The following is a 56,004-nucleotide window of genomic DNA, read 5'->3' as shown; positions in this document are numbered from 1 at the left end:
GCCAGGCGCGCCAGCACGCCATCGACCAGTACCTGCGGTGCCGAGGCGCCGGCGGTCACGCCGATGTGCTGCTTGCCCGCCACCCACGCCGGGTCGATCTCGTGCGCACCGTCGATCAGGTACGACTCCACGCCTTCGCGGCGGGCCAGTTCGCTCAGACGGTTGGAATTGGAGCTGTTCGGCGAGCCGACCACAAGCACCAGGTCGCAGCGCTTGGCCAGGTCGCGCACAGCGTCCTGGCGGTTCTGCGTGGCATAGCAGATGTCGTCGTTCTTCGGCCCCTGCATCGCCGGGAAACGCTCGCGCAGCGCATCGATGATGCCGCGCGTATCGTCCACCGACAGCGTGGTCTGGGTGGTGTAGGCGAAGTTTTCCGGCTGGTTGATCTGCAGCGTCGCGACCTGCTCGACATCCTCGACCAGGTAGATCTGGCCGGTACCGGCTTCGCGGTTCCACTGGCCCATGGTGCCTTCCACCTCCGGGTGACCGGCATGGCCGATCAGCACCACGTCACGGCCGGCACGGCAGTGGCGGGCGACTTCGAAGTGGACCTTGGTCACCAGCGGGCAGGTGGCATCGAACACCTTCAGGCCACGGCGCTCGGCTTCCTGGCGCACGGCCTGCGAGACGCCATGCGCGCTGAAGATCACCGTGTTGTTGTCCGGAACCTCGTCGAGTTCTTCGACGAAGATCGCGCCGCGCTGCTTCAGGTCGTCGACCACGAAGCGGTTGTGCACCACTTCATGGCGGACGTAGATGGGCGCGCCCAGCGTTTCGATCGCGCGCTTGACGATCTCGATCGCACGATCGACACCGGCACAGAAACCACGCGGGTTGGCGAGCAGCACATCCATCAGTTCAATCTCCCGGCAGCGGCCGGCTTACGGTTTCGGGTTGGCATTATCCGCCTTTTTGGCGGACTTGCCGTCGAACAGGCCAAACAGGGCGATGCCGATGGCACCCACCACGATGGCCGAATCGGCGATGTTGAACGAGGGCCAGGTGTAGCTGCCCACGTACCACTGGATGAAATCGACCACGTGGCCGTGCACCTGGCGGTCGATCACATTGCCGATGGCGCCACCGATGATCAGTGCATACGGCACCGCGGCCTTCCAGTTGCCACGGGCGGTGCCGCGCAGCCACCAGGCCATCAGCCCGCTGATGGCGATCGCCAGTGCAGTGAAGAAGTACTTCTGCCAGCCACCGGCGTCGCTCAGGAAACTGAATGCCGCGCCGGTGTTGTAGGTGCGGTACCAGTTCCAGAAGCCGTCGATGACCACCACCGGCTGGAACTCCGGCAGGCTCGACAGCACCCAGGCCTTGGACCACTGGTCCAGGCCGATGACGGCCGCCGACAGCAGCAGCCAGACCAGGGCATTCGGATGCGGACGGGGCGCGGCCATCAGAACCAGCTCCGCACTTCGCCGGCGCCGGTCACGTTGCTCACGCAGCGGCCGCACAGTTCCGGATGGTCGACGTTGCTGCCGACGTCGGCGCGGTGGTGCCAGCAGCGCACGCACTTGGCCTTGGTGGTCGGCTGGGCGCTGACGAACACCTCGTCGGTGGTCGCCGGGCGCACCTGCACGTCGCCACTGATGAACAGGAAACGCAGTTCATCGGCCAGCGGCTGCCAGCGCGCGGCCTGCTCCTCGCTGGCGGCGATGGTGATCTCCGCTTCCAGCGCGGCACCGATCGCACCGTTGGCACGCATCGGTTCGAGCACCTTGGCCACCTGTTCGCGCACGGCCAGCAGCTGGTCGAAGTCGGCGGCGTTGAGCTGGGCATCAGCCGGCAGCGGCGCCAGGCCGTCGTACCAGGTGGTGAACAGCACATGGCCGGCACGTTCGCCCGGCAGGTAACCCCACAGCTCGTCGGCAGTGAAGGTCAGGATCGGCGCGACCCAGCGGGTGAACGCCTCGGCAATGTGGTACATCGCGCTCTGCGCCGAACGGCGACCGTGTGAATCGGTCGGCATGGTGTACAGGCGGTCCTTGGTCACGTCCAGGTACAGCGAGCCCAGGTCCACGCTGCAGAAGTTCAGCAGCAGCTGCACGATCTCGGCCATGTTGTAGCCGTCGTAAGCCGCCTTGATCTTCTCCTGCAGCTCCCAGGCGCGATGCACGATCCAGCGGTCCAGCGCGACCATCTGCTCGAGCGGTTGCAGGTGCAGCGCCGGGTCGAAACCGTCCAGGTTGCCGAGCAGGAAGCGCGCGGTGTTGCGCAGGCGGCGGTAGGCGTCGGCGTTGCGCTTGAGGATCTCCTGCGACAGCGACATCTCGTTGCTGTAGTCGGCCGAGGCGATCCACAGGCGCAGGATGTCCGCGCCCAGCTTGTTCATGATGTCCTGCGGCTCGATGCCGTTGCCCAGCGACTTGGACATCTTGCGGCCATGCTCGTCCACGGTGAAACCATGGGTGAGGCACTGCTTGTACGGGGCGCGCTTGTCGATCGCCACGCCGGTCAGCAGCGAGGACTGGAACCAGCCACGATGCTGGTCGGAGCCTTCCAGGTACAGGTCGGCCGGCTTGCCGAAGCCACGCGCGGCGAGCACGCCTTCATGGGTCACCCCCGAGTCGAACCAGACGTCGAGGATGTCGGTGACCTTCTCGTAGTCGGCCGCTTCGGCGCCGAGCAGCTCGGCGGCGTCCAGCGAGTACCACACATCGATGCCCTCGGCTTCGACGCGGTCGGCAACCTGCTGCATCAGCTCCACCGAGCGCGGGTGGATCTCGCCGGTCTGGCGATGGGTGAACAGTGCGATCGGCACGCCCCAGGTGCGCTGGCGCGAGATGGTCCAGTCCGGGCGACCGTCGACCATGCTCTGGATGCGCGCCTTGCCCCAGGTCGGGAACCAGCCGACAGTGTCGATCGCGGCCAGCGCATCGCTGCGCAGGTTGGCCTTGTCCATCGAGATGAACCACTGCGGGGTGGCACGGAACACCACTGGCGTCTTGTGGCGCCAGCAGTGCGGGTAGCTGTGGCGGATCGGGTGGAAGGCCAGCAGCGAACCGTTGTCGCGCAGCACGCCGACGATGGCCTCCTGCGCCTTCCACAGGTGCTGGCCGGCCAGCACCACCTCGCCGGCCGGCGGGGTCGATTCCAGGTACACGCCACGGCCGTCGATCGGGGTCACCTGCCCGGCGTTGTACTTGTCCAGCAGGCCGTACTTCTGGCTGACCACGAAGTCTTCCTGGCCGTGACCAGGGGCGGTGTGCACCGCACCGGTACCGTCCTCATCGGAGACGTGGTCGCCGTTAAGCACCAGGATCTCGCGGTCCGGGTAGAACGGGTGCGCCAGCAGCTGGTTCTCCAGCGCCGCGCCGGTGGTTTCACCGTGCAGCACCACGTTCTCGACGCCATAGCGCTGCAGCGCGCGCTCTGCCAGCGCGGCGGCCAGTACCAGCCAACGGCGCTTGCCGTTGTGGGCCGGGCCCTCGGCCAGCACGTAGTTGATCTCCGCACCCAGCGACACCGCCAGCGAGGCCGGCAGCGTCCACGGCGTGGTGGTCCAGATCGGCACCGCCACTTCCACGTCGGCCGGCACGCTCACGCCGAACGCCTGGCCGATGGCCTGCGCGTCACGCGCGGCGTAGGCGACGTCGATCGCCGGCGATTCCTTTTCCTGGTACTCGATCTCGGCCTCGGCCAGCGCCGAGCCACAGTCGAAGCACCAGTACACCGGCTTGGCGCCACGCACCAGGTGTCCGTTGGCCACGACCTTGGACAGCGCACGGATCTCGTTGGCTTCGAAGTCGAAGCTCAGGGTCTTGTACGGGTTGTCCCAGTCACCGGTCACGCCCAGGCGCTTGAAGTCCACGCGCTGGATGTTGATCTGCTCTTCGGCGAACTCGCGGCACTTCTGGCGGAATTCGACGGCGTCGAGCTTGGTGCCGACCTTGCCCCACTTCTTCTCGACCGCGATCTCGATCGGCAGGCCATGGCAGTCCCAGCCCGGCACATAGGGCGCATCGAAGCCGGCCAGGTAACGCGACTTGACGATGATGTCCTTCAGGATCTTGTTGACCGCGTGGCCCAGGTGGATGCGGCCGTTGGCGTATGGCGGGCCGTCATGCAGCACGAACAGCGGACGGCCGGCGGCGTTGTCGCGCAGCTGCTGGTAGAGCCCCTGCGCTTCCCACCGCGCCAGAATGCCCGGCTCGCGCTTGGGCAGGTCGCCGCGCATCGGGAATTCGGTGGCTGGCAGGTTCAGGGTGGTCTTGTAGTCCTGGCTCACGCAGTAGCTCGCAATCTATGTTCGGAAAGGATGGCGCGCGCCTGTTCGGCGTCGCGGTGCATCTGGTCGGTCAGCGCCGCCAGATCATTGAATTTCTCTTCGTCTCGCAGCTTGGTGACGAACTCCACGTCGATGTGGCGACCGTACAGATCGCCCTGGAAATCGAACAGGTGGGCTTCCAGCAGCGGCTCCACGCCCTCCACCGTCGGCCGGGTGCCGAAGCTGGACACCGACGGCCACGGCTGGTCGAACACACCATGCACCCAGGTTGCGTAGATGCCCGACAGCGCCGGGGTCTTCGGGAAGCGCAGGTTGGCGGTGGGGAAGCCCAGCGTACGGCCAAGCTGGCGACCGCGCACCACCCGGCCGCTGATCGCGTAGGGGCGGCCGAGCAGGTCGTTGGCGCGGGCAAAATCGCCGTCCTGCAGTAGCTGGCGGATGCGGGTGCTGGAAATGCGCTCGCCATGCAGGTCGACCGCTTCGATCTCGCCGGCGCTGAAGCCCAGCTCGGCGCCCATCTGCTGCAGAAGGGCCAGATCGCCGCGGCGGCGGTTGCCGAAGCAGAACTCCGGCCCGATCCACACCTCGCGCGCGCTCAGGCGCTGCACCAGCAACTGGTGCACGAAGGTCTCGGCCGGCATCGCCGCCATCGCCGCGTCGAAACGCAGCAGGCCGATCGCATCGACGCCGAGCTCGCGCAGGATCTCGACCTTGCTGCGCGCCAGGGTCAGCCGCGGCGGCGGCGTGCCCTGGGAAAAGAACTCACGCGGCAGCGGCTCGAACGCCACGGCCACTGCGGCCACGCCCAAGGCGCGCGCGCGGGCGACCGCGTGGCGGACCAGCGCACGATGGCCCAGGTGGAGGCCGTCGAATGCACCGATACAGACCACGCTTCCGTTGGGGAACAGCTCCCCGCCCTCGACGCTTCTGAACAGCCTGCTCATCAACTCTCGTTCCGGCCCGACCGGGGCCGCCGCTTCAATGGTGTAACCCTGAAGTATAGCCGTCACTGGCCGCGATCAATGCCCACGCAGGTCGCGCGGGCGGAAGCCCATCGCCAGCATGGCCACTGCGTAGGTCGCGCCGCCGCCGCCGACCAGCAACGCCAGGGCACCGATCCGCTCCCACACGCTCATCGCCGAGAAGCCTGGCAGCCAGTGCAGCAGGGCCAGCAGCACGCCAACCATGGCCGCACAGGCCAGCAGCAGGCGCAGCAGATAGCCGCCCCAGCCCGGCCGGCGCTGGTAGACGTCGGTCTTGCCCAGCCAGTACCAGAGCAGGCCCAGGTTCAGGTAACTGGACAGTGCGCTGGCGATGCCCAGTGCCAGGTGCAGGCCCGGCTGCTTGCCGATGGCCGCCATCACGCCCTGCGCCTTCAGCTCGTCGGGCACCATCACCTGGTACAGCACGGCCAGCAGGGCGAAGTTGAACACCATGTTGGCCACCAGTGCCGCCACACCGGCGCGCACCGGGGTCTTGGTGTCCTGGCGGGCGTAGAAGGCCGGCAGCACCACCTTCAGCAGGGCGAATGCCGGAAGGCCGAAGCTCAGGCCGTACACCGACAGCGCGGTCATGCGGGTGTCGAAGGCGCTGAACTGGCCGTGCTGGAAGATGGTCGCGATCAGCGGCTCGGCCAGCAGCAGCAGGCCCAGCATGGCCGGCACCGAGATCAGCAGGGTCATGCGCAGGCCCCAGTCCAGCGAGCGCGAGAAGCCCTCGCGGTCGGTGCTGACATGGTGGCGGGCCAGCGCCGGCAGGATCACCGTGCCCAGCGCCACGCCGAACACGCCCAGCGGCAGCTCCAGGAAGCGGTCGGCCAGCGACAGCCAGGACTGCGAGCCGTCGGTCAGCTTGGCCGCGATCACCGTATCCAGCAGCAGGTTGATCTGCGCCACCGAGGAACCAAACAGGGTCGGCACCATCAGCGTCATCACCTTGCGCACGCCCGGGTGGCGCCAGCCCCAGCGCGGCAGGGTCAGCAGGTTGATGCCCTTCAGCGAGGGCAGCTGGAACAGCAACTGCAGGATGCCGGCCGCCAGCACCGCCCAGCCCAGCGCCAGGATCTGCTTTTCCGGCGTGCCGCCCAGCCGCGGCGCCAGCCACAGCGCGCCGGCGATCATGCACAGGTTGAGAATGACCGGGGTCAGCGCTGGCATCGCGAAGCGCTGGAAGCTGTTCAGCGCACCGCCGGCCAGGGCGGTCAGCGACACGAACAACAGGAACGGGAAGGTCAGGCGGAACAGGTCGACCAGCAGGCCCTGCTTGACCGGATCGGTATCAACACCACTGGAGAAGACCGAGGCCAGCTGCGGCGCGAAGATCAGCGCCAGTGCGGTGACCAGCATCAGTACCCCGCCCAGGGTGCCGGCGGTGCGGGCCATCAGTTCACGCAGCTCGGCGTGGCTGCGGGTCTCCTTCACTTCCGTGAACACGGGCACGAAAGCGGTGGCGAAAGAGCCTTCGGCGAACAAACGCCGCAGGAAATTGGGTACCCTGAAGGCGACCCAGAAAGCATCAGTGATGGCGTTGGTGCCGAACGTGGTGGTCACCACGAAGTCCCGGACAAGTCCGAGAACGCGCGAGACCATGGTCATGCTGCTGAACGACAGCAGGCCCCGCAACAACTTGGGTGAACTCACTCAGCGTCCCTCTTGACAATCGACTTGACGTGCATTTCTTACGCCATCATACTAGCTAGCTTGCTGTTCCCATAACACCGATTTTTCAGGAAACCACCACCGTGGCCAATATCAAGTCCGCCAAGAAGCGCGCCAAGCAGACCGTCGTGCGCAACGCGCGCAACGTGGCTCAGCGCTCGATGCTGCGCACCGCTGTCAAGAAAGTGATCAAGGCGCTGGACGCCAACGATGCCGCCGGCGCCGAAGCCGCCTTCGCCGTTGCCCAGCCGATCCTGGATCGCTTCAGCGCGCGTGGCCTGATCCACAAGAACAAGGCTGCTCGCCACAAGAGCCGCCTGAACGACCGCATCAAGGCCCTCAAGGCCGCCTGATCCGGCGTTGCCGCCCTGCCCTCCGGGGTTGGGCTGCAGACAAAAGCCCGGCCTCGGCCGGGTTTTTTGTTGCCTGCGATCCGGTAGTGCCGGCCGCTGGCCGGCGGTTCACCGGATTGCCGGCCAGCGGCCGGCACTACCAAGCAAAAACCCGGCCGAAGCCGGGTTTTTATCAACGCCAGTCGACCAGCGGTCGACTCTACTGCGCGTCGCGGGCTTCCTGCTCTTCTTCCTTCTGGCGATCGAAGAAGGCCATGATCCGGCTCATGATCGGGAAGGTGCCTTCGCGACCCAGTGCGGAGACCAGGAACCACGGCTCCTTCCAGCCCAGCTCGGCAACGATCTGCTCGGCCGCGGCCTGCGCCTCGTCTTCGAACATCAGGTCAGCCTTGTTCAGCACCAGCCAGCGCGGCTTTTTAAGCAGTTCCGGATCGTGCTTCTCCAGCTCGCGCTCGATCGCACGCACCTGCTCCACCGGCGAGATGCCGTCCACGCCACCTTCCATCGGCGAGATGTCCACCAGGTGCAGCAGCAGGCGGGTGCGCTGCAGGTGGCGCAGGAACTGCGCGCCCAGGCCGGCACCATCGGCCGCGCCTTCGATCAGGCCCGGAATGTCGGCGATCACGAAGCTGCGGTAGTTCTCCACCTTCACCACGCCCAGGTTCGGGTACAGCGTGGTGAACGGGTAATCAGCCACCTTCGGCGTCGCCGCCGAAACGGCGCGGATCAGGGTGCTCTTGCCGGCGTTGGGGAAGCCCAGCAGGCCGACATCGGCCAGCAGCTTCAGCTCCAGCTTCAGCGTGCGCTCCTCGCCCGGCTCGCCCGGCAACGCCTGGCGCGGCGAGCGGTTGGTCGAGCTCTTGAAGTGCATGTTGCCCAGGCCGCCACGACCGCCCTTGGCCACCAGCAGGCGATCGCCGTGCTGGGTCAGGTCGCCGATGACTTCATCGGTGGCCACGTTGATCACCACGGTACCGACCGGCACGGTGATGGTCAGGTCTTCGCCACCCTTGCCATAGGCCTGGCGGCCCATGCCGTTCTCGCCGCGCTGCGCCTTGAAGATGCGGTCATGGCGGAAGTCGACCAGGGTGTTCAGGTTTTCATCGGCGCGGATATACACGCTGCCGCCCGCACCGCCGTCGCCGCCGTCCGGGCCGCCGAGCGGAATGAACTTCTCGCGACGGAAGCCAATGCAGCCGTTGCCGCCGTTGCCGGCGAACACTTCGATTTCTGCTTCGTCTACCAGTTTCATTGTTTCGATGCCTGCGATGGGCGCGGCCTGCCGGCCGCCGCCTTGAATGTTATGCCTGCCGATGGCCGGCAGCCCGGCCTGGCCGGTCTTGCGTCCACTCTAACGAAAAGCCCCGCCGAAGCGGGGCTCTTCATGCAGCACTCCCATGCCGGGGCACGGGTGCCGGCGATGCCTGGATCAGGCGTCGGCCGAGACGATGCTGACGGTGCGACGCTTCTTGGCGCCCTTGACCGAGAACTCCACCTTGCCGTCCACGAGGGCGAACAGGGTGTGGTCACGGCCCAGGCCAACGCCCGAACCCGGGTGGAACTGGGTGCCGCGCTGACGCACGATGATGTTGCCGGCTTCGATGGCCTGGCCGCCGAAGATCTTGACGCCCAGGTACTTCGGGTTGGAGTCGCGACCGTTGCGCGAGGAGCCTACGCCCTTTTTATGTGCCATGACTGCTTCTCCTGATGCTTAGCCGGCGATGCCGGTGATCTCGATTTCGGTGTAGTACTGACGGTGACCCTGACGCTTCATGTGGTGCTTGCGGCGACGGAACTTGATGATCCGGACCTTGTCAGCACGACCCTGGGACAGGACCTTGGCGGTGACGGCAGCGCCCTTCAGCGCATCGCCCAGCTTCACGCCGTCGCTGTCACCCAGCATCAGGATGTTGTCAAACTTGATCTCGCTGCCGACTTCGACTTCGAGCTTTTCAATGCGGAGCTTTTCGCCCTGCGCCACGCGGTATTGCTTACCGCCGGTGACCAGTACTGCGTACATGACCAGGCCTTCCTCTGTAGTTATTGTGGTCTGAGCTGCCGCCATCGAGGGCGGACAGGAGCGGGATTGTACGCAGATCATCGGGCGCGGGTCAAGTCAACCCCTGGACGGCCTGGAGGCCGGGCCCTGCCGGGCCGCGCCATGCCCGGCTGAACGATCCGGGGTCCAGGCAGCCAGGCATGGCTCGGCTCTACACAAAGCTGTCGGCCTGTCTCACAAGGTGAGACACCGGGCTGGCATTGTGGCCCATTGCCCCCATCTGGTCACCTCGGTAGGCTGACCGATTGCCGTTCCCTGCTGGCCCGGCACCCAGCCAACGCCCCCACAACCGGATCCCCCATGGCGATGGATTTCATCCGCATCCGCGGCGCGCGGACGCACAACCTGAAGAACCTCGACCTCGACCTGCCCCGCGACAAGCTGATCGTGATCACCGGCCTGTCCGGCTCGGGCAAGTCCTCGCTGGCGTTCGACACCATCTATGCAGAAGGCCAGCGCCGCTACGTCGAGTCGCTGTCGGCCTATGCGCGCCAGTTCCTGAGCGTGATGGAAAAGCCGGACCTGGACCACATCGAAGGCCTGTCCCCGGCGATCTCGATCGAGCAGAAGTCGACCTCGCACAACCCGCGCTCGACGGTCGGCACGATCACCGAGATCTACGACTACCTGCGCCTGCTGTACGCCCGCGTCGGCACCCCGCGCTGCCCGGACCACGGCTATCCCCTGGAAGCGCAGACGGTCAGCCAGATGGTCGACCAGGTGCTGACCCTGGACCCGGAACAGCGCTACATGCTGCTGGCTCCGGTCATCCGCGACCGCAAGGGCGAGCATGCGCAGGTATTCGACCAGCTGCGTGCGCAGGGTTTCGTGCGCGTGCGCGTGGACGGCGAGCTGCATGAAATCGATGCGGTGCCGCCACTGGCGCTGCGTCAGAAGCACACCATCGAGGCGGTGATCGACCGCTTCCGCCCGCGCGAGGACATCAAGCAGCGCCTGGCCGAGAGCTTCGAGACCGCGCTGAAGCTGGGCGACGGCATGGCCTCGGTACAGAGCCTGGACAACACGGAATCCGCGCCGACCCTGTTCTCCTCCAAATACTCCTGCCCGGTCTGCGATTACTCGCTGCCGGAACTGGAGCCGCGCCTGTTCTCGTTCAACGCACCGATGGGCGCCTGCCCCGGCTGCGATGGCCTGGGCATGGCCGAGTTCTTCGATCCTTCGCGCGTGGTGGTGCACCCCGAACTGTCGCTGGCCGCCGGCGCGGTGCGCGGCTGGGACCGCCGCAATGCCTACTACTTCCAGCTGATCGCCTCGCTGGCCAAGCACTACCGGTTCGACGTCGACGCGGCCTGGAACTCGCTGCCGGACAAGGTGCAGCAGGCCGTGCTGTACGGCAGCGGCGACGAAGCAATCACCTTCACCTACTTCACCGAAGCCGGTGGCCGCACCCAGCGCAAGCATCGCTTCGAGGGCATCATTCCCAACCTCGAGCGCCGCTACAAGGAAACCGAATCGCCGGCGGTGCGCGAAGAGCTGTCCAAGTACATCAGCGAACAGCCCTGCCCGGAATGCCATGGCGCGCGCCTGAACAAGGCCGCACGCAATGTGTTCGTGGCCGACCGCCCGCTGCCGGAGCTGGTGGTGCTGCCGATCGACGAGGCGCTGAAGTTCTTCAGCGAGCTGAGCCTGCCGGGCTGGCGTGGCGAGATTGCCGCGAAGATCGTCAAGGAAATCGGCGAACGCCTCGGCTTCCTCGTCGATGTCGGCCTGGATTACCTGACCCTGGAACGCAAGGCCGACACGCTGTCCGGTGGCGAGGCGCAGCGCATCCGCCTGGCCAGCCAGATCGGCGCCGGCCTGGTCGGCGTGATGTACGTGCTCGACGAACCGTCGATCGGCCTGCACCAGCGCGACAACGAACGCCTGCTGGGCACCCTCACCCGCCTGCGCGACCTCGGCAACACGGTGATCGTGGTCGAGCATGACGAGGACGCGATCCGCCTGGCCGACTACGTGCTGGACATCGGCCCGGGCGCGGGCGTGCATGGCGGCGAGATCGTCGGCCAGGGCACCCTGCAGGACATCCTGGAGGCACCGCGCTCGCTGACCGGCCAGTACCTGTCGGGCAAGCGCGCGATCGAGATCCCGGCGCGCCGGCACAAGCCGAACCCGAAGATGACCCTGCACCTGCGTGGGGCCAGCGGCAACAACCTCAAGGGCGTGGACCTGGCGATTCCGTCGGGCCTGCTGACCTGCGTGACCGGTGTGTCCGGCTCCGGCAAGTCGACCCTGATCAACGACACCCTGTTCTCGCTGGCCGCCAACGAGATCAACGGTTCCTCGCACCCGATCGCCCCGTACAGGGAGATCGATGGCCTGGACCTGTTCGACAAGGTGGTGGACATCGACCAGTCGCCGATCGGCCGCACCCCGCGTTCGAACCCGGCCACCTACACCGGCCTGTTCACTCCCCTGCGCGAACTGTTCGCACAGGTGCCGGAAGCGCGCGCGCGCGGCTACTCACCGGGCCGCTTCAGCTTCAACGTGCGCGGTGGCCGCTGCGAGGCCTGCCAGGGCGATGGCCTGATCAAGGTCGAGATGCACTTCCTGCCGGACGTATACGTGCCGTGCGATGTCTGTCACGGCAAGCGCTACAACCGCGAGACGCTGGAGATCCTGTACAAGGGCTTCAACATCAACGACGTGCTGGAAATGACCGTCGAGGATGCGCTGAAGCTGTTCGAGCCGGTGCCGTCGATCGCACGCAAGCTGGAAACACTGGTCGACGTCGGCCTGAGCTACATCAAGCTGGGCCAGAGCGCGACCACGCTGTCCGGTGGTGAAGCGCAGCGCGTGAAGCTGTCCAAGGAGCTGTCGCGCCGCGATACCGGCCGCACCCTGTACATCCTCGACGAGCCGACCACCGGCCTGCACTTCCACGACATCGAAGCGCTGCTGGGCGTGCTGCACAAGCTGCGCGACGAAGGCAACACGGTGGTGGTGATCGAGCACAACCTCGACGTGATCAAGACCGCCGACTGGATCGTCGACCTGGGCCCGGAAGGCGGCCATCGCGGTGGCACCATCCTGGTCACCGGCACGCCGGAAGACGTGGCGGCCTGCCCGCAGTCGTACACCGGCCAGTTCCTGGCCCGCATGCTGCCGTCCACCAGCGCGCGCCCCGAGCAGCCGGCCGCCGTGGCCAACAAGCCCGATGCGCGTCCGCCGCGCAAGGTGAAGCCCGAGAAGCCGGCCAAGGTGGCGAAGAAGGCCGTGGCCGCCAAGAGCACCGGCAAGGCCAGCAAGAGCACGACGAAGAAGAAGGACGCCTGATGAGCAGCGAACACAAGATCCTGGCCCGCATCCCGATCAGCGTGCGCTGGCGTGACATGGACAGCATGGGCCACGTCAACAACGCCAAGTACATTTCCTACCTGGAGGAAGCGCGCGTGCGCTGGATGCTGGGCGTGGACGGCGTGTCGATGACCGACCGCATCGCCCCGGTGGTGGCCGCGACCAACGTCAACTACCGGCTGCCGATCGTGTGGCCCAACGACATCGTGGTCGAATTGTTCGTCGAGCGCCTGGGCAACAGCAGCGTGACCATCGGCCACCGCATCGTCGACCAGCAGGACGACTCGAAGCTGTATTCCGACGGCAACGTGGTGGTGGTCTGGATGGATACGCAGACCGGCAGGAGCGCGCCGCTGCCGGAGGCGATCCGCAGCGCTTCCACCTGAAGGTAGTGCCGGCCGCTGGCCGGCAACCTCCAGACGCTTCGCGCATGCCGGCCAGCGGCCGGCACTACCGATCCGATTCAAAGGACTGAGATGATCCACCAGACTGAACTGAGCGACCTGCTGCCCGGCATGGTCCCCTTCCCCACCGACGTCTTCCCCGCCGACCAGGCCTGGCTCGGCCAGCACCTGCTGCCGCTGCTGAAGATCGACCTCGGTGTGCTGCGCCCGGAACTGGCCGGCCAGGTGGCGACGATGCTGTGCCCGATCGAGCCGTACGACGGCTGCATCGGCGAAACCACCGAAGTACACCACAACGATTTCACCGGCACCAACTGGATCGCCTTCGAGCTGACCGCCGGCAACCAGATGCGCGTCCTCGGCAACGAGGGCTATTTCATCGGCGACGCAGTGCAGGACAAGGACGCGCAGGAACACATTGCGCAGATGCGCGACAGCTACGCCAAGGCCCGCGACTACCACGCCACGCATGGCCGCCTCGCCTGCTACTCGCGCTACGGCAAGGGTGAAGCCAGCGAGCGCGATTATCTGGATTCGCTGGGGGGACAGATTTCCTGTGGCAACTGGATCGAAACGGCCGATATTCCGGCCGCCTTCACCCTGGAATTCACCGACGCCGCCCACGACCGGCATGCTCCAGATGATGCCGAAATGGCGATCATCCGCCGCAATGGCCACAAGTTCTTCGCCGTCGCCGAAGTCGCTGGCTACAACTGGTGCGCCACCGGCGCCGACGCGATCGTGATGCTGTATGAGCCGGTGAGCCGCACGGTACTGTTCTCGTACGACTGGTCGTAAGACCTTGCGGCAGTGCCGGCCGCTGGCCGGCATTTCCTGTGCTGCCGGCCAGCGGCCGGCACCACCATCCCTCTACGGCGCGGCCTTGCGAACGGTCAACGTCGCGTTCGCTTCGCCACCGCCTTCCAGCTGCAGCCGCAACGGCAGCGCCTGGCCTTCCTTCAGCGCGCCCTTGCCCTGCATCAGCATCAGGTGCAGGCCACCGGGCTTGAGCTCGGCGCGCGCGCCCGGCGCCAGCGGCATGCGCTCGATCGCACGCATGCGGCTGACCCCATCGACAATCGTGGTCTCGTGCAGCGACACGTCGCCGAAACTACTGCTGGCCGCGCCGGTGATCACCACCGCCCTGCTGCAGCCGTTGTGGATCACGCCATAGCCGGCAGTCATCGGCATCGCCGGATTCGGTGGCAGCCGCGCCCAGCCCTGCTCCACCGTGACGCAGCGTGATTCCGCAGCCGAAGCCGATGCTGCGGCCGCACACAGCACCCACAGTACGCCAACGAATGGTTTGGTTATCATCGCCCAGGTTCCTTCTTCGCAACGAGACCGCAGCATGACGACGCTCATCGAGGTGATCAACCACGGCCCCATCCGCGAACTGCGCCTGGCGCGGCCGCCGGTCAATGCACTGGACACCGACCTGTGCCGGCAGTTGATCCATGCCATCGAGCTGGCCATGGCCGAAGATGCGCACGGCATCGTGCTGTCGGGCAGCGAGCGCGTCTTCACCGGCGGCATGGACGTGCCGCACCTGCTCTCGCATGGCGATGACAAGCACAAGCTGCTGGACACCTGGAACGCCTTCTTTGGCGCCGTGCGCACGCTGGCCGAGAGCCGCATTCCGGTGGTCGCGGCGATCACCGGCCACGCCCCGGCCGGCGGTTGCGTGCTGGCGCTGTGCTGCGATTACCGGGTGATGGCGCGCAGCGCCGATCCGTCGCGGCCGTATGCCATCGGCCTGAACGAAGTCCAGGTCGGCCTGATTGCACCGGAGGGCATCCAGCGCCTGCTGCGCCGTGCGGTGGGCGTGCACCGTGCCGGCGTGCTGCTGACCACCGGCGCGCTGGTGCCGGCCGAACAGGCGCTGCAGATCGGCCTGGTCGATGAGCTGGCCGAGGGTGACCTGGTGGTGGCACGCGCCGTGGCCTGGCTGCAGAACCTGCTCAAGCAGCCTCGGCAGCCGATGCTGCTGACCCGCGCCATCGCCCGCGCCGACCTGCACGAAGCGCTTCACCCGGACCTGATCCAGCTCGACCGTTTCGTCGAGGCCTGGTTCGCCCCGGACGCACAGAACGCCCTGCAGGCACTGGTGGCGCGCCTCGGCAAGTGAACGGTAGTGCCGGCCGCTGGCCGGCAACCAGGCGTGCGGCTGCCGGCCGGCGGCCGGCACTACCGATGATGGGCTGGCCTGCACCGGTATAATCGGGGCCTTCTCACTGCTGTGGCCGCCCCCTTGAACGACACGCCCGAACCCGTCGTCTCCGAGCTGATCGACCTGCTCACGCTGGAGCGGCTGGAGGACAACCTGTTCCGCGGGCAGAGCCGCGACATCGGCACCAAGTACGTGTTCGGTGGGCAGGTGCTGGGCCAGGCACTGGCTGCGGCGCAGGCCACGGTCGACAATGGCCGCCACGTGCACTCGCTGCACGCCTACTTCCTGCGCGCCGGCAACATCGACCACCCGATCGTCTACGACGTGGACCGCACCCGCGACGGCGGCAGCTTCTCGGTGCGACGGGTCACCGCGATCCAGCACGGCAAGGTGATCTTCTTCTGCGCGGCCTCGTTCCAGCAGGCCGAGACCGGCGCCGAGCACCAGCACAAGATGCCCGAAGTGCCGCAGCCGGAAGACATCGAACCGAACCGGCCGCTGCCGGCCGAAGTACTGGAACGCCTGCCGATCAAGGTGCAGCGCTGGCTGTCGCGTGGCGGCCCGTTCGAGTTCCGCCACGTCTACCCGCGCGACGAACTGAACCCGCCCAAGCGCCCGCCCTACCACCAGGTGTGGCTGCGCCTGAGCGAGCCGGTCGGCGATGCCCCGGAGCTGCACCAGGCGCTGCTGGCCTATGCCTCCGACTTCCACCTGCTGGGCACGGCAACCTTCCCGCACGGCATCAGCTATTACCACCCGCACGTACAGATGGCCTCGCTCGACCACGCAATCTGGTTCCACCGCCCGTTCCGCGCCGACGACTGGCTGCTGTACTCGCTGGACAGCCCCAGCGCGCAGGATTCGCGCGGCCTGGCCCGCGGCCAGTTCTTCACCCGCAACGGCGTGCTGGTGGCCAGCACCGCGCAGGAAGGCCTGATCCGCGTGGTTCCCGACCAGGCTGCGGCCGCCGCCGTGCCGGCCAAGGAGTAACCCATGCGCCAGATCTTCAGCAGCCAGCGCGTGGAAACCGTCGAAGGCGTGGCCGAGCTCCTGCGCGGGCATGGCATCGACGTCAAGGTGACCAACGGGCGCTCGTACAAGACCCGCCGCCGCGGCCAGTTCAGTTATACCGACCTGGGCAATGCCAACGCCTACCCGGCGGTATGGATCGTGCGTGCCGACGACCAGCCGCGCGCGCGCGAAATCCTGCGCGAGGCGCGCCTGCTCGACACCACCCGCCGCGACCACCCCACCGCCGAATTCGCCTTCCGCGACGCGCCGGAATCGGGCAGCGGCGGCCGCAGCTGGGCCTGGCGCATCCGCATCGCCCTGCTGGTGGTGATCGCTGGGGTGGCGCTGGTGATCGGCCTGCGCCATCGCGGCGCCCCGGCGCCCGCCCCGCAGGCCCAGCCGCAGCAGGCGCAACCGGCCCCGCAGGCAGCGCCGGAAGAGGAAGAAGTCCGGGTCCGCATCCAGCCATCGAAATAACCCACGGGTCGGCCGGCCGCTGCCGGCAACTGCAAAAAGGGGACGGAGGGGATTAAGTCGTTTGTGGCACAAACGACTTAATCCCCTCCGTCCCCTTTTTTGTCATGAGGTTGCCGGCCGGGGGCCGGCACGACCGTGCAGAAAGCCGGTCACACTTCGCGCGCGGCTCCGTCATGGGACACAATCCCAGCAGGAGAGCCGCCGCCATGACGACGTTCGCCGCATCGATCGACCAGACCCTGGAACGCGAACTGCCCGCCGCCGCAAGCGGTTGCCAGCACGCCTACGGGCGCATCGTGCTGGCCTGCCAGAACACGGTCACCGCCATCGCGCTGGCCATCACCCGCGACCGCCAGGCCAGCGAGGACATTGCCCAGGAAGCCTTCGTGAAGGGCTGGCAGCAGCTGCACCAGCTGCGCAGTTCGACCAGCTTCCTGCCGTGGCTTCGGCAGATCACCCGCAACCTGGCCCGCGACTGGCTGCGCGCCCAGCGCGGGCGCCCGCTGACCGGCGAGGCCGCCGAGATGGCGATGGGCATGGCCGCCGACCCGTCACCGGGCGCGGCCGACCGCCTGCAGCGGGTGGAAGAAGAGATCGCCGCCGAGGACATCATTTCCGCGTTGCCGGCCGACAGCCGTGAAGTCCTGCTGCTGTACTACCGCGAAGGGCAGCGCTCGCAACAGGTCGCCGACCTGCTCGGACTCAGCGATGCGGCCGTGCGCAAGCGCCTGTCACGTGCACGTGCCCTGGTGCGCGACGGCCTGCTGCAGCGCTTCGGTGAGTTCGCGCGCAGCAGCGCACCCAGTGCCGCGTTCGCTACGGCGGTGGTTTCGATGGTACTGGTGGCCGCACCCGGCACGGCCAGCGCAGCGATCCTGCTCGGCACCGGTGTCGGCGTGGGCGGCAGCAAGCTGGGCCTGGGCGGCGTCAGTGCCGCAGGCGGGGCAGCCATGGGTTCACTGACGGCCGCCGCCAGCCAGCTGCACCTGATTCCCGCCAGCGACTGGGCCACCGTTGCCGGTGGCGTCGTCGGCGGCATCATCGGCAGCTATCTGGGTGGCCGCTTCCTGCTGCGCTTCGCAGACACCCAGCAGGAACGAACAGCAGTGCGACGCTTCGTGCACCTCAATACGTTTACCGCGATGGTCGTCTGCACCAGCCTGTTGATCTCGCTGATGCTGCAGGTGCCAGTCTGGCTGCAACTTGCGATTCTCGTCATCGGCCTGGGTACGGTGAACTACCAGTGCCTGGTGCCGCTGCAGCGCGTGATGGCACCCATGATCGCGCGCGATTCAGCGCGGCGCGGCCGCAGCGGAACCAACTGGAAATACGAATCCGTGTACGGGCGCACCGGCATCATCGGGGCGAACGTATTCGTGATCGGTCTGGTGGTATATGCGCTGATGCGCAACGGAAACGTGTAACGGACAACGCCGGCAGTCTGCCGGCGTTGTCGTCATTCACTGCGTTGAACCTCAGCGCTGCGGCTTCGGCGCGCCGCCGTCGCGCGGACCGCCTTGGCGCGGGCCGCCGTGCATCGGGCCCTTGGCCGCGTCGAACTCGGCCTTGCTCAGCTGGCCATCCTTGTTGGTGTCGGCGGCAGCAAACCAGGCATCACGATGCTGCTTCATGCGCAGCTCGCGGTCGGCCTTGTCCAGGTAACCGTCCCTGTTGAGGTCGAGCTGGTCGAAGCGCGCGGCCAGACGCGGGTCGGCCTTGGCCTCGTCGCGGCTGATGCGGCCGTCCTTGTTCACGTCCAGCTTGGCCCAGCGCTCACCGCCGTGGCCACGGCGGCCATGCTGCCAGCGCGGCATCTCATCGCGCGAAAGCTTGCCGTCCTTGTTCCTGTCCAGTTCGTCGAACTTCGCGGCCAGGCGCGGGTTGGCGGCGGCCTCGCTGCGATCGATGACGCCGTCACCGTTGGTGTCCAGCTTGGCCGGGTGCTGTGCCGGCGCGGTCGGGGTGTCGGCCGCCAGCGCGATGCCGGAGGCGGAAGTGCCGAGCAGCAGGGCCAGCAGCAGGGGGGTACGGATCATGGGGTCACTCCTGGGAATGGGTTTGCGTCGGGGTGATCACTTCACCCTCGGGGGACAACAACGCCCGGGCGCGACATCGGTTGACACTGCTGCCAGATCCGTTCATCCGGCGGACAGTCGCCGCCACTGCGACGGGCTGGGGCTATGCTGTGCCCATGGCACTACACGGCGATAGAGACGACGAACTGCGGCTTTTCCAGACCGGCGAGCACCCCTGCGGGTACTGGTCCGACCGGGTGGCGCGCGACCTGGTGCTGGATCCGCACGATCGCCGGCTGGGTGGCCTGTACCCGCTGGCACTGAGCTGGGGCTTCCGCCGCAGCGGCGACCTGGTCTACCGGCCGCACTGCGCGCACTGCCAGGCCTGCGTGGCGGTGCGCATCCCGGTGGCCCGCTTCGCTCCGGACCGCAGCCAGCGCCGCTGCGCCGCCCGCAATGCCGACCTGGAGGTACGGATCACCGCCGCCACCGCCCGCGACGACCTGTTCGCGCTGTATCACCGCTACCTCACCCACCGCCACGCCAATGGCGGCATGGACGACCACGGCCCGCACGAATTCGAGCAGTTCCTGATCGGCAGTTGGTCGCACACCCGCTTCATGGAGATGCGCCTGCCCGGCCACGACGGCCAGCCCAGCCAGTTGCTGGGGGTGGCGGTGACCGACGTCACCGAGCATGGCCTGTCGGCGGTCTACACGTTCTTCGACCCGGACCACGCCGCGCGCGGGCTGGGTACCTTCGCAATCCTCCAACAGATCGAGTGGGCGCGCCGCGAGGGGCTGCCGCACGTGTACCTGGGCTACTGGATCCGGGGGCACCAGAAGATGGACTACAAGCGCCGCTTCCATCCCCTTGAGGCCTACGACGGCCGCCGCTGGCACGATTTCGACAACGAACTGGACGGGCGCTGACAAACCGCTGACACCGGGCCGGGTGCAGAATAGGGGCATGAACGCCAAACCCCTGATCCTCGCCCTGGCCCTGCTCTGCGGCGCCACCGCCCCCGCCTTTGCCACGTCCCCCGCGATGACTGAGAAGCCGTCCACTGCGCTGCGCTTGGCCACCTACAACACCTCGCTGTACTCCGACGACACCGGTGGCCTGATCAAGGAACTGGAGGGCGACAGCGAGCACGCACGCAAGATCGCCGCGGTGCTGCAGCAGGTGCGCCCGGACCTGGTGCTGCTGAACGAATTTGATTTCGACGATGCCCATCGCGCCGCCGACCTGTTCCAGAAGCGCTACCTGGAAGTCGCCCAGCCCGGCGGCGGCAAGCCGCTGCACTTTGCCTACCGCTACCTGGCGCCGGTCAACACCGGTGTGCCCAGCGGCCTGGACCTGGACAACAACGGCGTGGTCGGCGGCGAAGGCCGCAGCCGTGGCAATGACGCGTGGGGCTACGGCCTGCACCCGGGCCAGTACGGCATGCTGGTGCTGTCGCGCTACCCGATCGATGAAACCAAGGTGCGCAGCTTCCAGCTGCTGAAGTGGAGCGCGATGCCCGGTGCCATCCGCCCGGTCGATCCGCGTACCGGCCAGAGCTTCTACAACGACCACGTGTGGTCTCAGCTGCGCCTGTCCTCGAAGTCGCATTGGGACGTGCCGGTGAAGACGCCGGGCGGCGTGGTGCATGCGCTGGTCTCGCACCCGACCCCGCCGGTGTTCGACGGTCCGGAGAAGCGCAACGCGGCGCGCAACCACGACGAACTGCGCCTGTGGCAGGAATACCTGTCCAAGGGTGACAAGCCGTGGCTGTGCGACGACAAGGGCCAGTGCGGCGGCCTGGCGCAGGACGCGCGCTTCGTGATCCTCGGCGATCTGAACAACGACCCGGTCGATGGCGATGGCCGCCATGAAGCAATCGTCGAGCTGATCGAGAACACGCGCGTGCTGCGCTACCCCACCCCGCGCAGCGTCGGCGGTGAGCAGACCAGCCTGGCCTATGCGGCCAAGGGCATCGAACGCAAGGGCGCACCGTTCCACGCCACCGGCGATTTCGGCCCGAAGTCCGGCACCATGCGCCTGGACTACGTGCTGCCCTCGACCGGTTTCGAGTACGTGGGCAGCGGCATCTTCTGGCCAGCCAATGAGAGCCCGGAAGCGAAGATCGCCGACGGCAGCGACCACCACCTGGTCTGGGTGGACGTGCGGTAGAGTCGACTGCCCCGAAAAGGGGACGGAGGGGATTAAGTCGTTTGTGCCACAAACGACTTAATCCCCTCCGTCCCCTTTTCGGTTTACGGGCGCAGTTCGACACCGATGACTTCGGCGGCATCGCGCGCGATGGCGCGTGCTTCTTCGACGGTTTCCGCGCGCGCCAGGGTCACGCCGACGCGGCGGTGTCCATGCACGCTCGGCTTGCCGAACAGGCGCACGGCAGTATCCGGCACCTGCAGCGCGGCGGCGACATTGTTGAAGTACGGCACGCCCTCGCCGTGTGCCAACAGCGCACACGAGGCCGACGGGCCGCTCTGGCGGATCACCGGAATCGGCAGGCCAAGGATCGCGCGCGCGTGCAGCGCGAACTCGCTCAGTTCCTGCGAAACCAGGGTCACCAGGCCGGTATCGTGCGGGCGCGGCGACACTTCGCTGAACCACACCTCGTCGCCCTTCACGAACAGCTCGACGCCGAACAGGCCCCAGCCGCCGAGGTCGTCGGTGATTGCGCGCGAAATCTCTTCGGCACGCGCCAGTGCCGCGCTCGACATCGGCTGCGGCTGCCAGCTTTCGCGGTAATCGCCATCCTTCTGCAGGTGGCCGATCGGCGCGCAGAACGAGGTGCCGCCGGCATGGCGCACGGTCAGCAGGGTGATCTCGTAATCGAAATCGATGAAGCCTTCGACGATGCAGCGGCCGGCACCGGCACGGCCACCGGTCTGCGCGTACTCCCACGCCGGGGCGATGTCCGCTTCGCTGCGCAGGGTGCTCTGGCCCTTGCCCGAGGACGACATCACCGGCTTGACCACGCACGGCAGGCCGATGGCGGCCACGGCAGCACGGTATTCGGCCTCGGTATCGACGAAGCGGTACGGCGAGGTCGGCAGGCCCAGGGTCTCGGCGGCCAGGCGGCGGATGCCTTCGCGATCCATGGTCAGGCGTGCGGCGCGCGCAGTCGGGATCACCCGCAGGCCCTGCTCCTGCTCCAGCTGGACCAGGGTCTCGGTGTGGATGGCCTCGATCTCCGGCACCACCAGGTGCGGCTGCTCCTGCGCGATCAGCGCACGCAGCGCCATCGCATCGAGCATGTCGATCACGTGCGAACGGTGCGCGACCTGCATGGCCGGGGCATCGGCATAGCGGTCAGCGGCGATCACTTCCACGCCCAGCCGCTGCAGCTCGATGGCCACCTCCTTGCCGAGTTCGCCCGAGCCCAGCAGCAGCACGCGGGTGGCGGAGGGGGACAACGGAGTTCCAAGCTTGGCCATGGCGGTTCCAGCAGCGATGTGAAGGCGGGTGGGCATTCTAGCTGCCCGCGCACCCTGGCCATGGCATCCGACGAACGGCCGTCGAAAAGTGATATCACTTTGATATCTTCAATTCGAACCCTCAAGGACGTACCGCCATGAAAGAGAAGTCGCTTGCCTCCCTCAACGGCCTCGGCACGCTGGCCGGCGCCCTGCTCGTCGCCCTCGCCGGCGCTGCCCTGTTCGTACTGGGCGTGGCCGCCAAGGCCAGCACCGGCTCGCCCAACCTGCTGCTTATGCTGCTGGGTGCGCTGCTGGGGGTCCTGGGCGTGTTCATCCTGGCCGGCCTGTACACCATCCAGCCCAACCAGGCGGCGGTGCTGAGCCTGTTCGGCAAGTACGTCGGCACCGTCAAGGACAACGGCCTGCGCTGGAACAACCCCTTCTATGCCAAGCGCCGGGTCAGCCAGCGCGTGCGCAACTTCGAGAGCGGCAAGCTGAAGGTCAACGAGCTGGACGGCAGCCCGATCGAGATCGCCGCGGTCATCGTCTGGCAGGTGGTCGATGCCTCCGAGGCCGTCTACAACGTGGACGACTACGAGAGCTTCGTGCACATCCAGTCCGAATCGGCGTTGCGCGCGATGGCTACCAGCTATCCCTACGACCAGCACGAGGAGGGCCAGCTGGCCCTGCGCAGCCACGCCAGCGAGATTTCCCAGCACCTGAAGAACGAGCTGGCCGAGCGTCTGGCCGACGCCGGCGTGCAGGTGATCGATGCACGCATCAGCCACCTCGCCTACGCCGCCGAAATCGCCCAGGCGATGCTGCAGCGGCAGCAGGCCAACGCAGTGATCGCCGCACGTACGCGCATCGTGGCCGGTGCGGTCGGCATGGTTGAAATGGCCCTGGCCGAACTGCAGAAGAACGGCGTGGTGCAGCTGGATGAGGAACGCAAGGCGCACATGGTCAGCAACCTGCTGACCGTGCTGTGCTCGGACCGCGGCACCCAGCCGATCGTCAACGCCGGTTCGCTGTACTGAACCACCCTCGCGACGGGGCGCCCCACCGCCCCGCCAGGAGCTCGCATGAGTGAGAAGAAAGCCTACCCGCTGCGCATCAATGCCGACGTCCTGGCCGCCGCGCAGCGCTGGGCTGACGACGAGCTGCGCAGCCTCAACGCGCAGATCGAGTACGTGCTGCGCGACGCCCTGCGCAAGGCAGGCCGCCTGCCGAAACCTGCGCCATCGCCGGAGGACAAGGAATGAGCAAGCGTTGGAGCTACCAGACGATCGAGGTCAAGACGTCCATGATGGGCCTGCTCAAGGCCGAGGACATCCAGAGCGAACTGAGCCGCCAGGGCCAACTTGGCTGGGAGCTGGTCAACATCATCATCCCCGCACCGATGTGCCCGGCGATGCTGGTGTTCAAGAAGGAGGCCTGAGCCATGGGCGCCAGCGATCCGAAACAGTACAAGGTGACCGAGAGCTCGCCGTTGCGCGTGCTCTGGATCGTGCTGCCGCTGCTGGCTGCCTTCGTGGCCTGCCTGTATGCGCAGCTGTACAAGGCGCCGGCCAGTACCCCCTGGATCGAAGTAACGCTGTCGCCGCCCTGGTTCCGGATGGGCGGCAGCGCCGCCTGGAGCCTGCTGCTGATCGCCGCGCTCGGCGTCGGTCTGGGCGCGGCGTTCTTCCGCCGCCGGGTGGAGTTGGCCGACGGCGTGCTGGACGTTCGCTCGACGATGTACCGCCGCCGCGTGCCGGTGGCGCAGTTGCGGCTGGACCAGGCCGAGGTGGTCGACCTGCAGCGTGACCCCCGCTATGGCATCCGCTTCAAGACCAACGGTTATGCAATGCCGGGCTTCTATTCCGGCCACTTTCGCCTGCAGGGCGGCGGCAGGGGTTTCGCGCTGGTCACCGACCGCATGCGCGTTCTCGCCCTGCCGGTCAACGACGGCAGCACCCTGCTGCTCAGCCTGGACCGGCCGCAGGTACTGCTGGACGCACTGCGCAAGGTGGCCGCACCGGCTCCGCGGCAGTAAGCTGCGGTGATGCAACGACGCGCGCCCCTGCTGATCAATACCGAAGCCATCGAGTTGTGGCCGGCCGGCCTGCTGCGTGCACGCAGCAACCTGGATGCACGCCTGTTGTCGCAGGCGCGCTGGGTGCTGCGGCGCAAGCACGATGGCCGCTACCTGGCCGCGGTGACATCGCATGGCGTGCATTCGCTGGTGCCGCACCTGCCGCGCGAGCCCGGGGTCGAGGACGCACTGGCGCTGCTGGATGCAACGACGGCACGTCCGTTCGGCGCTGCACTGCAGGAACAGTGGCTGCCGCTGGCCGGGCTGCAGCAGCGCCTGCGGCAGCTCGGCCTGGATGCGCAGCGCTATGCCGACCACAGTGGCCTGCCGCTGGAACCGGAACCGTGCCTGCTGCACTTCGCTGGCCGCGACCGCTTCGGCCGCCCGTTGTGGCTGCGCCGTAGCGCCGCGCAGGGCTGGCGACGGATGCGCCTGCACGCCGCGCAGGATGGCATCGCACTGGATGCAATCTCCGGCTTCCGCAGCCATGCCTACCAGTTGGGCATCTTCGAACGGAAGCTGGCACGCGGGCTGAGCGTGACGGAGATCCTGAAGGTGAATGCCGCGCCGGGGTTCAGTGAACACCACAGCGGCCACGCGCTGGACATCGGCACGCCGGGCGATGCCCCGGCCGAGGAATCATTTGAAGCCACCGACGCGTTCGCCTGGCTGCAGGCCCATGCCGCTGGGCACGGCTTCCAGCTGAGCTACCCGCGCGACAACCCGCACGGCATCGTCTACGAACCCTGGCACTGGTGCTGGAAACCGGCCAACGGCTGAGCCCCTCGTGACGGCCGCAGGGCGAAATCCATGGAGCTGTCCGGGCGGATTCCGCGCACGCCCACCACGAGATGGAACAAGAAGGCAAAGACAGAAGCCGGCCGCTTCGCTCGAAGCCTCTATAAGGGATCAGCGCGCGGCTGTTGGGTCCGCCTTCAAGCGAGCCGAGCACCGCAGGTCCGGCGAGGGCGAAGAGGTGCGGGTGTCTGAGCGCAGCGAGTTCCCGCACCGCCCCTCGACGGGCCGAGGAGCGCAGGGGACCGGTGCACAGCACCGGCTCGCGGCCGGCGGCGCGTTTCTTTTGGTTACTTTTCTTTTCGCGCGAAAAGAAAAGTAACGCCCATGAACCATCACGATCGCATCGGCATGGATCGGAGCGACAGCCCTGCGACCCTCATCGCCTCAACGCATTGATCGCCAGCAATACCCACCCGGCCATCATGCTGGTGCCACCGATCGGCGCCATCCGCGTCGGCCACTGCCACAACGCCCCACCCACCAGGCTGCCGGAAAACAGCAGGACACCCAGCAGCAGTACGTACAGCGCCAGGTGTGCGATCGCCCCCTGCGCGCGCGGCCCAAGCGCCACCAGCACCGCGCCATGCGCGAACGCATACAGCGCCGCCATGTTCAGATGCTGCTGCGCCAACGGGTCGGCCACGCCATGCGATGCATAGGCAGACAGGCCGATCGAGGCGGCGGCCAACAGCGCTCCCACGCAGGCCAGCAGGGATGGCTTACGTGCGCGACGTTCCAGATTGAACATGAGGGCTCCTTGCGCAGCGCCCCTTGCCGGGCGCCGGATGAAAAAAAACGCGCCGCAATGAGCGGCGCGTTTTCGTGTCCAACACTACATGGGTCAGCCGGGGATTACTTGACGGCCCAGTAGATGTCGTAGGTACCTTCCGGGGTGAACGACTTGTCGATGCCGTCCTTCCAGGTTTCGTACGGACGGTCGATGACTTCGTTGCCCGAGGTCACGGCCCAGGCACGCAGGCCGTTGCGCGCCACGTCCAGACCCGCCATGTGGCCGGTGTAGGCCGCATGCGCCGAACGGTGCGGAGCAACGTGCACGTACTTGACCGGAGCGCCGCCGTCGATCTTGACGGTCAGCTCGTCGGCAGCAGCACCTTCAGCACCCTTCTTCTTCACCGGCTGGGCGATGTCGAAGGCGTACTTCTCCTGGCCGAAGTCGGTGGTGATGATGCGGAACGGACCGGCAGCTTCAAGGCCATTGGCCTCCATCACGCGCTTGATCCACTCCTGGTTGTCCTTGATGGACTTGGTGATGGTGTCCTGACCGCGGTCCACGTTGCCGGCGTTGACCACCAGCAGGTTCTCGGCCGGCACTTCAACGATGGCCAGGTCGGTCAGCGGGGCTTCCGGCGTGCGGTAGTCCACGTTCGGCACGGTGGCGAGCATGTTGGCCATGCGCGACAGACCCATCTTGATGTCGTCGCCGATCTGGCGGCTGACATACAGACCGGCGTAACGGCCGAACAGGTCGAAGCCGTACTTCACCGAGTAGTCCTGGGTGATCTTGACGTTGCGACCGCCCTTGCCGGTCGGCTCCAGGTTGAAGGTGGTGACCTTGTCGTGACCCTTGGTGGCGTCCTCGATGGCGATCACAACACGCTTGTTCTCTTCGGCTTCGGTGATCTTCCAGGAACCGGTACCCAGGTCCTTGGAGGTGAAGTCGAGGGTGGCACCGACACCCGAGGCCGGGCCGGACAGCTTCAGGTCAACGGCGGGATCGCGCAGTACCAGCGGGTTCCAGTCCTTGAAGCGGCGCAGGCTGCTGACCGTGTCGTACACGATCGTCATCTTGCGGTTGGTCTCGATGCTTTCGGTGATGTGACGCTCGCCCGGCAGACATACGCCAATGATGACGAACAGGCCAGCCACGATCCCCAAGGCGATCAGGAACTCGATAATACGGGTCATTCAGAGAGTCTCCGGGGCCGATCCCACGGCCGGGTTGATTGAAGCGAAGCGCCAATCCTAGCAGGCTTCGCGGGCATTGTTTATCGGGATTGGCGCACCGGTTTCCCTGCCGGCTGCGTATTTGTATGGACAAAGGATTCGAAGGGTAACGCATACCGCTACCCGGCAAGTAGGGGGCAACCTTGGCGGAATCCCTCGACTACGACCCAAGTCTTTGTACTTGAAAGATTTTTTCTCAGACCAGCTGGAGTTCGAACGCCTTCAATACGGCACGCGTACGGTCGCGCACACCCAGCTTGGAAAGGATGTTGGACACGTGGTTCTTGATGGTGCCCTCGGCGACGCCCAGCGAATTGGCGATCTCCTTGTTGGAGAAGCCACTGGCCATCAGCCGCAGGATCTCGGTCTCGCGGTCGGTCAGCGGGTCCGGGCGGTCGAGGCTGACGAATTCATTGCGCATGTGCTCCAGGCCGGACAGCAGGCGCTGGGTGACCGCCGGCTGCACCAGCGATCCCCCGTCGGCCACGGTGCGGATGGCACCGACCAGCTGTGCCAGGGTGACGTCCTTGAGCAGGTAGCCCTTGGCACCAGCCTTGAGCCCGGCCAGCACCAGCTGGTCGTCGTCGAAGGTGGTGAGGATGATGGTCGGCGGCAGCTGTTCCTGCCGCGACAGCACCTGCAGGGCCTCCAGCCCCGACATCACCGGCATGCGCATGTCCATCAGCACCACGTCGGGGCGTACCTGGGGAATCAGCTCGACCGCCTGCCGGCCGTCGCCGGCCTCGGCCACCACCTCGATGCCGTCGTCGAGCGCCAGCAGGGAACGGATTCCCTGCCGCACCAGGGTTTGGTCGTCGACCAGGCAGACGCGAATCATCAACGCACTCCTTCAGGAACCTTGGTAAGGGCCGCCACCAGCACCGTTGCCGGCACCGTCGCCCGCAGCCGGAATCCCTCACCGGGGCGGGTTTCGATCTGCAGCTGGCCACCACATTGTTGCAGGCGCTCGCGCATGCCGCGCAAGCCATTGCCCACATTGACCATATCCGCGCCGACGCCGTCGTCGCGGGCCTCGACCACCACCCGGTCGGGGGCTTCACGGTACACCTTGATCCACAGGTGGCGGGCACTGGCATGGCGCACCGCATTGGTGATGATCTCCTGGGTGCAGCGCAGCAGTACGTGGGCCCGCTGCGGGTCCTCCACGTTCAGCGGATCCTCGATCTCCAGCTGGATGTCCAGCGAGGGCACGTTCTCGGTCAGCGGGCGCAGCGCTGCGGCCAGATCGATCGCGCCGGTCTCGCGCAGCTGGCTCACCACCTCGCGCACGTTGCCCAGCAGCAGCTTGGCCAGCGCGTGCGAGCGCTTCACGTGATCCAGGGCCTGGCCCTCGGCCAGGTGCCCGGCGACCTCCAGGTTCAGGGTCAGCGCGGTCAGCTGGTGGCCCAGCAGGTCATGCAGTTCGCGTGAAATGCGGGTGCGCTCGTTGACCCGCGCGCTCTCGGCCAGCAGGGCGCGGGTGGCGCGCAGCTCTGAATTGAGCCGGCGCTGCTCGTCGCGGGCCTCGGTCTGCTGACGCGCAACCAGACTGGTCACGAAGATGAACATGGAGAAGCCGCCGTACAGCAGCGACTGCATCACCGCTTCGAACAGCGGGAAGCGCAGCAGCAGGTAATAGACCGGAGCCACGGCCAGCTGGCTGACCAGCAGCCACAGCACCCCCAGCCGTACCGACAGCATCCACGGAATGACCCCCGCGGCCACCATCATCAGGATGCTGCCCAGGCCCGACCCGCTGAGGAAGCTGACCGCCAGCGCCGAGACCGTCAGCAACAGCAGCAGGCCGCGGTCCAGCCAGCTGGTGTGGCTGTCGCTGCGCAGGATGCGGGTCAACCAGTAGTAGGCCGTGCCGAAGGACAGGTAGGCGACGAACAGCAGGATCGCCCAGCCGCCCATGTCAGCACGGCTGTGCAGGTTCTCGAACTGCGAGTACGCCAGCGGCAGGCCGACCATGACCCAGGTGAACAGGCCGGCCAGGCGGAGGACGCGGGTATGGCTGAGGACTCCCAACATGCCAGCACTCTACGGGCCCGGCCTGCGTCGCGCACTCCCACGGAAGTCATGCCCTTGCGGTCGCCTGTTCATGCCGCAGCCCACCCCGGGCATGCAATAATCGTGCGCAGGGTCCCTTGATGGACCGACCGCGTTACCCCACGGAGTCACAATGTCGATTGTCATCCGCGACGTGCGCGAGCACGAGCTCGATTCCGTCCTGGCTTTGAACAACAATGCTGGCCTGGCCATCCTTCCCCTGGATGCGGCCCGCCTGCGCCTGTTCTATGAAACCGCTGAATACTTCCGCGTCGCCGAGCGCGACGGCAACCTGGCCGGCTTCCTGATCGGCTTTGGCAGCGACAGCCAGCACGACAGCAGCAATTTCGCCTGGTTCAAGCAGCAGCTGGACACCCCGTTCTTCTATATCGACCGCATCGTGGTCGCCAGCCGCCGTCGTGGCGGCGGCGTCGGCCGTGCGTTCTATGCCGACGCACAGAGCTTCGCCGAGCTGCGCTACCCGCAGATGACCTGCGAAGTCTTCCTCGACCATGGCGCCGATGCCGCCCTGCTCTTCCACGGCAGCTTCGGCTTCCGCGAGCTGGGCCAGAACACGATGCCGCAGGTCGATGTGCGCGCCAGCATGCTGGCCAAGGAACTGTGCAGCTACCCCTGGGTCAAGGAGACCTACGGCGGCAAGCTGCCGGATGTGGCATGGACACGCGCACGGCAGCTGCCGGCGCAGGCACAGCGGCCGACGGGGACCTGAGCGTGGCGGTGAATTTCGATTACGAACAGGCCGGTGAACTGAAGATCGGCCAGGTGGGCATCGCCAACCTGCGCATCCGTACCCTTGATGTCGAACGCCTCGTGCAGGAAATGCGCGAGCGCGTGACCCGCGCCCCGAAGCTGTTCGGCCGCGCCGCAGTGATCCTCGACTTCGGCGGCCTGAGCCAGGTGCCGGATGTGGCCACCGCGCAGGCGCTGGTCGATGGCCTGCGCAGCGCCGGCGTGTTGCCGGTGGCGCTGGCCTATGGCACCAGCGCGATCGACCTGCTCTCGCAGCAGCTCGGCCTGCCGTTGCTGGCCAAGTTCCGCGCGCAGTACGAGCGTGCCGAGGCCGAGCCGGCCCCGCCACCGCCCGCACCGGAGGCGCGCCGCGCAGCCCGTGCCGAACCGAAGCCGGCCCCGGCAACGCCGGTGGCCAGGGTGGCCGACGCGGCTGCACCAAAGCCGGGCCGCATGCAGCTGGGCAACGTCCGTTCGGGCCAGCAGCTGTACGCGGAAAACTGCGACCTGACCGTGATGGCCACCGTCGGCGCCGGCGCCGAGGTCATCGCCGATGGCAGCATCCATATCTACGGGACCCTGCGCGGCCGCGCGCTGGCAGGGGCCCAGGGCAACACTGCGGCACGTATTTTCTGCCGTGATTTCCATGCGGAACTGGTCGCCATTGCAGGCCATTACAAGGTACTGGACGATGTCCCGGACAACCTGCGCGGCAAGGCCGTGCAGGTGTGGCTGGAACAGGACCAGATCAAGATCGCTGCGCTGGACTGACGCAGCCCCCAAACAGAATCATCAGGAGAAGTCCTTTGGCTGAAATCATCGTAGTCACCTCCGGCAAGGGCGGCGTCGGCAAGACCACTTCCAGCGCGAGCCTGGCCTGCGGCCTGGCGCGGCGCGGCAAGAAGGTGGCGGTGATCGACTTCGACGTCGGCCTGCGCAACCTTGACCTGATCATGGGCTGCGAACGCCGCGTGGTGTATGACTTCGTCAACGTCGTGCACGGCGAAGCCACCCTCAAGCAGGCCCTGATCAAGGACAAGCGCTTCGACAACCTGTACGTGCTGGCCGCCTCGCAGACCCGCGACAAGGACGCACTGACCCAGGAAGGCGTGGGCAAGGTCCTGAAGGACCTGGCTGCCGACGGCTTCGACTACATCATCTGCGACTCGCCGGCCGGCATCGAGAAGGGCGCCTTCCTGGCGATGTACTTCGCCGACCGCGCGGTGGTGGTGGTGAACCCGGAAGTGTCGTCGGTGCGCGACTCCGACCGCATCATCGGCCTGCTCGACTCGAAGACCCACAAGGCCGAGTCCGGGCAGGACGTGCCGGCCTTCCTGCTGCTGACCCGCTACACCCCGGTGCGCGTGGAAAGCGGCGAGATGCTGAGCATCGCCGACGTCGAGGAAGTGCTCGGCCTGAAGGCGATCGGCGTGATTCCGGAATCGGGCGACGTGCTCAACGCCTCCAACAAGGGCGAGCCGGTCATCCTGGATGTCGAATCCGCTGCCGGCCAGGCCTATGAAGACGCCGTCGCGCGCATCCTCGGCGAAGAACGCCCGATGCGCTTCACCAACGTCGAGAAGAAGGGCTTCTTCAGCAAGCTGTTCGGAGGGTAAGCATGGGCCTGTTTGATTTCCTCAAAGCGAAGAAGACCACCGCCGAAACCGCCAAGAACCGCCTGCAGATCATCATCGCGCAGGAACGCAGCCACCGTGGTGGCCCGGACTACCTGCCGCTGCTGCAGCGCGAGCTGCTGGAAGTGATCAAGAAGTACGTGAACATCGACGTCGATGCGGTGAAGGTCGACCTGGTAAAGGATGGCCAGCACGACGTGCTGGACATTTCCGTTGCGCTGCCCGAAGGCCCGGACAAACCCTGATCCCCTGCCCCGCCCGTGCCTGCATGGGCGGGGCTGCCTGACCCGCATGACCGATACGACAACCGCCGTGGACATCACCTGCGTGGGCGACATCGCCTTCGCCGACGCGCAGCGCCTGCTCGCCGCGCATGGCCTTCGGCTGCACCACGTGGCGCCCGGCGAACCGATTCCCGGCAGTTACTGGGGGGAACCAGAGGCCGGCATCATCGCCAGCAACGTGTACGTGCGCGATGACACGCCCGTGCACTCGATGCTGCATGAGGCTTGCCACCTGATCGTACTGCCGCCGGAGCGACGTGCGCAGGTGCACACCGATGCCACCGACTCGGTGGCCGAGGAAGACGCGACCTGCTACCTGCAGATCGTGCTGGCCGGGCAGCTGCCCGGTGTCGGCAGCCAGCGGCTGATGGCCGACATGGATGCGTGGGGGTATACGTATCGGCTGGGATCTACGAAAGCGTGGTTCGAGCAGGATGCCGAAGACGCGCGTGCGTGGTTGATCGAACGCGGCTTGCCGGTAGCGTAAAGCCGCGCGCGCGGTTGGCCACGGGCGCGTGGCGACGCGCCGGACCTTGCGGCGCCCCTCTTTTCACTCGGCGCGGTTCGAGCAGGATGCCGAAGACGCGCGTGCGTGGTTGATCGAACGCGGCTTGCCGGTGGCGTAAAGCCGCGCGCGCGGTTGGCCACGGGCGCGTGGCGACGCGCCGGACCTTGCGGCGCCCCTCTTTTCACTCGGCGCGGTTTGAACAGGACGCCGAAGACGCGAACGCGTGGATGGTCGAACGCGGATTGCCGGTCGCGTAACGCATCGGTAGTGCCGGCCGCTGGCCGGCAACCAGCTGATGCTTCACGGGTTCATGAGGTTGCCGGCCAGCGGCCGGCACTCCCCCATCAGCCCTGCCCGGCCAGCGTCCGCAAGGTGATGCCGACGATGTAGGCCAGGTACGTGCCGGTGGCATAGCCCATCGTCCCCAGCAGCACGCCGACCGGCGCCAGGGCAGGATGGAACGCCGCGGCCACCACCGGCGCCGAGGCTGGGCCACCGATGTTCGACTGCGAACCGATGGCGAAATAGAAGAACGGCACCTTCAGCAGCTTGCCCAGGCACCACAGCAGCACGATGTGCACGCTGATCCAGATGATGCCCAGCAGGAACAGCCACGGGCGATCCAACAGCGCCAGCAGATCCATCTGCATGCCGATGCAGGCGATCAGGAAGTACAGCAGCAGCGAGCCCAGGCGCGATGCGCCCGCGCCTTCCAGGTTGCGCGCACGGGTGAAACTGAGGCTGAGGCCGAGCGTGGTCGACAGCACCACCACCCACACGAACGGCGCGTCCAGGCTGAACTGCGCAGCCCAGCTGACATTCGCCTTGAACCATGCCGCCAGCGGTGCGCCAATGGCGTGAGCCAGGCCGACACCGCCGAAGGCCACCGCCACGATCAGCATCAGGTCAGTGAGGCTGGGAATGCGCTCGTGTTCGGCCTGGAAGCGCGCGATGCGCTCCTTCAGCTCATCGATGGCCGAGGTATCGGCGCCACTGCGAGCGTCGATCTTCGCCGCGCGCCCGGCCAGGAAGATCAGCGCGGCCATCCATACGTAGCCGACCCCCACGTCGACCACCGCGAACTGTCCGAAGGTGGTCGCATTGACGTCGAACACTTCACGCATCGCCAGCATGTTGGCGCCGCCACCGATCCAGCTCCCTGCCAGCGCGGCCATGCCGGCCCAGGTGTCGCCGGCCACGGTTTCCGGATGCACGGCACGCATCAGCAGGAACGCCACCACCGCACCGAGCATGATGCTGGCCGAGGCACCCAGGTACATCAGCACCAGCTTCGGGCCGAGCCGCAGGATGCCCTTGATGTCGACCGCAAGGGTCAGCAGGATCAGCGCCGCCGGCAGCAGGATGTCGCGCGCGATCGGGTTGTAGAGCCGGGTGTCCTGCCCGTCGATCAGGCCCACAGTGTTGTAGATGCCGGGAATCAGGTAACACAGCAGCAGTGCCGGCACGAAGGTGTAGAAGCGCTTCCACAGGCCGTGCTCCCGCGAGGCGGTCCAGAACACGGCGCCAAGGGTGGCGGCGATCAAACCGAAGACGACGATGTCGTTCTGGATCAGGGCAGTCGAGGGCATGCAGGCGCTCTGGTAGAGCCGGCCGCTGGCCGGCTGCTGTTGGCGGCAGATCAGGAAGGTGTGCGACCAACGGTCGGCACCCACCGGTAAAGCAGATGGTGAAACAAAAGCGCCGCCCCGAAGGGCGGCGCTGCAATCATCAATTGCCGATGTGCTGCTTCAGCCAGGCATTGACGGTGTCATGCCACAGGATGCTGTTGTTCGGCTTCAGCACCCAGTGGTTTTCATCCGGGAAATACAGGAACTTCGATTCGATGCCCTGGCGCTGGGCGGCGGTGAACGCGGCCAGGCCCTGCTCGACCGGAATGCGGAAATCCTGCTGGCCGTGGATGACCAGGATCGGCTTCTTCCAGTCCGCCACGTGGTTGACCGGATTGAACTTCTCGTAGTTGGCGGCCTTCTGGTACGGCGTGCCGCCCTGCTCCCACTCAGTGAACCACAGTTCTTCGGTGGCGTAGCCCATCATGCGCTGGTCGAACACGCCGTCGTGGTTGACCAGGCACTTGAACGGGCCGTTCCAGTTGCCGGCGATCCAGTTGACCATGAAGCCGCCGTAGCTGGCGCCCAGCGCGCAGGCCTTGTCACCGTTGAGGAAGGCGTACTTCTTCAGCGCCGCATCCCAGCCCTTCTGCAGGTCTTCCAGCGGGCGGTCGCCCCAGTGCTGGCTGATCGCATCGGTGAATGCCTGGCCATAGCCGGTGGAGCCGTGGAAGTCGATCATCACCACCGCGTAGCCCTGGCCCGCGTAGGTCTGCGGGTTCCAGCGATAGCTCCAGCCATTGCCGAAGCTGCCCTGCGGGCCGCCGTGGATCAGGAACGCCACCGGGTAGGACTTGCCTTCCTGGTAGTTGTGCGGCTTGACCACGTAGCCGTGCACGGTGTCGTTGTTCCAGCCCTTGAACTCGAACTGCTCGTAGTCGCCGAAAGACACGTCCTTCAGCACCTCGCCTGCGGCCGGGGTCAGCGCGCGCAGTTCGCCGATGGCTTCGCCCGTGGCCGGCAGCAGGCCAACCAGCACCTGGTCGTTGCTCTTCAGGCTGTTGCGGGTGATCGCCACGCTGTTGCCGTCCACGTCGACTGCGGTCACGCTGCCGTCGCCGATCAGCTTGGTGGCCTTGCCGCTGGCCACGTCGATCTGGAACAGCGGGTGTTCGCCGAGGTCATCGGCAGTGGTGTAGATGCTGGCGCCGTCGGCGGACAGGGTGATGCCACCGGCCGAACGATCCCACTGCGGCGCGATCTCGCGGGTCTTGCCGCTGGCCAGGTCCATCGCCATCAGGCCGAAGCGGTCGGCCTCGAAGCCCGGCCGCTTCATCGCTCGGTAGAACAGCGTCTTGCCGTCGGCACTGAACACCGGGCCGGCATCCCAGGCCGGGTTGGAGGCGGTCAGGTTGACCGGCGCCTGCTTGCCGGCAGCGTCGAAGCGGTACAGGTCGAAGTTGGTCGACCACGGCTCCTGCTTGCCGGCCACGCGGATGCTGGCCACCACGCTGGCGCCGTCCGGCGACCAAACGAAGTCGTCATTGCCGCCGAACGGCTTGGACGGCGCATCACCATCGATGGTCGCGCTCAGCGCCGAAGCGCCCTTGACCGCGCCGGCCTTGGCTGCCGGCAGCGGAGCGACGAACAGGGTGTTGCGGCGACCGTCGTTCCAGGTATCCCAATGGCGCACGAACAGCGAATCGAAGACCTTGCCGCTGGCCTTGGCGCCGGCCACGTCCTTGAGCTTCTTTTCGGTGCAGGCCAGGTCCGAGGCGCAGGCCTGGAACACGCCGGCGCTGAACAACACGCGGTCGTCCTGCGGCGACACACGGTAGCTGTCCACGTCGACCGGGAAGTCGGTCAGCTGGCGCGGGGTGCCGCCGCTGATCGGCTGCGCGTACAGCTGCTGGCTGCCGTTCCTGGCACTGAGGAAATACACGGTCTGGCCATCGGCCGACAGCGAAGCGGAATTGACGTTCCAGCCGGCCGGGCTGATCTGCTTCGGCGGCGCTGCGTCGCGGGTGCGCAGGTTGCGCGCGTACAGCGCGGTGGAGGCTTTCAGATTGGCATCCACGCTGCGCTTGGCGAACACCACGGTGCCGCCGTCTGCGGTCAGTACCGGCGCGGAGACGCGGTCCATGGCGACCATGTCGCGGACTTCCAGGCCACGGGCAGCGGCGACGCTGGGCAGGGCGGCCAGCAGGCTCAATGGCAGCAGGGCATGACGCAGTTTCATCGGGGTCTCCGCAGGACGGCAAAAAACCGATGGTAGGCCCGCATGGCCGGGGCTGCCAAGGCCATCGGTCATGGCTGCAGGCGGGCAATCGCCAGAAACAGCAAACCCCGCCGAAGCGGGGTTTTGCGGTAGTGCCGGCCGCTGGCCGGCAACCAGGGGTATCACGGGATTGCGGGATTGCCGGCCAGCGGCCGGCACTACCCGCCTTTTACGCCTTGGCGTACTTGCCGGTGCGGTAGATCAGCCAGCCGACCAGGAACAGCACGGCCAGGCCGATCCACTGTGCACCCGGCAGGTGGAACGGCACCGCCAGCACGTCGGCACGACTGCTGACCACGATCGGAATCGCGATGGCGATGCCCATCAGTGCCTCACCGGTGATCAGGCCGGCGGCAAACAGCACGCCCGGCTTGTGCACGCGGTCGCGGCCTTCTTCGTCATCGGCGCGCACCTTGTGGAAGCGCTCGACCAGGTGGGCGATCAGGCCGCCGAGGAAGATCGGCACCATCAGTTCCAGCGGCAGGTAGATGCCGATGGCGGCGGCCAGCACCGGCACGCGGAAGCGCGCGTTGCGCGACTTCAGCCAGCTGTCGAAGGCGATGATGACGGCGCCGACCACAGCACCGATGCCGATGAAGGTCCACGGCAGTTCACCACCGAACAGGCCCTTGGCCACCGAGGCCATCAGGTTGGCCTGCGGCGCAGCCAGCGCGTTCGGGTGCAGCTCGGACTTCACGCCGATGCCGTAGGCAGTGGCCAGCAGGTTCAGTACCGGGGCCATGATCAGCGCGCACGAGAACGCACCGATGCCCAGCATCAGCTGCTGCTTCCACGGGGTGGCACCGACGATGTAACCGGCCTTGAGGTCCTGCAGGTTGTCACCACCGACCGCAGCGGCACAGCACACCACCGCACCGATCATGATCGCGGCCACCGCACCCAGCGGCGCACCGCCGGCACCGACCGGCTTGAGGCCGTCAGCGCCCAGCAGCACGACCAGCACGGCCGAGGCGAACAGGATGGTGGAGATGGTGATGCCCGAGACCGGGTTGTTGGACGAACCGATCAGGCCGGCCAGGTAGGCCGAGACCGAGACGAACAGGAAGCCGGCGACGATCATGATGAGGGTCATCGGGATCGACACGTGCCACTGGCCGACGATGGCCTGATACAGGGCCAGCAGCGGCAGCACGAACGCCACCAGGGCGACCAGCATCCACTTCATCGGCAGGTCGCGCTCGGTATGCGCCAGCACCGGGCCGCCACTCTTGCGGGCCGCGGCAAAGCCGCTCTTGACGCCGTTGAGCAGCGACTTGCGCAGCGAGATCAGGGTCCAGATGCCCCCGATCAGCATCGCACCAACGCCCAGGTAGCGCATCTTCGCGCCCCAGATGGCGAACGCGGCCTCGGTGGAGGAAGCTGCGGCAACCGACGCGGCCAGCGCCGGATCGGTGTTCATGAAGAACGCCTGGTAGATCGGAATGGCGATGTGCCAGGTCAGGATCGAACCGGACACCACCACGATGCCGACGTTGAGGCCGACGATGTAGCCCACGCCCAGCAGCGCCGGCGACAGGTTGGTGCCGATGAAGGCGGTGACCTTGGAGCTGCCGACATAGGCCGAGGTGGCCCAGGCGTCCGGGATCAGGCGCATGCCGCTTTCCGCAGCCAGCTTGACGAAGGCGCCGATCACCGCCGACAGGCCGAGGATCTTCAGGCCCGGACCCGGGTTCTCACCGGCCTTGAGCACTTCCGCCGCCGCCTTGCCTTCCGGGAACGGCAGCGGGTCTTCAACGATCATCGAACGGCGCAGCGGCACCGAGAACAGCACGCCCAGCAGGCCGCCCAGGCCGGCGATGCCCAGCACCCACCAGTACTTGAAGTCCGGCCAGTAGCCCATGATCACCAGCGCCGGGATGGTGAAGATCACACCGGCGGCGATCGACGAGCCGGCCGAGGCGCCGGTCTGCACGATGTTGTTCTCGAGGATGGAACCACCGCCCAGCAGGCGCAGCACGCCCATGGAAATCACCGCGGCGGGAATGGCGGTGGCGATGGTCAGGCCTGCGAACAGGCCGAGGTAGGCGTTGGCGGCCGACAGCACCACCGCCAGCACGATGGCCAGGGCCACTGCGCGGAAGGTGAGCTGCTTGGGCGCAGCGTCGTGGTTCATGGAAGCCCCTGCTGGCAAAAAATCCCTGCCACGCTAGCGTTCAGGGCAGATCAAGTCCAGCGTGCCAAAGGATGGGGCAGCCGCCACAGCGCAATGAGGCTGTGCGTGAAGCCGGAATCGGCAGACACGGCAAAGTCCGGCTGGGATCACCTCAATTGATATGTTATATCTTAATACTACCCTGTAGCTTCCGCATCGCATGCCCCCTTCCCCCTCCTCTCGCCTGGCCTCCATCGACCAGCTGCGCGGCACCGTGATGCTGTTGATGCTGCTGGACCACGTGCGCGAGACCTTCTTCCTGCAGCATCAGGTGAGCGACCCGATGGACGCAGCGACGGTCTCCCCCGCCCTGTTCGCGTGCCGACTGCTGGCCCACCTGTGCGCCCCCGTGTTCGTGCTGCTGACCGGACTGTCGGCCTGGCTGTACGGCCAGCGCCAGCCGGATCCGCGCCGGGCCACGGCCGCGTTCCTGCTCAAGCGCGGGCTGTTCCTGGTGGTGCTGGAACTGACCCTGGTGAACTTCGCCTGGACCTTCCAGCTGCCGCCGGACACGCTGTACCTGCAGGTGATCTGGGCCATCGGACTGAGCATGATCGCGCTGGCCGGGCTGCTTTGGCTGCCACGCCCGGCGCTGCTGGTGCTGGCAATCGCGGTGGTGGCCGGGCACAACCTGTTCGACGGCGTGCGGGTGCAAGGCAATGGCCTGCTGGCGGTGCTGTGGAAAGTGCTGCACCAGCGCGACTGGATCGAGGCCGGCGCGCTGCGCCTGCGCACCTCCTATCCGGTGCTGCCGTGGATCGGGGTGATCGCACTGGGTTATCTGATGGGGCCCTGGTTCGCCCGCGAGCGCGCACCGGAGCAGCGCCAGCGCTGGCTGCTGTGGATAGGCTTCGGCGCGCTGGCCCTGTTCGCATTGCTGCGGTTCGCCAACCAGTATGGGGATGCTCCCTGGTCGTACCAGACCACTACGCTGCGCACGTGGTTGAGCATCTTCAACGTCACCAAATACCCGCCGTCGCTGCAGTTCCTGCTGCTGACCCTCGGCGCTGGCCTGGTGCTGCTGCGCCTTTACGAATGGCCACCACTTGCGCGCGCGCTACGCCCACTGGCCGATATCGGCGCCGCACCGATGTTCTTCTACCTGCTGCACCTGTATGTGCTGAAGGGGCTGTACCTGGCAGCGCTGGCGGCCTGGGGGCCGACCCATGGCGGGTTGTATGCCCTGGATTCGGTCAGCGGCCTGCTGCTGGTGGCCTGTGTACTGGCAGTGGTGCTGTATCCGCCGACGCGGGCCTTCGCGCGGTTCAAAGCGCGAAGGCGCGATCTGCCGTGGTTGCGATACCTGTGATCGCCCAGGCCAGTCCGGCAATCCACGCATGGCGTGGATCTACTGAAAGCGGATCAGGCCACAGGCCTATAATTCCGCGATGAATTCCACCGCCATCGCTTCCGACGACTTCCTGGGCCATCCCAAGGGCGTCTACGTCTGCTTCTTCACCGAAATGTGGGAGCGCTTCTCCTTCTACGGCATGAAGGCGCTGCTGCTGCTGTACCTGACCAAGTACCACCTGTTCGGCGACAAGGCCGGCCTGGACCTGCTCGGCGCCTACGGCGGCCTGGTGTACTGCATCCCGGTGTTCGGCGGCATGCTGGCCGACCGCTGGCTGGGCATGCGCCGGGCGGTGCTGTTCGGCGGCATCCTGCTGGTGCTGGGCCACCTCGGCATGGCCTTCGAGGGCCACGCCGCGTACCGGGTGAATGGCGAAGTGGTGCGCGACACCTCCGCACTCGCAGTGACCTACCTGTCGCTGGCGCTGATCATCATGGGTGTCGGCTTCCTGAAGCCGAACATCTCCACCATCGTCGGCAAGCTGTACCCCAAGGACGACCCGCGTCGCGACTCGGGCTTCTCGCTGTTCTACGCCGGCATCAACCTGGGCGCGCTGTTCTCGTCGCTGGTGTGCGGCTTCCTCGGCGAGGCCTACGGCTGGAAGTACGGGTTCGGCGCCGCCGGTATCGGCATGCTGGCCGGCCTGGCGATGTTCCTGTGGGGCCAGAAGTACCTGCAGGGCCACGCCGAACCACCGCAACCGGCCGCGCTGAAGCAGAAGGTGCTGGGCCTGCCACGCGAATGGCTCATCTATCTGTGCGCGGTGCTCGGTGTGCTGCCGGTGGCGTGGCTGATGTGGGCCGCGGGCAACGGCGCGTTCGCGCTGGGCGGTGAAATCAGCCTGGCGCTGATGCTGATGCTGGTGGTGCTGGGCGGCGTGCTGGTCTGGTTCGCCTGGTTCACCGGCACGAAATGCACGCCGGTGCAGCGCCAGCAGATGATCGCGCTGATGGTGCTGATCTTCATGGCACTGGTGTTCTTCACGATGTACGAGCAGTCCTACGGCTCGTGGGTGACCTTCACCGACCGCCTGCTGACCAAGGACATCGTGCCCTCGCTGGTGATCACCGGCGGCATGCCGCTGCCGTGGTCCATCCTCTCGCTGCTGCTGGCACCGCTGGGCTTCGTGGTCAGCGCGCGCCTGTCGGAACGGCGCCCGGGTTCGGCCGCACCGCGCGCGTTCTTCGCCGCCATTGTCGTGCTGATGCTGGTGCTGCTGGTGCGCGACTGCCTGGTGATCCCGCAGACCGCAGGTTCGCTCACCTACCTCGGCGGCCTGTTCCTGGTGCTGCTGGCACCGGCCTTCGCCGCGCTGTGGACCTGGATGGACCGCCGCGGCTGGGAACCGGGCAAGCCGGTCAAGTCGGCCTGGGGCCTGGTGATCGGCGCGCTGTCGTTCGTGCCGCTGGCGCTGGCTGCTCAGCAGGTCGGCGCCACCGGCGAGATGGCCAGCGTGTGGTGGCTGGTGCTGGCCTACTTCCTGCTGGCCAGCGGCGAGATGTGCCTGTCGCCGGTCGGCCTGTCGGCGGTGACCCAGCTGGCCGTGCCGCGGGTGATGAGCCTGATGATGGGCACCTGGTTCCTGGCCACCGCGTTCTCGGAAACGCTGGCGGCGCTGTTCGGCAAGCTGGCCGCGATCGAGGTGCCGGAAGGCGAATCGCTGGACATGGTGGCTGCCGCCGGCGCCTATGCGCACCTGTTCTGGCTGCTGATGTGGATCGGCCTGGGTTGCGCACTGGCGGCCTTCATCGCCGCACCGCTGCTGAAGAAGATGATGCACGGGGTGAAGTAAACCCCGCGCCTGCGGAAAACCAGGGCGGCGGAATGATCATCCACCGCCCTGTCAGCTCAGGGCGCCTTGTCCTTGCCGGTCGCGGGCGCGGCCGTCGCGGTCTTGCCACCCAGGCTGCGCGCCAGGAAGGCCAGCAACTTGTCGTAGTACTCGCTGCGATGGGCCTCGGTGTAGAAGCCGTGGCCTTCGGTCTTGTAGTACAGGCTTTCCACCGGCGTGCCGGCGCGCTTGAGCGCCGCTTCCATGCGCTCGGTGTGCTGGATCGGCGCGCGCTTGTCTTCGCCACCGGCGGCCAGGAACACCGGCACCTTGATCCGTTCGGCCAGGTTCACCGGCGACACCGCGCCCAGCTTGGCCGGGTCACCCAGCCATTCGCGCAGGTAGGTGACGCCTGAGCCACGGTCCTGGATGTCGCCACGGGTGTACATCATCGGCAGATCGTAGACACCCACATAGCCGGCCGCGCACTGGTACAACCCCGGTTCGCGGGCGGCCCCCATCATCGCCGAGTAGGCCCCGTAGCTGGCGCCGTAGATACAGATGCGACGGCCGTCGGCGATGCCTTCGCTGATTGCCCAGCGGGTGGCATCGGTGACATCGTCCTGCATCGCTGCGCCCCACTGCTGCGCACCGGCCTGGGTGTGGGCCCGGCCGTAGTTGCCCGAACCACGGAAGTTGACCTGCAGCACGGCATAACCGGCTGCGGCCAGCATCTGCGTTTCGCGGTCGTACTGGCCGGAATCGAAGATGTCGAACGGGCCGCCATGCGGCATCACCACCATCGGCAGGTTGCGCCCGTCGCTGCCGGCCGGCAGGGTCAGGAAGCCATGCAGCGGCAGCCCGTCGCGCGCCTTCAGTGCAATCGGCTTCACGCTGGCACTACGGTCCACATCGATCCAGTCGCTGCGGCTGATCAGGTGATCGGCCTTGCGCGCCACCGTGTCGTACACGTAGAAATCGCCCGGGTTCGAGCCCGACCAGGTTTCCACCAGCACGACACGGCCATCGCGGGTGCTGGAGGTGATGTAGACGGGCCCTCCGAAGGCGGCTTCCAGGCTGCGGTACAGGCGCGCCTCCGGCGACTTCTCGTCGAAGAATCGGGTACGCGGCGTATCGCCCAGGTACAGCGCGCCCACCGGCACGTGGGTGCCGGGCCGATGGATGATGCGATACGGATTGACCACCTCGTCGCGCAGCAGCGTGGTACGCTCGCCGGTCTTCGGATTCCAGCTGACGATCGCATCCGGACCCTGGGCCTGCTCGACGTTGAGGTAGGCCAGGCTGTCATCGGCCGAGAAGCCGAGGGCGGTTTCGATGCGCTTGCTGACCGCCTCGTCGTTGATCAGCTTCCAGGTGTCGCCGCTGCGTTCGCGGAAATACAGCTTGTTGATGTTGTCGCTGCCCGAGCCGTGCACGAAGCGGACCTCGCCGGCGCCATCGGTGGTGAATTCGCCGCGCCGTACCGGCGAAGATGCCACCCGCGCACGGCGGCCGGTGGTCACATCCATGCGATCGACGCGGGTGAACGGATCCTCGGCCAGCGGCCATACGGTCACCAGCACGTTGCGCTCGTCGCCCGGCAGGTCGTCGGCCAGGAAGGCGGCCACTGCTTCGACTTTCTTCGGCTGGATGCGGGTCCCCGGGCCCTTGCTTTCGACGCGATAGCCGACCAGCAGCTCGCCACGGTTGCCGTTGGCGTCGATGGCATAGAGTTCGCCGGTGGGGTTGGGTTGGTCGAGCGAGCCCCACTTCTGGGCCAGGCCGATCAACAGGCGCTCGTTGCTGACCCAGTCGAATTCCTGCGCGTGGTTGCGGCTGGGTGGCCAGAAACTGCCGACCAGCTGCTTGTCCTTCAACCGCAGGATCGCGATCGCGGTGCTGTCTTCCTTCGGCACCGTTGCCGCCACGTACTCGCCCCCCGGCGAGATCTTGATATCGGTGAAGGTCTCCCGGCGCAGGTACTGCGCCAGGTCCACCGCCCCCGCGCTGCCTGCGGCAACGCCCCCGATGACGGCCAGTGCGGCCGCCAGAATGGTCTTGTGCATCCTTCCCCTGCTCCTGTGGACACCTTGTCCTGGTGGCCGATTCTAGGCAGGGCCGAGCGTTTGACGCCAGAGCCGGAAAAGACGACGGCACCGTTGCCGGTGCCGTCGTTACCACTACCTTGGAGAGAGTCAGGACGTGGGTTCGGGGGCGTGCGCCGGGTCAGTGGACCCCGCGCACCGCCAACGTGAGGGCCAGGATGCTGAGGATCACCGCGATGGTGCCGTCGAGCACGCGCCAGGTGCTGGGCTTGGTGAACAGCGGTGCCAGCAGGCGTGCTCCCAGGCCCTGCGCGGTCAGCCACAGGCAGCTGGCAGTGACCACGCCAGCAGCGAAGGCCATGCGGGCGTTGCCGAAGTTCTCGGCGATCGAGCCGATCACCATCATGTCCAGCCAGAAGTGCGGATTGATCAGCGAGAAGCCGACCGCGGCCATCAGCACCGCGCGACGGCTGCCGTCGTCGCTGTCGGCCTCGCCCATGCCACCGCCCCCGGCGATTGCACGTCGTGCCGACTTCATCGCATACCAGGCCAGGAACGCGACACCGGTCCACAGCACGGCGCTGGTCAGCCACGGCAGCGCCGAGGTGAGCGTGCGCAGGCCGGCCACGCTGGCGAAGATGAAGATGGCATCGATGGCCGCGCAGGTGGCGACCACCGGCACGATGTGCTTGCGCAGGATGCCCTGGCGCAGAATGAAGGCGCTCTGGGCGCCGACCACGGCGAACAGGCCGATGCCGGTGGCTGCACCAGAGAACCAGGCACCGAGGCCGGTGCTGGCGGAGATGACCGAGAACATGGGATTCACTGCCTTGTATTGCTTGGGGGGACGGTGCCTCGCGAAGGCGGACAGCACCGGAACGGGCGCCATTGTCGCGCCGCAACATGGAAAAGACGAGCTAAACTTCCTAAACCAACATTAGCGGAGCTTAATTCGATGCGCATCGATCATGCCCAGCTGCGCGCCCTGGCCGCGGTGATCCGCGAAGGCAGCTTCGACCGCGCCGCACAGTCGCTGAATGTCACGCCCTCGGCCATCTCGCAGCGGGTCAAGGCACTGGAGGACCGGATCGGCCGCCTGCTGGTCAAGCGCGGCACCCCGGCCACCGCCACCGCCGAGGGGCAGCTGCTGGTGCAGCTGGCCGAGCAGACCGCCCTGCTCGAACACGATGCGCTGCACCGGATGGGCCTGGCCGATGAGGACCTGCCCCAGGCCAGCATCCCGGTGGCGGTGAACCACGACAGCCTGGAAACCTGGTTTCCGCAGGCCGCCTACCAGTTCGCGCAGACCACCGGCACCACCCTGGACCTGCGTGTGGAAGACCAGGACCACACCGTGGAGCTGCTGCGCCAGGGTACGGTGCTGGGCGCAGTGACCACGCTGGACGAGCCGGTGCAGGGCTGCCAGATCCATGCGCTGGGCAGCATCCGCTATGCAGCGACCTGCACGCCGGAGTTCCGCGAACGCCACTTTGCCAAGGGCGTGACCGCGCAGGCGCTGGCGCAGGCACCGGTGCTGGTGTTCAACCGCAAGGACGAAATGCAGTCGCGCTTCGCCCGGCGCATGGCCGGCGACGACCTGCCCAGCACCGCACCGACCTGGTGGATTCCCTCCACCCGGGCCTTCGTGCAGGCCAACCTCGGCGGCATGGGCTGGACCATGAACCCCCTGCCGCTGGTCAAGCGCCACCTGGACGCCGGGCGACTGGTCTACGTACGGCAGCGCGCGTGGGAAGACGTGCCGCTGTACTGGCAGCACTGGAAGGGCGACGTGCAGACCATGGCCCTGCTGACCCGTGCGGTACTGGACGCGTCCTCGGCGCTGATCCGGCGCAAGCGCTGAGTTGGCTTCTCAGGGGTGTAGATCTTGGTTGACAGGCGCTTTCGGCTCACGCGGTCAAAATCCGAGGCGATCGCGACAGCGGGTTCGACGCTGACGATGAAGGCGGGAAGTATCTTGCCCTGCTGCGACAGCAGGGCCTCACTCCGCCCTGATACCACCAAGCCAGCCAAGCGCTGAGAATACCGCGCCTGGTCGCCAGGACGTGGCCAGTCCTCAGCCATGGACGAATCAGGGCGAGAGCGACTTAATCCCCTCCGTCCCTTTTTTCTCCAATCCCCTCCGTCCCTTTTTTCTCCGCTCTTCTGTGCGTGACCGGGGTCCGTTCCGGGGCGCCCGGTTGTGCCAGCATCGCAGCACCCGACACGGAGCGCCGCGATGCAGACCGATCCGCTGTTCCTGCACATCCGGGTGGTGATGGGCATCATCCTCGGCCTGTCGATCACCACCGTGCTCAAGGGCCTGGCGCAGATCATCGAGCATCCGCAGCGCCGCGGCTGCTCGGCCCTGCACCTGGGCTGGGTGGCGTGGACGCTGATATCGCTGGTGACCTTCTGGTGGTGGGAGTTCCGCCTCATCGAGGTGCACCGCTGGACGTTTGAAACCTACCTGTTCGTGATCGTGTACTGCGCGACCTGGTTCCTGCTGTGCGCGCTGCTGTTTCCCGACGACCTGCGTGAATACGGCAGCTACGGGAACTATCTCATGCAGCGCCGGCGCTGGATCTTCAGCGTGATGGCTGCACTGACCCTGCTCGACCTGGTCGATACCGCCATCAAGGGCAGCAGCCGCTGGAAGCTGCTGGGGGCCGCGTACCCGTTGCATGCCGTGTTGATGCTGGCGGTGGCGGTGCTCGGCTGGCGACTGCGCAGCCAACGCACACAGCTGCGCCTGGTGCTGGCAACGCTGGCTTACCAGATCGGCTACTTCGCCGTGGAGTACTTCACCGTCGGCAGTGACTGACCGGGGTGCAAGCACCTGCTGAGAGCCTTTCACTGCCACGCCGCCGGGCGACATCGGCATCAGCGGCACCGATCCCCCTATCCCTGCTGCTGCGGGGCCTCCATCCAATCTCCATCAACCCTACACATCGATTCCATGCGCCATGCAGATACTGAGTGGCCGATCACCGCAAGGATGCCCTGCATGCCTGTATTCGTCCGCGACGCCCGCCCCGAAGATGCCGCCGCCTGCATCGACCTGCGCGGGCGCACCCGCGAGAACGCCTTCAGCGCGCCCCAGCTTGCGGAACGGGGCATCACGGTGGACAGCTGGGCGGCCGGCATCGCCCAGGGCGATTCGATCGGCCGCGTCGCCTGGGACGGCGAGCGCATGGCCGGCTACTGCTTCGCCGACCGCGACAGCGGCGAGGTGCTGGTGCTGGCCCTGCTGCCGGACTACGAGGGCCGCGGCATCGGCCGCCAGCTGCTGCAGGACGTGGTCAGCCTGACCCGCGATGCCGGCCACCAGCGGCTGTTCCTGGCCTGCTCGGCCGACCCGCGTTCGCGCTCGCATGGCTTCTACCGCCGCCTGGGCTGGCGCCCGACCGGCGGGGTCGATGAGGCCGGCGACGAGATCCTTGAGCTGGTCTGATCCCACCGCCGCCGGGCGTCGCCTGCCGCCCATGTGAAAGCGCCACGAAACGTCGGATGCTGCGTTGCATCAAAAAAGGACCGGATCCGGTTAGAATCGCGGATGGATGCTGCAAGGCGTTGTTTCTTCACGCCCTTTCCCTGCCCCACGCGCATCCTGACCCCTTCCCCTCCGCCAACGATCCCGCCCCCATGAAGAAATTTGGCAAGGCTCTCCTCGCCCTGCTCGTGCTGCTGTTGCTGGCCGCCGCGCTGTTCCTGTACTGGCCGCTGACCCAGCGCTCGGTGCCCGCCGCCAGCAACGACAAGCCCGTCGACGTTGTGCTGGTCGGCGCCGGCATCATGAGCATCACCCTGGCCACCTACCTGCAGGAACTGCAGCCGGACTGGAACATCCAGGTCTACGAACGCCTCGACGGCGTCGCCGGTGAAAGCTCCGACGGCTGGAACAACGCCGGCACCGGCCATTCGGCCTTCGCCGAACTGAACTACACCCCGGAACTGCCCGATGGCAGCATCGAGACCAAGCGCGCGGTCGGCATCGCCGAATCGTTCGAGGTCTCGCGCCAGTTCTGGTCGCACCAGGTCAAGGAAGGCCGCCTCAGCCGGCCCAGCGACTTCATCAACCCGACGCCGCACATGAGCTTCGTCTGGGGCGATGACAACATCGCCTACCTGCACAAGCGCCAGCAGGCGCTGGTGAAGAACCCGCTGTTCTACGGCATGCAGTACTCTGAAGATCCGGCGCAGATCAAGCAGTGGGCCCCGCTGCTGATGGAAGGCCGTGACCCGAAGCAGAAGGTTGCCGCGACCTGGATGCCGCTCGGTACCGACGTCAACTTCGGTGTGATCACCCGCCAGCTGACCGCCGGCCTGCAGCGCAGCCCGAACTTCAGCCTGCACCTGAACCATGAAGTGACCGCGCTGCGGCAGAACGCCGACAAGAGCTGGAACGTCACGGTGAAGGATCTCAAGGCCGGCACCGAAACCACCACCCACACCCGCTTCGTCTTCATCGGTGCCGGTGGCGCCGCGCTGAAGCTGCTGCAGATGTCGGGCATTCCGGAATCGAAGGACTATGCCGGCTTCCCGGTCGGTGGCCAGTTCCTCGCCTTCCAGGGCCAGGACGTGACCTCGCGCCATGGCGTGAAGGCCTACGGCATGGCCGAGACCGGTTCGCCGCCGATGTCGGTGCCGCACCTGGATGCACGCAAGCTGGACGGCAAGCCGGTGGTCCTGTTCGGGCCGTTTGCGCTGTACAGCACCAAGTTCCTCAAGCACGGCTCGTGGTGGGACCTGTATTCCTCGGTGACCCACAACAACGTTGGCCCGATGCTGGAAGTGGGCAAGGACAACCTGGACCTGGTGCAGTACCTGATGGGCCAGGCGCGCCTGAACGATGCCGACCGCCAGGCCGAGCTGGTCAAGTACTTCCCCAATGCCAAGCCGGGCGACTGGAAGCTGGTGACCGCCGGTCAGCGCGTGCAGATCATCAAGCGAGACCCGCTGAAGGGCCCGGTGCTGCAGTTCGGCACCGAGATCGTGACCGACAAGGACCACACCCTCGCCGCCCTGCTCGGCGCCTCGCCGGGTGCGTCGACCTCGCCGCCGATCATGCTGGACCTGATGGCCAAGGCCTTCCCGGAGCAGATGAAGGCCGGCTGGGAAACCCGCCTGCGCGAGATCGTGCCGTCGTACGGGCGCAAGCTCAACGACAGCCCGGCGCTGGTGAACGAGATCCGTACGCTGACCAGCCAGACCCTGCAGTTGCCGTACCTGGAGGTGCCGGTGGATGCGAACGCGGCATCGCCCGCTGCGGCCACGGTGCCGGCACAGGCCAAGGAAAAGCGCAACGCCAATGAGGAACTGCAGGCGCTGTAAGCCCGCACGTTCCTTTCGATGCAAACGGACGGCCACCTTCGGGTGGCCGTTCGCGTTTGTGCGGTGACAGGTCGGATCCCTCCCGCACGTGAGGGCTCTGACCTGCGCCTGAGCACCGGGGATGGGGCCAGGGCCCATTGCCTCCGTCTACGGGATCCGACCCCGGCCCAGCCGCTGCCATGCGCCTGGAAGCCCTTCCTCAATGACACGAATTGTAATGTTGTTAAGAATTATTTACATTTGCACCCCGCGCAGTGACCGCGCGCCTTAGCAGCCGGACCTGACCGTGCCCGAAGCCGCCGCCCGGGTGCCGGACGACTGTTGCCGCCCTTCCCCGCCTCCACGCTCCGAGCCGCCCATGTCCCCGAATTTCCCCAATCGCCAGCCCCGCCGCGCGCTGCTGCCGGCCGCCCTGCTTTCGTCGCTGACCGTGCTGGGCGCGCCCAGCGCGTTCGCCGCCGCCGAAGGCGCCGCCGACGCCAAGACCCTTGATCGGGTCAGCGTGCGTGCCGAGCAGTCCGCTCCGCCGGCCAGCACTACGCGCCTGCCGATCACCCTGCAGGAAACCCCGCAGTCCGCCACCGCCATCAGCCTGCAGCGCCTGCAGGACGAATCACTGTTCAGCATCAACGATGTGATGCGCAACGTGACTGGCGTCAGCGTGTCCTTCTATGACACGCAGCGCCCGCTGTACTACGCGCGCGGCTTCGCCATCACCGACTTCCAGGTCGACGGCATCCCCACCTACAGCGGGTCCACCAACCAGGAATACGACACCGCCTTCTACGACCGCATCGAAGTGATCCGCGGTGCCAACGGCCTGCTCAGTGGCGCTGGCGTGCCGTCGGCCACGGTCAACCTGCTGCGCAAGCGCCCCGGCAAGGAATTCGACGCGTCATTCGCGGTCAGCGCCGGCAGTTGGGACTTCCGCCGCATGGAAGCCGACGTGACCGCGCCGCTGACCGATGATGGCCGTTTCCGCAGCCGCGTGGTCGCCGCCTACACCGACCGCGGGCTGTACTACGACCGTTACGACGAGAACAAGATGGCCGGCATGGCGGTGCTTGAAGGCGATGTCACCGACAGCACCACGGTCACCGTCGGCTACCAGACCCAGGACAACAACCCGACCGGTTCGACCTGGGGCACCGTGCCGTTCTTCGACAACCAGGGCAATTTCGCCCATCTGCCGCGCTCGACCAACCTGTCGCCGAAGTGGAGCTACTGGAAGCGCGAGAGCAACACCGCCTTCGCCAACCTGGAACAGCGTTTCGGCGACAACTGGCTGTTGAAGATCAACACGGCCTACACCCGCGGCAACGTGCAGAACGTGCGCCTGTACGGCACCGGCAACCCGGACCCGGTGACCGGATCGGGCATCTACCTGCGTGCCGCCGCCGGTGATTCGAAAGACACCCGCCGCAATGTCGATGCTTATCTGACCGGCAGCTTCCCGCTGTTCGGCCGCGACCACGACCTCACGGTCGGCGCCCAGTGGTCGGATCTGGAAGGGACCACGAACACCGTGGCGCTGAACTTCCCCGGCGACTGGGCAACGTGTGTCAGCGCCACGGGTGCACGCGAGCACTGCTACTACATCCCCAATGTGTACTCCTGGAACGGCGACATTTCCGAGGTGACCTACACTCGCACCGGCGCACGCCGTGTAGCGAAGACCACGCAGAGCGGCGTCTATCTGGCCACCCGCCTGCACCTGGCCGATCCGCTGTCGCTGATCGCCGGTGCACGCCTGAGCCGGTGGGAAACCCTCACCCGCTCCTACAACGCCGCCGGCGCCTATACCGGCACCAGCGGTGCGTACAAGGTGAGCGATGAAGTCACTCCGTACGTGGGCCTGGTCTACGAGATCACCCCGAACGTGTCGGCCTATGCCAGCTACACCGAGATCTTCAATCCACAGAACTACAAGGACCGCAACGAAAACCTGCTGGCGCCGGTGCAGGGCTCGAACCTGGAAGCGGGCATCAAGACGCAGTGGTTCGATGGCCGCCTGACCGCAAATGCCGCTGTGTTCGAGGCCAAGCAGGACAACTATGCTGTGCGTGACATGGGTGTGCCGGAGGGTTCGCTCAGCGACGGCACCTCGGCCTACATCGGCGTCAACGGTACCAAGGCGCGTGGCTGGGAGATGGACATCAACGGCGAGATCCTGCCGGGCTGGACGGTCAATGCCGGCTACACCCACGTCAAGGTCACCCGCGCCGCCACCGACCTGCTGTACGCCAACCCGCCCAAGGATCTGCTGCAGCTCAACACCCAGCTGCAGCTGCGCGGTGCGCTGGAACGCCTGAGCGTTGGCGGTGGCCTGCAGTGGCAAAGCAAGGTGCAGGGCTACAACATCGCCTACCCGCTGGGCGGCACGGTGACGGTGAACCAGCCGGCGTACATGCTGGTGCAATTCAATGCCAACTACCGCATCAGCGACAGCTGGACCGCAACGCTGAGCGTGCGCAACGCGCTGGACAAGACTTACTGGGCCAACCTGGACTACAACAACTACGGCGAGCCGCGCTTCGTGTCCGCCAGCCTGCGCTGGAAGTTCTGAGGCACCTGCGAACCGGTGGGTGCCGACCGTTGGTCGGCCCACCCCACACCCTGAATGGGCCCGCCTCCGCGCGGGCCCTTCCTTTTTTGCTGCACTGCAGGTTGTACCCACTTCGTAATTATGCCGTAATTATCCCAACACCCGTCGGAAGCCGGTCAATGAACCCGAGCTGGGATACGTTGGAACGCAGTCGCCAGGCCCGCCTGGAACGTGCCGCGCCGTGGGCCCGGGGACGCGAGGTCGCCACCAGCGACGTCGGCAAGTTGCTGCACGCAGTGCTGGAGCCAGGCGACAAGGTCTGCCTGGAGGGCAACAACCAGAAGCAGGCCGATTTCCTCGCCCAGGCGCTGGCCGACCTCGACCCCGCCCGCGTGCATGATCTGCACATGGTGCAGTCGGTCCTCTCACTGCCCTCGCACCTGGACGTGTTCGAGCGTGGCATCGCCTCGAAACTGGATTTCTCGTTCTCCGGCCCGCAATCGGTGCGACTGGCCAACCTGGTAGCCGAAGGGCGCATCCAGATCGGTGCCATCCACACCTACCTGGAATTGTTTGGCCGCTACTTCATCGACCTGACCCCGCGCGTGGCCCTGGTGGCCGCACAGGCCGCAGATCGGCACGGCAACCTCTATACCGGCCCGAACACCGAAGACACGCCGGTGATCGTCGAGGCCACCGCCTTCGGTGGCGGCATCGTCATCGCCCAGGTCAACGAGATCGTCGACAGCCTCCCCCGCGTCGATATTCCTGCGGACTGGGTCAACTTCGTGGTGCAGGCGCCGAAGCCGAACCATATCGAGCCGCTGTTCACCCGCGACCCGGCGCAGATCTCCGAGATCCAGGTGCTGATGGCGATGATGGCCATCAAGGGCATCTACGCCGAGTACGGCGTGAATCGTTTGAATCACGGCATCGGCTTCGATACCGCCGCCATCGAACTGCTGCTCCCCACCTACGCCGAATCGCTCGGGCTGAAGGGAAAGATCTGCCAGCACTGGGCGTTGAACCCCCACCCGGCACTGATTCCGGCGATCGAATCGGGCTTCGTCAGATCGGTGCATTCGTTCGGTTCGGAACTGGGCATGGAGAAGTACATCGCCGCGCGAGGCGATGTGTTCTTCACCGGCGCCGATGGCTCGATGCGTTCCAACCGCGCGTTCTCGCAGACCGCCGGCCTGTATGCCTGCGACATGTTCATCGGTTCCACACTGCAGATCGACCTTCAGGGCAACAGCTCCACCGCCACCCGCGACCGCATCGCAGGCTTCGGTGGCGCGCCGAACATGGGTTCCGATGCACGTGGCCGGCGCCATGCCAGCGACGCCTGGATCAAGGCCGGCCAACAGGCCGCGCGCCCTGGCGAGATGCCGCGCGGGCGCAAGCTGGTGGTGCAGATGGTGGAAACCTTCCGCGAGCACATGGCACCGGCCTTCGTCGATCGCCTTGATGCCTGGGACCTGGCCGAACGCGCGAACATGCCGCTGCCGCCGGTAATGATCTACGGCGACGACGTCAGCCATGTGCTGACCGAGGAAGGCATTGCCAACCTGCTGCTGTGCCGCACCCCTGAGGAGCGCGAACAGGCGATCCGTGGCGTGGCCGGCTATACCGCCGTGGGCCTGGGCCGCGACCGCGCGATGGTGGAAAACCTGCGCGACCGCGGCGTGATCCGCCGTCCCGATGACCTTGGCATCTCCGTGCGCGATGCCAGCCGTGACCTGCTGGCGGCGCGTTCGGTGAAGGACCTGGTGCGCTGGTCCGGCGGTCTGTACGACCCGCCCAAGCGCTTCCGCAACTGGTAAGGGGCTGAGCATGGAAACCCTCGACTATCGATTCGAAGGACACACTGCGGTGCAGTTCCCGCGCGAAGCGGTGCTGGTCGGCGTGCTGGCCTCGGGCAACCTGGAAATCCTGCTGGAACCCGCTGCGCTGGAAGGCGCGATGACGGTGCGCATCATCACCGCCGCGAAGGGCTTCGGCAGCGTGTGGCAAGCGGTGATCAACGACTTCGCACAGCGTCATCCGCTACGCGATGTACGCATCTCGATCAACGATGCCGGTGCCACCCCGGCGGTGGTCAGCCTGCGCCTGGACCAGGCCGTGGAAACCCTGCTGGCCGGAGGCGCGCCATGAACCACGTACAGCGCCACAGCTACTACGAGGCCGATGCGCGCGAGCGCATCGCCGGGCTGGTCGACGCCGGCTCGTTCCACGAGTTCCTCGGCCCGGCGCGACGGATGATGAGTCCGCACCTGGCCCAGCTCGACCAGCCGGCCGCGTTCGACGATGGCATCGTCGTCGGCGAGGCCAGGCTGCAGGGCAAACACGTGCTGCTGGCCGCACAACAGGGTGAATTCATGGGCGGAGGCGTGGGCGAAGTACATGGCGCCAAGCTGACCGGGCTGCTGCGCCGTGCGGCGCACACCCGCCCTGACGGCGTGCTGCTCCTGCTCGATACCGGCGGTGTGCGGCTGCACGAAGCCAATGCTGGGCTCATCGCCATTTCCGAGATCATGCGCGCCACTCTGGACGCGCGTGCAGCGGGCGTGCCGGTGATCGCGCTGATCGGCAGCGGCAACGGCGCCTTCGGTGGCATGGGCATCGTTGCTCGTTGCTGCGGCATGGTGATCATGTCCGAGGAAGGCCGGCTGTCGCTGTCCGGGCCAGAGGTGATCGAAACCGTACGCGGCGTGGAAGAGTTCGATTCCCGCGACCGCGCACTGGTCTGGCGCGTAACGGGAGGCAAGCACCGCTACCTGATCGACCAGGCACAGGTGCTGGTGCCCGATGCCATCGAGGCGTTCGCGCAAGCGGCATTCAATGCGCTGCAGCCGGATACCAGCAGTACCGATCCGGATACTGCACTGGCCGCGCTGCAGCAACGCCATCTGGCATTGAAGGCGCGCGTGCAGGCCTGGAGCGATTGCCGCGATGGCCTGGAAATCTGGGCGCGGCTGGGCATTTCCCACCCCGAACGCCTGCCACTGCTCGACACCGATGAATTCCTCATCGCCACCGCCGACCGGAGCCTGCCATGAGCATGCCGTTGCAGACACTGCTCGATGCCCTGTTTCCGCATGGGCATGCCGTTGCGGTGAACGATTCGGTGCTGACCGGCAGCGCCACCACCGACAACGGCGACGTGACCGTGATCGGCACCGCCGACAAGCTCGAGGTGGGCGTGGACCATGCACTGGCACTGGCCGAAACGGTGCTGGCCAGCACCGCCGCGCATCCGCAGCAACCGATCGTGATGCTGGTCGACACCGCCGGCCAGCGCCTGGCACGCCGCGACGAACTGCTCGGCATCAACGGCTGTTTCGCGCACCTGGCGCAGACGCTGGATCTCGCGCGTCGACGTGGCGCGCGACTGGTCACGCTGGTCTACGGTGAATCCGTCAGTGGCGGCTTCCTCTCGTTCGGGCTGATGGCCGACCACATCCACGCCCTGCCGGATGCGCAGGTGCGGGTGATGGACCTGCGCGCGATGGCCCGGGTGACCAAGCAGCCGCTGGATAAACTGCAGGCGCTGAGCCAGACCTCACCGGTATTCGCACCGGGCGTGGAGAACTACGTGGCGATGGGTGCGGTGGAATCGCTGTGGGAGGGCGATCTTGCCCAGCACCTTCTGCAGGCCCTGCGCACGCCCGCCGATGGCGACCGCCGCGCCCTGCGCGGAGCCGAACGTGGCGGGCGCATGCTGGCCGCACGCGTGGCTGAAGCGGTGAGCCAGGGCGATGCCTGAGCGGCTGCCCCGCCATACGCTGGTCTGGCTGTCAGCGCACGCCGGCTGGCAGGCGGACATCGCCGCGCATGAGTCGCGCCTGGCCGACTGGTTTGCACAGGGCCGCCCGGCCATCGTCGCGCGGCGTGCCGCCGACGATGCCGATCCACGCCTGCGTCTCGGCGTGCCGCTGCCGCCCGCCGAGGGCAAACTGCGCCTGGCCCTGCGCGTGCCGGCACGCGATGTGCTGCGCACCACGCCGCCGCCGGCACTTCAGACGGTGCTGAAAGGCGACATTCCACAGGACTGGCGGCGGCCCCTTGAAGTGCTGCAGAACATCGCTGAGGCGCGCGTATTCGGTGCCTTCGCGTGGCAGCACCTTACTGGCCTGCGCTATGTGCACGCGCGCTCGGACGTCGATCTGCTGTGGCCGATCGACACCACCGCGCAGGCCGATGCCCTGGCTGCACGGCTACAGGCATGGGAAGCCGAACACGACCGGCGGGTCGATGGCGAGCTGTGCCTGGGCCGCGACGCCGCCGTGAACTGGCGGGAGTACGCCGGACGCAGCCGCGAGGTACTGGTCAAGCGCCTCGATGGTGCCGCACTGGAACTCCGCGATGCGTTGTTCGCCTCCGCCGGGGTGAGCGCATGAACGCCGTCGTGCAATCGGCAGTCAGGCCGGCAGCTGCCGTGGACAGCGCGCGTCTGGGGCGCCTCGCCGTCGCCAGCCTGCATGCGGAGCTGGCGCTGGCACCCAAGCCCGGACTGGTCACACCATTCGACAGCGGCAGCCATCACGACATGGACGCCGGCACGTTCCTGCGCAGCCTGTTCGCACTGCGCCACTACTTCACCGCCGTGGCCCGCCTCGGTGCCGCCGGGACGGACTTCGACGCCTTGCGCCGGTGTGGCATCGCCGCCGAGATCGCGATGCTGCGCGCGACCGCCGGCGTCAATACCCATCGTGGCGCGGTCTTCAGTCTCGGCCTGCTGGTGGCGGCCG

Annotated in this window: 53 protein-coding genes (2 of these 53 cut by a window edge); 33 read left to right on the top strand and 20 right to left on the bottom strand. The window is 66.8% G+C overall.

Going from position 1 to position 56,004, the window contains the following annotated elements:
* The 5 genes from ispH to murJ form a co-directional block, all read right to left on the bottom strand.
* Window positions 1-854, bottom strand: partial view of a 4-hydroxy-3-methylbut-2-enyl diphosphate reductase gene (gene ispH / locus ACMGRF_RS03920; protein WP_049439172.1) — the 5' portion only. The gene continues 97 nt to the left of window position 1, outside the view; the window shows 854 of its 951 coding nt (coding positions 1-854); its start codon is at window positions 852-854; its stop codon lies off the left edge, out of view.
* A gap of 27 nt (window positions 855-881) precedes the next feature.
* Window positions 882-1,406: a signal peptidase II gene (gene lspA, locus ACMGRF_RS03915; RefSeq protein WP_049413756.1), complete on the bottom strand. Its 525-nt coding sequence runs from the start codon at window positions 1,404-1,406 to the stop codon at window positions 882-884.
* Complete coding sequence (gene ileS / locus ACMGRF_RS03910; RefSeq protein WP_312546736.1) at window positions 1,406-4,237, bottom strand: isoleucine--tRNA ligase; 2,832 nt, start codon at window positions 4,235-4,237, stop codon at window positions 1,406-1,408. The genes lspA and ileS overlap by 1 nt, the downstream gene beginning before the upstream one ends.
* Window positions 4,234-5,181 carry a bifunctional riboflavin kinase/FAD synthetase gene (locus ACMGRF_RS03905; RefSeq protein WP_049413753.1) on the bottom strand — a complete coding sequence of 316 codons (948 nt, stop codon included), beginning with the start codon at window positions 5,179-5,181 and terminating at the stop codon, window positions 4,234-4,236. The genes ileS and ACMGRF_RS03905 overlap by 4 nt, the downstream gene beginning before the upstream one ends.
* A 75-nt stretch (window positions 5,182-5,256) precedes the next feature.
* Window positions 5,257-6,861, bottom strand: a complete 1,605-nt coding sequence (gene murJ, locus ACMGRF_RS03900; RefSeq protein WP_180881028.1) for a murein biosynthesis integral membrane protein MurJ — start codon at window positions 6,859-6,861, stop codon at window positions 5,257-5,259.
* A gap of 116 nt (window positions 6,862-6,977) precedes the next feature.
* Here murJ and rpsT point away from each other — a divergent pair, with 116 nt between their 5' ends.
* Entirely contained in the window at window positions 6,978-7,247 is a 270-nt protein-coding gene (rpsT, locus tag ACMGRF_RS03895; RefSeq protein WP_005408560.1) for a 30S ribosomal protein S20, read from the top strand.
* A gap of 199 nt (window positions 7,248-7,446) precedes the next feature.
* Here rpsT and cgtA read toward each other — a convergent pair whose 3' ends face one another.
* The 3 genes from cgtA to rplU all read right to left on the bottom strand — a co-directional run bounded on the left by cgtA (window position 7,447) and on the right by rplU (window position 9,267).
* Window positions 7,447-8,499, bottom strand: coding sequence for an Obg family GTPase CgtA (gene cgtA, locus ACMGRF_RS03890; RefSeq protein WP_049413749.1), 1,053 nt, complete (start codon window positions 8,497-8,499; stop codon window positions 7,447-7,449).
* A 177-nt stretch (window positions 8,500-8,676) separates the two neighbouring features.
* Complete coding sequence (rpmA, locus tag ACMGRF_RS03885) at window positions 8,677-8,940, bottom strand: 50S ribosomal protein L27 (RefSeq protein ID WP_005415704.1); 264 nt, start codon at window positions 8,938-8,940, stop codon at window positions 8,677-8,679.
* 18 nt (window positions 8,941-8,958) lie between these two features.
* Window positions 8,959-9,267, bottom strand: coding sequence for a 50S ribosomal protein L21 (gene rplU, locus ACMGRF_RS03880; protein WP_005408557.1), 309 nt, complete (start codon window positions 9,265-9,267; stop codon window positions 8,959-8,961).
* A gap of 339 nt (window positions 9,268-9,606) precedes the next feature.
* Here rplU and uvrA point away from each other — a divergent pair, with 339 nt between their 5' ends.
* The 3 genes from uvrA (at window position 9,607) to ACMGRF_RS03865 (ending at window position 13,823) form a co-directional block, all read left to right on the top strand.
* The gene (gene uvrA / locus ACMGRF_RS03875) at window positions 9,607-12,600 is read left to right on the top strand and encodes an excinuclease ABC subunit UvrA (RefSeq protein ID WP_049413748.1); all 2,994 of its coding nucleotides are present in this window, start codon (window positions 9,607-9,609) and stop codon (window positions 12,598-12,600) included.
* The gene (locus ACMGRF_RS03870) at window positions 12,600-13,007 is read left to right on the top strand and encodes an acyl-CoA thioesterase (protein WP_012479452.1); all 408 of its coding nucleotides are present in this window, start codon (window positions 12,600-12,602) and stop codon (window positions 13,005-13,007) included. Before uvrA ends, ACMGRF_RS03870 begins: the two co-directional genes overlap by 1 nt.
* 90 nt (window positions 13,008-13,097) lie before the next feature.
* Window positions 13,098-13,823, top strand: a complete 726-nt coding sequence (locus tag ACMGRF_RS03865) for an enolase (RefSeq protein WP_414485648.1) — start codon at window positions 13,098-13,100, stop codon at window positions 13,821-13,823.
* 72 nt (window positions 13,824-13,895) lie between these two features.
* Here the strand turns inward: ACMGRF_RS03865 and ACMGRF_RS03860 are convergent, their stop codons facing one another.
* Window positions 13,896-14,342, bottom strand: a complete 447-nt coding sequence (locus ACMGRF_RS03860) for a copper chaperone PCu(A)C (RefSeq protein WP_049413742.1) — start codon at window positions 14,340-14,342, stop codon at window positions 13,896-13,898.
* 34 nt (window positions 14,343-14,376) lie between these two features.
* Between ACMGRF_RS03860 and ACMGRF_RS03855 the strand changes: the two genes are divergently transcribed.
* The 4 genes from ACMGRF_RS03855 (at window position 14,377) to ACMGRF_RS03840 (ending at window position 18,107) form a co-directional block, all read left to right on the top strand.
* Window positions 14,377-15,153: an enoyl-CoA hydratase/isomerase family protein gene (locus ACMGRF_RS03855; protein ID WP_099486776.1), complete on the top strand. Its 777-nt coding sequence runs from the start codon at window positions 14,377-14,379 to the stop codon at window positions 15,151-15,153.
* 111 nt (window positions 15,154-15,264) lie between these two features.
* Window positions 15,265-16,185, top strand: a complete 921-nt coding sequence (gene tesB / locus ACMGRF_RS03850) for an acyl-CoA thioesterase II (protein ID WP_005408551.1) — start codon at window positions 15,265-15,267, stop codon at window positions 16,183-16,185.
* 3 nt (window positions 16,186-16,188) lie between these two features.
* The gene (locus ACMGRF_RS03845) at window positions 16,189-16,683 is read left to right on the top strand and encodes a pathogenicity-like protein (protein ID WP_049413739.1); all 495 of its coding nucleotides are present in this window, start codon (window positions 16,189-16,191) and stop codon (window positions 16,681-16,683) included.
* A 206-nt stretch (window positions 16,684-16,889) separates the two neighbouring features.
* Window positions 16,890-18,107 carry an RNA polymerase sigma factor gene (locus ACMGRF_RS03840; RefSeq protein ID WP_049435664.1) on the top strand — a complete coding sequence of 406 codons (1,218 nt, stop codon included), beginning with the start codon at window positions 16,890-16,892 and terminating at the stop codon, window positions 18,105-18,107.
* Between the two features lie 51 nt (window positions 18,108-18,158).
* Here the strand turns inward: ACMGRF_RS03840 and ACMGRF_RS03835 are convergent, their stop codons facing one another.
* Window positions 18,159-18,719: an EF-hand domain-containing protein gene (locus ACMGRF_RS03835; protein ID WP_049411750.1), complete on the bottom strand. Its 561-nt coding sequence runs from the start codon at window positions 18,717-18,719 to the stop codon at window positions 18,159-18,161.
* Window positions 18,720-18,874: 155 nt separating this feature from the next.
* Between ACMGRF_RS03835 and ACMGRF_RS03830 the strand changes: the two genes are divergently transcribed.
* A complete protein-coding gene (locus ACMGRF_RS03830; RefSeq protein WP_049411753.1) occupies window positions 18,875-19,630 on the top strand; it encodes an arginyltransferase in 756 nt (251 codons plus the stop codon).
* 37 nt (window positions 19,631-19,667) lie between these two features.
* Window positions 19,668-20,873, top strand: a complete 1,206-nt coding sequence (locus tag ACMGRF_RS03825; RefSeq protein WP_049439047.1) for an endonuclease/exonuclease/phosphatase family protein — start codon at window positions 19,668-19,670, stop codon at window positions 20,871-20,873.
* A gap of 83 nt (window positions 20,874-20,956) precedes the next feature.
* Here the strand turns inward: ACMGRF_RS03825 and purT are convergent, their stop codons facing one another.
* Entirely contained in the window at window positions 20,957-22,144 is a 1,188-nt protein-coding gene (gene purT / locus ACMGRF_RS03820; RefSeq protein ID WP_049414912.1) for a formate-dependent phosphoribosylglycinamide formyltransferase, read from the bottom strand.
* Window positions 22,145-22,281: 137 nt separating this feature from the next.
* On the opposite strand from purT, the gene ACMGRF_RS03815 reads away from it, so the two are divergent.
* The 5 genes from ACMGRF_RS03815 to ACMGRF_RS03795 are packed head-to-tail and all read left to right on the top strand — an operon-like array spanning window position 22,282 to window position 24,980.
* Entirely contained in the window at window positions 22,282-23,163 is an 882-nt protein-coding gene (locus tag ACMGRF_RS03815) for an SPFH domain-containing protein (protein ID WP_005415692.1), read from the top strand.
* A gap of 45 nt (window positions 23,164-23,208) precedes the next feature.
* Window positions 23,209-23,388, top strand: coding sequence for a hypothetical protein (locus ACMGRF_RS03810; protein ID WP_049414918.1), 180 nt, complete (start codon window positions 23,209-23,211; stop codon window positions 23,386-23,388).
* Window positions 23,385-23,564 (top strand): DUF4177 domain-containing protein, encoded by a 180-nt coding sequence (locus tag ACMGRF_RS03805; RefSeq protein WP_049414924.1) that lies wholly within the window; start codon window positions 23,385-23,387, stop codon window positions 23,562-23,564. The genes ACMGRF_RS03810 and ACMGRF_RS03805 overlap by 4 nt, the downstream gene beginning before the upstream one ends.
* A gap of 3 nt (window positions 23,565-23,567) precedes the next feature.
* Complete coding sequence (locus ACMGRF_RS03800) at window positions 23,568-24,161, top strand: PH domain-containing protein (RefSeq protein WP_049414925.1); 594 nt, start codon at window positions 23,568-23,570, stop codon at window positions 24,159-24,161.
* Between the two features lie 9 nt (window positions 24,162-24,170).
* The gene (locus ACMGRF_RS03795) at window positions 24,171-24,980 is read left to right on the top strand and encodes a D-alanyl-D-alanine carboxypeptidase family protein (RefSeq protein WP_180881004.1); all 810 of its coding nucleotides are present in this window, start codon (window positions 24,171-24,173) and stop codon (window positions 24,978-24,980) included.
* A 394-nt stretch (window positions 24,981-25,374) separates the two neighbouring features.
* Here ACMGRF_RS03795 and ACMGRF_RS03790 read toward each other — a convergent pair whose 3' ends face one another.
* From ACMGRF_RS03790 to ACMGRF_RS03775, 4 genes are all read right to left on the bottom strand, one after another.
* Window positions 25,375-25,746, bottom strand: coding sequence for a DUF423 domain-containing protein (locus tag ACMGRF_RS03790; protein ID WP_180881002.1), 372 nt, complete (start codon window positions 25,744-25,746; stop codon window positions 25,375-25,377).
* Window positions 25,747-25,850: 104 nt separating this feature from the next.
* Window positions 25,851-26,924: an SRPBCC family protein gene (locus tag ACMGRF_RS03785; RefSeq protein ID WP_005415686.1), complete on the bottom strand. Its 1,074-nt coding sequence runs from the start codon at window positions 26,922-26,924 to the stop codon at window positions 25,851-25,853.
* Window positions 26,925-27,159: 235 nt separating this feature from the next.
* Window positions 27,160-27,801: a response regulator gene (locus tag ACMGRF_RS03780; protein ID WP_006424175.1), complete on the bottom strand. Its 642-nt coding sequence runs from the start codon at window positions 27,799-27,801 to the stop codon at window positions 27,160-27,162.
* Entirely contained in the window at window positions 27,801-28,997 is a 1,197-nt protein-coding gene (locus tag ACMGRF_RS03775) for a sensor histidine kinase (RefSeq protein ID WP_049413252.1), read from the bottom strand. The genes ACMGRF_RS03780 and ACMGRF_RS03775 overlap by 1 nt, the downstream gene beginning before the upstream one ends.
* A 151-nt stretch (window positions 28,998-29,148) precedes the next feature.
* Between ACMGRF_RS03775 and ACMGRF_RS03770 the strand changes: the two genes are divergently transcribed.
* Genes ACMGRF_RS03770 through ACMGRF_RS03750 form a run of 5 tightly spaced genes read left to right on the top strand, consistent with a single transcriptional unit; the run spans window position 29,149 to window position 32,170 of the window.
* Window positions 29,149-29,745, top strand: a complete 597-nt coding sequence (locus tag ACMGRF_RS03770) for a GNAT family N-acetyltransferase (protein ID WP_005415684.1) — start codon at window positions 29,149-29,151, stop codon at window positions 29,743-29,745.
* Entirely contained in the window at window positions 29,691-30,536 is an 846-nt protein-coding gene (minC, locus tag ACMGRF_RS03765; RefSeq protein WP_414485647.1) for a septum site-determining protein MinC, read from the top strand. Before ACMGRF_RS03770 ends, minC begins: the two co-directional genes overlap by 55 nt.
* A 35-nt stretch (window positions 30,537-30,571) precedes the next feature.
* A complete protein-coding gene (minD, locus tag ACMGRF_RS03760; protein ID WP_006424120.1) occupies window positions 30,572-31,381 on the top strand; it encodes a septum site-determining protein MinD in 810 nt (269 codons plus the stop codon).
* Between the two features lie 2 nt (window positions 31,382-31,383).
* Window positions 31,384-31,644: a cell division topological specificity factor MinE gene (gene minE / locus ACMGRF_RS03755; protein ID WP_005408532.1), complete on the top strand. Its 261-nt coding sequence runs from the start codon at window positions 31,384-31,386 to the stop codon at window positions 31,642-31,644.
* Window positions 31,645-31,690: 46 nt separating this feature from the next.
* Complete coding sequence (locus ACMGRF_RS03750; RefSeq protein ID WP_100477730.1) at window positions 31,691-32,170, top strand: hypothetical protein; 480 nt, start codon at window positions 31,691-31,693, stop codon at window positions 32,168-32,170.
* A 365-nt stretch (window positions 32,171-32,535) separates the two neighbouring features.
* On the opposite strand, the gene ACMGRF_RS03745 is transcribed toward ACMGRF_RS03750, so the two are convergent.
* From ACMGRF_RS03745 to ACMGRF_RS03735, 3 genes are all read right to left on the bottom strand, one after another.
* Complete coding sequence (locus tag ACMGRF_RS03745) at window positions 32,536-33,780, bottom strand: DUF819 domain-containing protein (RefSeq protein ID WP_414485645.1); 1,245 nt, start codon at window positions 33,778-33,780, stop codon at window positions 32,536-32,538.
* Between the two features lie 139 nt (window positions 33,781-33,919).
* On the bottom strand, window positions 33,920-35,998 hold the full coding sequence (locus ACMGRF_RS03740; RefSeq protein WP_414485644.1) for a prolyl oligopeptidase family serine peptidase: 2,079 nt from the start codon (window positions 35,996-35,998) through the stop codon (window positions 33,920-33,922).
* Between the two features lie 208 nt (window positions 35,999-36,206).
* Entirely contained in the window at window positions 36,207-38,171 is a 1,965-nt protein-coding gene (locus tag ACMGRF_RS03735) for an OPT family oligopeptide transporter (protein ID WP_069139069.1), read from the bottom strand.
* Window positions 38,172-38,370: 199 nt separating this feature from the next.
* Here ACMGRF_RS03735 and ACMGRF_RS03730 point away from each other — a divergent pair, with 199 nt between their 5' ends.
* Together ACMGRF_RS03730 and ACMGRF_RS03725 are read left to right on the top strand one after the other, a co-directional pair.
* Window positions 38,371-39,519: a DUF1624 domain-containing protein gene (locus ACMGRF_RS03730; RefSeq protein WP_099486789.1), complete on the top strand. Its 1,149-nt coding sequence runs from the start codon at window positions 38,371-38,373 to the stop codon at window positions 39,517-39,519.
* Between the two features lie 79 nt (window positions 39,520-39,598).
* Window positions 39,599-41,353, top strand: a complete 1,755-nt coding sequence (locus ACMGRF_RS03725) for a peptide MFS transporter (protein ID WP_180880841.1) — start codon at window positions 39,599-39,601, stop codon at window positions 41,351-41,353.
* Window positions 41,354-41,409: 56 nt separating this feature from the next.
* On the opposite strand, the gene ACMGRF_RS03720 is transcribed toward ACMGRF_RS03725, so the two are convergent.
* Window positions 41,410-43,398 carry an alpha/beta hydrolase family protein gene (locus tag ACMGRF_RS03720; protein ID WP_049416402.1) on the bottom strand — a complete coding sequence of 663 codons (1,989 nt, stop codon included), beginning with the start codon at window positions 43,396-43,398 and terminating at the stop codon, window positions 41,410-41,412.
* A gap of 160 nt (window positions 43,399-43,558) precedes the next feature.
* The gene (locus tag ACMGRF_RS03715) at window positions 43,559-44,194 is read right to left on the bottom strand and encodes a LysE/ArgO family amino acid transporter (protein WP_019659326.1); all 636 of its coding nucleotides are present in this window, start codon (window positions 44,192-44,194) and stop codon (window positions 43,559-43,561) included.
* Window positions 44,195-44,332: 138 nt separating this feature from the next.
* On the opposite strand from ACMGRF_RS03715, the gene ACMGRF_RS03710 reads away from it, so the two are divergent.
* The 11 genes from ACMGRF_RS03710 to mdcB form a co-directional block, all read left to right on the top strand.
* Window positions 44,333-45,238, top strand: coding sequence for a LysR family transcriptional regulator ArgP (locus tag ACMGRF_RS03710; protein ID WP_049416399.1), 906 nt, complete (start codon window positions 44,333-44,335; stop codon window positions 45,236-45,238).
* A gap of 375 nt (window positions 45,239-45,613) precedes the next feature.
* The gene (locus ACMGRF_RS03705) at window positions 45,614-46,198 is read left to right on the top strand and encodes a hypothetical protein (RefSeq protein ID WP_049416396.1); all 585 of its coding nucleotides are present in this window, start codon (window positions 45,614-45,616) and stop codon (window positions 46,196-46,198) included.
* 183 nt (window positions 46,199-46,381) lie between these two features.
* Window positions 46,382-46,828 (top strand): N-acetyltransferase family protein, encoded by a 447-nt coding sequence (locus ACMGRF_RS03700; RefSeq protein WP_414485643.1) that lies wholly within the window; start codon window positions 46,382-46,384, stop codon window positions 46,826-46,828.
* Between the two features lie 191 nt (window positions 46,829-47,019).
* Window positions 47,020-48,708, top strand: coding sequence for a malate dehydrogenase (quinone) (mqo, locus tag ACMGRF_RS03695; protein ID WP_100477724.1), 1,689 nt, complete (start codon window positions 47,020-47,022; stop codon window positions 48,706-48,708).
* Window positions 48,709-49,066: 358 nt separating this feature from the next.
* On the top strand, window positions 49,067-51,274 hold the full coding sequence (locus ACMGRF_RS03690; protein WP_414485642.1) for a TonB-dependent siderophore receptor: 2,208 nt from the start codon (window positions 49,067-49,069) through the stop codon (window positions 51,272-51,274).
* A gap of 158 nt (window positions 51,275-51,432) precedes the next feature.
* On the top strand, window positions 51,433-53,076 hold the full coding sequence (gene mdcA, locus ACMGRF_RS03685; RefSeq protein WP_049414211.1) for a malonate decarboxylase subunit alpha: 1,644 nt from the start codon (window positions 51,433-51,435) through the stop codon (window positions 53,074-53,076).
* A 10-nt stretch (window positions 53,077-53,086) separates the two neighbouring features.
* Window positions 53,087-53,407, top strand: coding sequence for a malonate decarboxylase acyl carrier protein (gene mdcC / locus ACMGRF_RS03680; protein ID WP_134708956.1), 321 nt, complete (start codon window positions 53,087-53,089; stop codon window positions 53,405-53,407).
* Window positions 53,404-54,312, top strand: coding sequence for a biotin-independent malonate decarboxylase subunit beta (locus ACMGRF_RS03675; protein WP_049414207.1), 909 nt, complete (start codon window positions 53,404-53,406; stop codon window positions 54,310-54,312). The genes mdcC and ACMGRF_RS03675 overlap by 4 nt, the downstream gene beginning before the upstream one ends.
* Before the next feature lie 2 nt (window positions 54,313-54,314).
* Window positions 54,315-55,019, top strand: coding sequence for a biotin-independent malonate decarboxylase subunit gamma (gene mdcE, locus ACMGRF_RS03670; protein ID WP_049414215.1), 705 nt, complete (start codon window positions 54,315-54,317; stop codon window positions 55,017-55,019).
* Window positions 55,012-55,653: a malonate decarboxylase holo-[acyl-carrier-protein] synthase gene (gene mdcG / locus ACMGRF_RS03665; RefSeq protein ID WP_049414204.1), complete on the top strand. Its 642-nt coding sequence runs from the start codon at window positions 55,012-55,014 to the stop codon at window positions 55,651-55,653. The genes mdcE and mdcG overlap by 8 nt, the downstream gene beginning before the upstream one ends.
* Window positions 55,650-56,004, top strand: the 5' end (the start) of a protein-coding gene (gene mdcB, locus ACMGRF_RS03660; RefSeq protein WP_049414202.1) for a triphosphoribosyl-dephospho-CoA synthase MdcB. It continues 503 nt past the right edge of the window; 355 of the gene's 858 nt are visible here — the first part of the coding sequence; the start codon lies at window positions 55,650-55,652; the stop codon falls past the right edge of the window. Before mdcG ends, mdcB begins: the two co-directional genes overlap by 4 nt.

This window comes from Stenotrophomonas sp. EMP41 (assembly GCF_047495535.1).
GTDB lineage: Bacteria > Pseudomonadota > Gammaproteobacteria > Xanthomonadales > Xanthomonadaceae > Stenotrophomonas > Stenotrophomonas sepilia.
The sequence above is the reverse complement of the archived record's forward strand: the minus strand, read 5'-3'. Positions and strand labels throughout refer to the sequence as shown.

What these genes read in the sequence shown, in the direction of transcription:
- lspA (WP_049413756.1), bottom strand. Translation starts at nt 1,406, where the DNA reads ATGGCCGCGCCCCGTCCGCATCCGAATGCCCTGGTCTGGCTGCTGCTG.
- ACMGRF_RS03905 (WP_049413753.1), bottom strand. Translation starts at nt 5,181, where the DNA reads ATGAGCAGGCTGTTCAGAAGCGTCGAGGGCGGGGAGCTGTTCCCCAAC.
- cgtA (WP_049413749.1), bottom strand. Translation starts at nt 8,499, where the DNA reads ATGAAACTGGTAGACGAAGCAGAAATCGAAGTGTTCGCCGGCAACGGC.
- rpmA (WP_005415704.1), bottom strand. Translation starts at nt 8,940, where the DNA reads ATGGCACATAAAAAGGGCGTAGGCTCCTCGCGCAACGGTCGCGACTCC.
- rplU (WP_005408557.1), bottom strand. Translation starts at nt 9,267, where the DNA reads ATGTACGCAGTACTGGTCACCGGCGGTAAGCAATACCGCGTGGCGCAG.
- uvrA (WP_049413748.1), top strand. Translation starts at nt 9,607, where the DNA reads ATGGCGATGGATTTCATCCGCATCCGCGGCGCGCGGACGCACAACCTG.
- ACMGRF_RS03870 (WP_012479452.1), top strand. Translation starts at nt 12,600, where the DNA reads ATGAGCAGCGAACACAAGATCCTGGCCCGCATCCCGATCAGCGTGCGC.
- ACMGRF_RS03865 (WP_414485648.1), top strand. Translation starts at nt 13,098, where the DNA reads ATGATCCACCAGACTGAACTGAGCGACCTGCTGCCCGGCATGGTCCCC.
- ACMGRF_RS03860 (WP_049413742.1), bottom strand. Translation starts at nt 14,342, where the DNA reads ATGATAACCAAACCATTCGTTGGCGTACTGTGGGTGCTGTGTGCGGCC.
- ACMGRF_RS03855 (WP_099486776.1), top strand. Translation starts at nt 14,377, where the DNA reads ATGACGACGCTCATCGAGGTGATCAACCACGGCCCCATCCGCGAACTG.
- ACMGRF_RS03845 (WP_049413739.1), top strand. Translation starts at nt 16,189, where the DNA reads ATGCGCCAGATCTTCAGCAGCCAGCGCGTGGAAACCGTCGAAGGCGTG.
- ACMGRF_RS03840 (WP_049435664.1), top strand. Translation starts at nt 16,890, where the DNA reads ATGACGACGTTCGCCGCATCGATCGACCAGACCCTGGAACGCGAACTG.
- ACMGRF_RS03835 (WP_049411750.1), bottom strand. Translation starts at nt 18,719, where the DNA reads ATGATCCGTACCCCCCTGCTGCTGGCCCTGCTGCTCGGCACTTCCGCC.
- ACMGRF_RS03830 (WP_049411753.1), top strand. Translation starts at nt 18,875, where the DNA reads ATGGCACTACACGGCGATAGAGACGACGAACTGCGGCTTTTCCAGACC.
- ACMGRF_RS03825 (WP_049439047.1), top strand. Translation starts at nt 19,668, where the DNA reads ATGAACGCCAAACCCCTGATCCTCGCCCTGGCCCTGCTCTGCGGCGCC.
- purT (WP_049414912.1), bottom strand. Translation starts at nt 22,144, where the DNA reads ATGGCCAAGCTTGGAACTCCGTTGTCCCCCTCCGCCACCCGCGTGCTG.
- ACMGRF_RS03815 (WP_005415692.1), top strand. Translation starts at nt 22,282, where the DNA reads ATGAAAGAGAAGTCGCTTGCCTCCCTCAACGGCCTCGGCACGCTGGCC.
- ACMGRF_RS03810 (WP_049414918.1), top strand. Translation starts at nt 23,209, where the DNA reads ATGAGTGAGAAGAAAGCCTACCCGCTGCGCATCAATGCCGACGTCCTG.
- ACMGRF_RS03805 (WP_049414924.1), top strand. Translation starts at nt 23,385, where the DNA reads ATGAGCAAGCGTTGGAGCTACCAGACGATCGAGGTCAAGACGTCCATG.
- ACMGRF_RS03800 (WP_049414925.1), top strand. Translation starts at nt 23,568, where the DNA reads ATGGGCGCCAGCGATCCGAAACAGTACAAGGTGACCGAGAGCTCGCCG.
- ACMGRF_RS03795 (WP_180881004.1), top strand. Translation starts at nt 24,171, where the DNA reads ATGCAACGACGCGCGCCCCTGCTGATCAATACCGAAGCCATCGAGTTG.
- ACMGRF_RS03790 (WP_180881002.1), bottom strand. Translation starts at nt 25,746, where the DNA reads ATGTTCAATCTGGAACGTCGCGCACGTAAGCCATCCCTGCTGGCCTGC.
- ACMGRF_RS03785 (WP_005415686.1), bottom strand. Translation starts at nt 26,924, where the DNA reads ATGACCCGTATTATCGAGTTCCTGATCGCCTTGGGGATCGTGGCTGGC.
- ACMGRF_RS03780 (WP_006424175.1), bottom strand. Translation starts at nt 27,801, where the DNA reads ATGATTCGCGTCTGCCTGGTCGACGACCAAACCCTGGTGCGGCAGGGA.
- ACMGRF_RS03775 (WP_049413252.1), bottom strand. Translation starts at nt 28,997, where the DNA reads ATGTTGGGAGTCCTCAGCCATACCCGCGTCCTCCGCCTGGCCGGCCTG.
- ACMGRF_RS03770 (WP_005415684.1), top strand. Translation starts at nt 29,149, where the DNA reads ATGTCGATTGTCATCCGCGACGTGCGCGAGCACGAGCTCGATTCCGTC.
- minC (WP_414485647.1), top strand. Translation starts at nt 29,691, where the DNA reads ATGGACACGCGCACGGCAGCTGCCGGCGCAGGCACAGCGGCCGACGGG.
- minE (WP_005408532.1), top strand. Translation starts at nt 31,384, where the DNA reads ATGGGCCTGTTTGATTTCCTCAAAGCGAAGAAGACCACCGCCGAAACC.
- ACMGRF_RS03750 (WP_100477730.1), top strand. Translation starts at nt 31,691, where the DNA reads ATGACCGATACGACAACCGCCGTGGACATCACCTGCGTGGGCGACATC.
- ACMGRF_RS03745 (WP_414485645.1), bottom strand. Translation starts at nt 33,780, where the DNA reads ATGCCCTCGACTGCCCTGATCCAGAACGACATCGTCGTCTTCGGTTTG.
- ACMGRF_RS03740 (WP_414485644.1), bottom strand. Translation starts at nt 35,998, where the DNA reads ATGAAACTGCGTCATGCCCTGCTGCCATTGAGCCTGCTGGCCGCCCTG.
- ACMGRF_RS03735 (WP_069139069.1), bottom strand. Translation starts at nt 38,171, where the DNA reads ATGAACCACGACGCTGCGCCCAAGCAGCTCACCTTCCGCGCAGTGGCC.
- ACMGRF_RS03730 (WP_099486789.1), top strand. Translation starts at nt 38,371, where the DNA reads ATGCCCCCTTCCCCCTCCTCTCGCCTGGCCTCCATCGACCAGCTGCGC.
- ACMGRF_RS03725 (WP_180880841.1), top strand. Translation starts at nt 39,599, where the DNA reads ATGAATTCCACCGCCATCGCTTCCGACGACTTCCTGGGCCATCCCAAG.
- ACMGRF_RS03720 (WP_049416402.1), bottom strand. Translation starts at nt 43,398, where the DNA reads ATGCACAAGACCATTCTGGCGGCCGCACTGGCCGTCATCGGGGGCGTT.
- ACMGRF_RS03715 (WP_019659326.1), bottom strand. Translation starts at nt 44,194, where the DNA reads ATGTTCTCGGTCATCTCCGCCAGCACCGGCCTCGGTGCCTGGTTCTCT.
- ACMGRF_RS03710 (WP_049416399.1), top strand. Translation starts at nt 44,333, where the DNA reads ATGCGCATCGATCATGCCCAGCTGCGCGCCCTGGCCGCGGTGATCCGC.
- ACMGRF_RS03705 (WP_049416396.1), top strand. Translation starts at nt 45,614, where the DNA reads ATGCAGACCGATCCGCTGTTCCTGCACATCCGGGTGGTGATGGGCATC.
- ACMGRF_RS03700 (WP_414485643.1), top strand. Translation starts at nt 46,382, where the DNA reads ATGCCTGTATTCGTCCGCGACGCCCGCCCCGAAGATGCCGCCGCCTGC.
- mqo (WP_100477724.1), top strand. Translation starts at nt 47,020, where the DNA reads ATGAAGAAATTTGGCAAGGCTCTCCTCGCCCTGCTCGTGCTGCTGTTG.
- ACMGRF_RS03690 (WP_414485642.1), top strand. Translation starts at nt 49,067, where the DNA reads ATGTCCCCGAATTTCCCCAATCGCCAGCCCCGCCGCGCGCTGCTGCCG.
- mdcA (WP_049414211.1), top strand. Translation starts at nt 51,433, where the DNA reads ATGAACCCGAGCTGGGATACGTTGGAACGCAGTCGCCAGGCCCGCCTG.
- mdcC (WP_134708956.1), top strand. Translation starts at nt 53,087, where the DNA reads ATGGAAACCCTCGACTATCGATTCGAAGGACACACTGCGGTGCAGTTC.
- ACMGRF_RS03675 (WP_049414207.1), top strand. Translation starts at nt 53,404, where the DNA reads ATGAACCACGTACAGCGCCACAGCTACTACGAGGCCGATGCGCGCGAG.
- mdcE (WP_049414215.1), top strand. Translation starts at nt 54,315, where the DNA reads ATGCCGTTGCAGACACTGCTCGATGCCCTGTTTCCGCATGGGCATGCC.
- mdcG (WP_049414204.1), top strand. Translation starts at nt 55,012, where the DNA reads ATGCCTGAGCGGCTGCCCCGCCATACGCTGGTCTGGCTGTCAGCGCAC.